Origin of the sequence: Cryobacterium frigoriphilum (assembly GCF_004403305.1) — a bacterium.
GTDB lineage: Bacteria > Actinomycetota > Actinomycetes > Actinomycetales > Microbacteriaceae > Cryobacterium > Cryobacterium frigoriphilum.
Genome location: NZ_SOHE01000078.1, coordinates 1 through 57671, shown reverse-complemented (window position 1 = coordinate 57671; position 57671 = coordinate 1). Strand labels below are relative to the sequence as shown.

The following is a 57671-nucleotide window of genomic DNA, read 5'->3' as shown; positions in this document are numbered from 1 at the left end:
ATCTCATGATCACCGTTGCCGTGCTCGTGGTCTACAACGCCCTGGGGAATACCTTCCAGGTGGGCATGCCCACATTTCTCTCCTCGGGTTATGGGATGTCGTTCGTGGAGGCCTATGGCTTGTCCCTGGTGACGGGACTGGTGGGTGCCTGCTCCATGCCCATCTTCGGCGCTCTGTCGGACAGGGTCGGTCGTGCCCCGGTGCTGCTCTTTGGTACCGTGGCCACGCTCGTGCTCTCGTATCCCCTGTATCTGCTGATCGGGCTCGGGTTCGTCGGCGGGCTGTTCAGTCTGTTCGTTGCCGGTCTGCTCATCGGCATTATTGGCGGCCCCATGCCGGCATTCCTGTCGGAGCGCTTTCCGACCCGTGATCGCGCAACGGGTGTTGCTGTGGTCTACGCCGTGTCGGTGGCCATCTTCGGCGGCTCGGCGCCGTACATCATCACCTACATCCTGCTGGTCACCCAGAACCCGCTCGCGGCATCCTTTTACACGATCTTCGTCGCCGCGATCAGCCTGGTTGGACTCATCGCGCTGAAGAGGAGCCAACATCAGCACGAGCACCTCAAGCCGCTGGAAGACTGACGGCCATGTTCTCGGTGTCGCGCGAGTCGATGACTTTCAACGACAACGTTGACAGATCGAGCGGGAGATTCTACGCTGGCGAGTGTGGCGATATCGCCAGCTCGATGAACACGAAGAGGTGATCACGGTGACATCTGCAACAACGGACCAGCCCATGGACGCGCGGCATTTCAGAACGGTGCTGGGCCACTTTCCGACCGGTGTGGTGGCGGTGACGTCGCTGAACAGCGACGGGAATCCCATCGGCATGACCGTGGGCTCCTTCACATCGGTGTCGCTGGACCCGCCCCTGGTCGCCTTTCTGCCCGACAAGCGCTCCTCGACCTTCCCGCGAATCCGGGAATCGGGTCGCTTTTGTGTCAATATTCTCAGCGCCGCGCAGGAGGGCGTCTGTCGGCAGCTGGCTCGTAAGCAGGACGAGAAATTCACGGCGATCGACTGGACGATGTCTCCCGCCCGAACGCCCCGCATTGCGGACAGCATTGGCTGGATCGAGTGCGAGATCGACTCGGTGATCGATGCCGGTGACCACGACATTGTCATCGGCAAGGTGCTGGCACTCGACGTGCACGTTCTGCACTCGCCCCTGATCTTCTTTCAGGGCGGATATGGCCGGTTCGCGTCGACGTCGTTGACCGCTCCGGCCGAGGCCGACCTGTTCCATCCGCTGCGCATCGTTGACCAGGCGCGCACCGAAATGGGCGCCGCAGCCGGCGAGCTCAACGCCGAGGTCTGCGCTTCGATCGTGATCGGTGATCAGCTCGTGTTGATCGGAAGCAGCGTCGCGAACAGCCTCGGTACGGCTCCGCACATTCGCCTTGGCCAGCGGATGCCGTTCGCCCCGCCTCTCGCCCTGCCGCTGATCGCGTGGAAGGATGACGCGACCATCGAATCCTGGGTGGCATCGGCCGGACCCGGCGTTGATCGTGCCCTGGTGCGAAACGCCCTGGACAGGGTGCGGTCCCGGGGCTGGTCCCTGGTGTTGCGCAGCGACCAGCAGATGCGGTTCGAGCGTGCCGTCTCGGCCCTGCCGCTGCGCAATGCGACCCGGGAACAATCGGACGAATTGACTGCCGCCGCCGGAGAGCTTGTTCTGGACGGGTACGAGCCCGCAGAGCTCGACGGCGACCAGCAATACCACGTGCGTGTCATCAGTGTGCCGGTCTTCGATGAGTCGGGCGACGTTGTGTTGCTGCTCAGTCTCTACCAGCTTCCGCGCCTGCTGAGCGGCCACGACGTGAACCGGTACGTCAGCCGCTTGATACTGGCAGCGGAACGGGTGACGGCGACGATCGGCGGCACCGCCCCCGTGCACGAGCCAACGCCTGCCGCTGCGGCCGTGTCCAGAACGGCAGTCCCTGCCTGACCTGCTGCCTGCGCCGGCGGCATGGAACCGGCACCCACGGCGCCCGGGACATCGGCCAGCGCAGGCTTCAGGTCTGCAGCGCCTGCTTGAGCTTCACCAGGTGGTCGCCGTCTTCCTTCTTCACGGCGGCGACCACGAGCGGCAGCATCAGCCGCTTCGCGCCGCTCGTCGTGACCTCGCAGACCAGGTCGACCCGCGTACCATCCGCTTCGGGGCGAAACGAGTACCGATACACGGTGACGAATCCCTCGGTCACGTTCTTCACCGCGTACAGCGCGTTCGCTTCGAAGTCCACGACCTCGAGATCGGCGTGTTCTTGCTTGCCCCTCATGAGCCGGGTCTCGCGGAAGCGAGTGCCCACGCCGATGGGCCCATCCGTTGTCTGCACCATGCTCTGCACGGATTCCATCACCGTGGGCGCATTGCCGGGAGTGGTGATGAAGTCGAACACCTCGTGCGGAGCGCGGGGAATCCACTCCGTCAGTGTGAATCCGGCCATGGGGTTCTCCTTTTAGAACCGATCGTAGCGGCGCTGGGGGCGCCTGTCAGCGCGAGTCAGCGCCAGTCAGTGCCAGTCAACTCTGCTCAGCAGCCGCGCGACGATGACGGGGGCGCCGTTCATGCGCGCCGAGAGCACCTCGGCCTGGCGCACCGCATGGCCGATCGAGTTGTCGAGCCGCACGCTCAGATGGCCGAATATCGTGCCCTCGGTAATGGCGTGAATGCCGCCACCGTCGCGCATGCCCTGCTCGGCGTCAAATCTCTGGCGCCAGATGCGCACGAGCTTTCCATTGGTGATGACCGCACGCTTCTCGAAGAGTTCCAAGACGGTGTAGCCATGGGGAATCGAGTGTGCCGGCAGATCGGGGGAGAAGGGGCCCAGGATCGTCGGCGAGATGCCGCTGTTGGTGGCGTAGAGGCGGGCCGTTTCGTTGTGCTCCGTGTCGAACGCGGTCGGCGCGCCCTGCAACCAGTCGCTGTTATGGATGCAGGTCCGCAGCGTGACGTCGATCGTCGGCAGGGTCTCCGCCCGCCACTCGGTTGTGTCTCTGATCGAAAGAATTCGCGGCGCCGTGGTCATCTCTCCAGTCAACAGCATGCGCGAGCGCGCCGCCCCGGCAGGTGACGAAATCCGCTCGCCGCCAGGGTCAGCGCAGGGTGCGGCGCGTCCACACGGCGAGTGCTTCGACGGCCAGAACGGTGACGAGCACCATCACGATGATGAAGCTGACCACGTCGAACGCCTGCACGCGGCTCGCGTTCAGCAGGTAGAAGCCGATACCGCCGGCGCCGACGATGCCGAGCAGCGTCGCCGAGCGGATGTTCACGTCGAGTTGGTAGAGAATGTGCGCGATGAACTGTGGCATGGCCTGGCGCAGCGTGGCGGCGTAGAACACCTGGCTGCCGGTCGCCCCGGTCGCCCGCACGGCATCCTGCACCCGCACGTCGGTCTCTTCCAGTGAGTCCGCGACCAGTTTGCCGAGCAGCCCCACGGACCCGATCGCGAGCGCCAGGGTGCCGGGGATCGGGCCGAGGCCGGTGATCACGATGAACACGATCGCGAGAATCAGCTCGGGCAGGCCGCGAATGACAACGATGATCGTGCGGAAGAGATTGGCGACGCGCGCGCTCGGAGCCACGTTGCGCGCGGCCAGGATGCCGATCGGCAGGGCCAGCACGAGGCCCAGGAGCGTCGCGGCCAGCCCGATCTGAATCGTCACGAGCATCGACTCGAGCAGGGTGCCCAGCAGGTCCTGCGGCGAAGGCGGCAGGAATATCCCCATCAGCTGCGGCACCGCGAGCAGGTCCTTCAGCAGGGTCGAAAAATTCAGGTCGGCATACAGGGTCGCCAGCGCGACGATGGCAACCGTCAGCCCGACGCCGGCAAACCGGCGGATACGCTCACTGTCCCATTGCGGCGCGATGCGGATGCGGCCAGCACGGGTGCGCTGCGGCTCACGGCCGCCGCGCGGCGCGGTGATCCAGCCGGCTGCGATCCGATCGATGAATCCTCGTGCCCCGCCGCGACCCGGCCGCACTCGGCCGAGCAAACGGGCGCGAACCGCCCCGGAGAGCATCTCGACGCCGATGCAGAGCAGCAGAATGATGAGCGCGAGAGCCATGCCGCGTTGGTATTGCATCGTGCGCAGGGCGTTGGCGAGCTCGAGACCGATGCCCCCGACGCCGACGTAGCCGAGCAGTACCGACGTGCGCAGGTTGATGTCGAAGCGGTGCAGGGCGGTGGCGATCAGCTGCGGCATCAGCTGGGGGATGACCGTGCTCGTGATCCACTGCACGCGGCTGCCGCCGGTGGCACGCACGGCTTCGGCCGGGCCGCCGTCGAGTTCTTCGATTGCATCGGCGTAGAGCTTGCCGATCATGCCGATCGAGTGCAGGCCCAGGGCCAGAATGCCCGGCAGCGCGCCGAGGCCGAAGAGGCGAAAGAAGATGATCGCGAAGATGAGGTCGGGTACGGCGCGGCTCAGCACGATGATGATGCGGGCGGCGCCGTGCATCACGGGGCCGCTGGTCGTGTTTGACGCGGCGAAGATCGCGACCGGCAGGCTCAGCAGCACCGCGAGGACCGTGGCGACCACGACGATCGCGAGTGTCTGGCCGGTCATCACGAGCAGCTCGCCCAGGGGTGGGAAGTCCAGCGGAAAGACTCGGGAGGTGAAGTCCGCCGCGTTGCCGAGGCTCTGCACCATCGACGCGATGTTGATCTCGAGGTCGGCGACCGACCAGATTGCGGCGCCCAGCACCACGATCAGGGCCCCCCAGGCCGCGACGCGGTTCGCGCTGGCGCGGGGGCGTGGCGGCAGGGGAGTAGGCGTGGGTGTCGAGTGTCTGATCTCGGTGACGACGGCCATCTAGACGGCCATCGCCAGGCGCTGGTCGACCGGCTCGGCGGCATAGATGCCATCCACGTCGTCGTGGGTCATGCCGGCGGCGGAGCGGTCGAGCACGACGCGGCCGGCGTTCAGCCCCACGATCCGGTCAGCGAACGAGAGCGCGATCTGCACCTGGTGCAGGCTGCAGATGACGGTGAGGTTCTCTTCACGGCTGATCTGGGTCAACAGCTCGATCACCCCGGCCGATGACACCGGGTCGAGGGAGGCGACGGGTTCGTCGGCCAGCAGCACGGTGGGGCGCTGAATCAGGGCGCGTGCGATGGCCACCCGTTGTTGCTGGCCGCCCGAGAGCGAGCCGGCGCGCTGAAATGCCTTGTCGGCCAGCCCGACCCGGGCGAGCTGATCCATGGCAGCCTCGCGCACGGCCCGCGGGTAACTCCACAGCCCGAACCGTGGGCCGCGCAGCGAGCCCAGCTGGCCGGTGCACACGTTCTCCAACACCGAAGACGACTCGACAAGATGGAACTGCTGAAAAATCATGCCGACGTTGTTGCGCAGCCGGCGCATGGCGGACTGTCCGGCGGAATGCACGGGGGTACCGAGCGTCCAGACATCGCCCTGAGTCGGCTTGTGCAGCCCGTTGATGTGGCGCAGCATCGTCGACTTGCCCGAGCCGGAGAGTCCCAGCAGCACGTTGATCTTGTTCGGCGCGAATGACACGCTCACATCGTCGAGGGCGGTGACACTTCCGAACGACTTGGTCACGCCTTCGAAGCGGATGTCCGCGGGCTCGGGGATCGTCTGGTTCGCAGCAGCGACAGTCATCGGAGGTTCTCGTTTCTCGGTGTTCTCGGAGTTCTCGGTGTTCTCGGAGTTCTCAGCGTTCTCGGGGGCATGCAGAGACGGTGTGGATCGAGCAGGGCTCGATCCACACCGCTAGTGGGTCAGACGTTGCAGGCTGCGGCCTTCGTGGTCGCGCAGACGGCGCGCACACCGTCATAGAGCGAATCCTCGACCGGGATGAAGCCATACTCGCTTTCCTCGGGGAGCTGGCAGTCGGCTGCCGACGAGCAGATGCCCGATTCGACCAGGGCCGGAATGTTCAGGTCCGTCGCAAAGATGTCCTGAAGCTGCTCGATCAGGTCTGCGGGAAGAGTGTCGCTGGCGACGTACGGGCTGCCGGCAATCGTCTCGGACTCCCAGACGACCTCCAGGTCGCCCTCTTTCAGGCTGCCCGATTCGATGATCTGAGTGGTGACCATCGTGTCGTAGGCGAAGCCTGCGTCGCAGGTGCCGTCGGCGACCGACAGAGCCGAGGCATCGTGGCCGCCGGCGAAGACCGGGGTGACGCCGGTCTCGGGGTCGATGTCCAGGTCAAGTAATCCGGCGCTGGGGTAGAGAAAGCCCGAGGTTGAGGTCGGGTCGACGAAGCACACGGTCTTGCCCGCGAAACCCGCGAGGTCGGTGATGTCGCTGCCGGCCGGCACGATTCCGTACGACTTGTAGCCGGGCTCCTGATCCGGGTCGTCGACGAGGGCGCCGAGTGCCTCGACGCCCGCGCCGCTGTCTTTGGCGACCATGTACGAGAACGGGCCCAGAGCCGCGAGCTGAATCTGGCCGGCCCGCAGACCTTCGATGACCGCCGCGTAGTCGGTGACCTGCTGGATTTCGACCTCGATGCCGGTCGTCTCCTCGATGGCCGCAATGATGGCCGCATTGTTTTCGGCGATGCCTTGGGCTGATTCGCTGGGAATCTGCGCGAAGACGAGCTTGTCGGGAGTTTCGGGTGTCTCGGCTGCGGTACTGGTGGCAGCACAACCGGTGAGCGCGGCGACCAGGGCGAAACTGGCCAGAAGCCCTTTAGCTCGAGTGGGGAAATGCATCGAAGAGTGCCTTTCGTGGAGTGCGGCCCGACGAGCGTCGGTCGTGAGTACCTCAAGATTCTTGCGTTGCTTGATTAACAGTGGGGCGTACGAGGTGCGACGGGAGATGACGATGAAGCGAACAGCAGGTGACGGAGCCCTCGAGGGACGCAAACCCGGTCGACCCGCCGATAGGGTCGCAGAATGAAGGTGATCGCAGAGCCGAGGCTCGCCCCGCTCGAGCCGTTGGGCGCCCAACCCGCTCGGCTGCACCGTCGACTCGCCGCTCTGTCGCTGGGCCAGATCGTGAGCTGGGGCGTGCTGTTCTATGCGCTCATCGTGGCGGCCCCGGTGATCGCCGAGGACACCGGGTGGTCGTTGTCGCTCGTGATGGGGCTGTACGCGCTGGGCCTCGTGGTCTCGGCGGGTGTGGGCATCGCGGTGGGCTTCGTTCTCGACCGCACTGGCCCGCGGCTGATCATGACCGCAGGGTCGGTCGTGGGCGCAACCGGAATGTGCGTGGTCGCCCTGTCTCCCACCCCCGTCGTGTTCGCGATCGGCTGGGGACTGGTGGGACTGGCCCAGGCGGGTGTTCTCTACCAGGCCGCCTTCACCGTGATCACCCACCGCTACGGAGAGCGGCGCCAGGTGCCTTTGACCGTGTTGACGCTGGCGGGCGGGCTCGCGTCGACGATCTTCGCCCCGATCGTGGTGGCGCTGCTCGCGGTGACGGACTGGCGCACGACCTTCCTGGTGCTCGCCGGCATCCTTTTCGTCGTCACGGTGCCGCTGCACTGGTTCTCACTCGAGCGTGCGTGGGCACCGCGCCCGCACCTCGAGCACACCGAGGTGCACACCGTGCGCACCGTGCTGCGGCAGCGCCGCTTCTGGATGCTGCTGCTCGCGACCGCCGCAATCGCCCTGTCTCTGTACACGGTGACGATCAGCATCATCCCGGTGCTGCTCGAAAAGGGCGTCTCGTACGAACTCGCGGCAATCACACTGGGCCTGGTCGGCGCGGGGCAGGTCGTCGGGCGTCTGCTGTTCATGGTTCTGCCGCGTGATCGGCAGCCCTGGGTGCCGCTGGCCGCGGTTGCGGCGGCGTCGGCCGTCGCGCTGCTCGCCATCTCATGGCTGTCGGCACCCGTCTGGCTGCTGCTGGTCGTGGCGATTATCGCCGGCGCGATTCGAGGCACCCAGACGCTGGTGCAGGCGAATTCGGTGAGCGACCGCTGGGGGTCGGCGAACTACGGCTCGATCAACGGCGTCTTCAGCGCGCCGCTGACGGTGCTCGTGGCGCTGACGCCGGCCCTCGGCCCGCTGTTCGCCGACTCGATCGGATCCTTCGCCGCGATGACGGCTATCCTGGCCGGCCTCGCGGCAGTCGGCGCCTTGCTGGCCCGGGGCAGCTGAACCACGGGGCAGCTGAAACACCGGGCAGCTGAAACACCGCGGCGGGTGCTACCGGGGCGTGCGAACCGTGTTTCGCACCTGCCAGAGGAACGCCGCGAACGCAGCGCTGGCCTCATCGAGCGTGCCGTCGTTGACAATCTCCAGATCGACCGCAAAATCCGGTGCGGGGTCGGGGCGCGCGACCCGTGCCGCCGCGGCTGCCGCATTCTCGCGTCCGCGGGCGAGGATACGGGTGAGGCGCACCTCTTCGGAGACGGTGACCCGCGCCACCCGCACGGTCGTGAACACGGCCGGCAGCTGGTCGAGTACTCCGCGCGAAACATTGGCCACCACCACGCCACCGGATGCGACGACGTCGACCAGGTGGGCCGGGATTCCGTACCGCAGGCCGTGGGCCTGCCAGGTCAGGGCGAATTCCCCGCGGCTCAGGGCGGCATCGAACTCGTCCTCGCCCACCGGATGGTGGTCCTCCCCGGCGCTGGCGGGCCGCGTGATCCGGCGCTGCGCGAAGACGATGTCGCCCTGCCCAATCAGCGCGACGCGCGCGGACTCGAGAATCGAGTCCTTGCCCGACCCGCTCGGCCCGACGACCGCGACGAAGGTGCCGCTCACGCGACGCGCCGCCCCTCGCGCCAGACGGCGCGCACGATCGGCACGGGCGAGCCGAGGGGGTGCTGGTCGGTCGGGGCACCCTCATAGGCCTGCACGCGAATGACATCGGCTCGCTTGCCCGGCGCGATCACGCCGCGATCGTCGAGACCGGCGGCGCTCGCCGGGTTGGCGCTCACGAGCGCGGCACCCTGCGGCAGAGTGATGTCACCGCGACTGAAGAGCAGAAAGATCGCCTGCAGGGGGCTGCCGGGCACGTAGTCGCTCGAGAGAATGTCGAGCAGCCCAAGGTGCAACAACTCGGTGGCCGAGACGTTGCCCGAGTGCGAGCCGCCGCGAACGATGTTCGGGGCACCCATGACGACGAGCTGTCCGGCCGCTCGTGCCGCTCGGGCAGCCACGATGGTCGTCGGAAATTCGGAGATGCGCACTCCCGCCCGTGTCGACTCGTCGACGTGAGCCTGGGTCGCATCGTCGTGGGCCGCCATCGTGATTCCGCGCTCGTTGGCACGCTCCGCCATGCGGCGGCGGTTGTCCTCGGAGTACTTCGACGAGAGCACGTGCAGCTCGGCCACGTGCTGGTCGAACTGCACGTTGGTCATGCTGTGCTTGCCGACCATGTAGGTGCGGAAGGCCTCGACGTCGGCGTACTGGCGCTGCCCGGGCGTGTGGTCCATTAGCGACACCATCCGCACCCGCTTGTGCCCGCCCACCTCGTCGAACACGTCAACCACGTCGGGGGTCGCGACCTCACAGCGCAGGTGCACGTAGTGATCCGCGCGCAACAGTCCCGACTCGGCGGCGTGGATCACGGCCTTCACGAGCGTGCGTGCGTCACCGCTGATGCGATTCTCGCCGGGGCCGCTGCCGATGCGCATGGCGTCGAGCACGGTCGTCATTCCCGACGCGGCCATCTGCGCATCGTGGGCGATCACGGCCGGGATCGGATCCCAAAACCGCTTGGGACGCGGCTGGTAGTGCGATTCGACCTGGTCGGTGTGCAGCTCGACGAGGCCGGGCAGCAGATAGTCGCCGCCCATGTCCTGACCGGGAACGTCGTCGACGGTCAGCTGCGGGTCGGCGCTCACCTCGGCGATGACACCGTTGGTGATGCGCAGGGAGCCGTGCACGACGTGGTCGGCGACCACGATCTGGGCGTTGGTGAGTACGAGGGACATCAGATGGTCTCCAAAGCGAAGCTGTGGGCAAGGGGATGAACGAAGGGAGAGACGGCCAGAACCTCGAAGGCAGCGCCGGGTTCGGGCTCCACGCTGATCGTGAGGCCGGTCAGCGGCACGTCGACGCCGGCAACGCCGGCGAAGTGCTGCGCCAGGGCAGCGTCGACCTCCACCGTGCGCTCGGCGGGCAGCGCATCGGTGAGGGTGAGGTGAAAGGTGAACTCGTCGAAGACATAGGGGTAGCCCCAGCGGTCGAAGAGCTCGCGCTGGCGCCAGGTGAGGTGCGGGGCACGGCGGCGGTGCACATCCGCTTCGCTCAGCGGAGCCCGGAAATGATCGAACTCGCGGACGACGGATGCCGCGAATTCGTTCAGCTCGCTCTGGTCGCCCCCGGCCCGCAGTGCGCGAAAACTGCCCATCGCCGCCGGGTGAGGGGCGGGAATCACCACCGGGTCTCGCCCGTTCGTGAAGGCCTGCACCGCCTCGATCAGGTCGCCCTCGGTGTGCGCGCCGGCCAGGTGGAACGGGGCCACGAGGGTGGCGTGAAAACCGTAGCGGCGCGTGCTGACCGTCAGGTCCTGGAGGTCGGGGCGGGCATACCAGGAGTCGACCACGGACTTGAGCGCCCGGGCTTCGGCCGAGTCGTGCTCACCACCGGTTCCGGGCACGGCGTAAATGGCGTAGCGCTTCATGCGAAGACCTCGTCGCGCACCGGGGTGAACGACTGCACGTCGACGGTCAGGTCGGCGACGGCCTCCCGCACGTCGGCGTCGTGGAAGATCGCCAGCATTCCGGTTCCGTGACCGAGACTCTCGCGGATCAGGTCGATCACGACGCCGCGATTGCGGGCGTCGAGCGAGGCAGTGGGTTCGTCGAGCAGCAGCAGCGGCCGCTCGAAGATGAAGCCGCGCGCGATGTTGACCCGCTGCTGCTCGCCGCCGGAGAACGTGGCCGGCGGCAGCTTCCACAGCCGCTCGGGGATGCTGAGGCGTGCCAGCAGCTCGCTGGCTCGTTCGCGGGCGCTCGCCCGGTCGACCCCGCGGGCGAGCAGCGGCTCGGCGACCACGTCGAGGGCGGGAACGCGGGGAACGGCCCGCAGAAACTGGCTCACGTAGCCCACCGTCTCACGCCGGGCGGCGAGCACCTGGCGCGGCGCGGCGGTGACGAGATCGAGGACCGAGCCCTGATGGCCGAGCAGGATGCGGCCGGAATCGGCGCCGTAGCTGCCGAAGACCATCTTCATGACGGTGCTCTTGCCGGCTCCGGATTCGCCGCCGAGTACCACGCAGGCCCCGCGCGGCACGTCGAAGGTCATTCCGTGCAGTACGGGCAGCCGCTGAGCGTCCTGCAGATGCAGGGTGAACGTCTTGTCGACGTTCTGCACGGACAAAATCGTGTTGTCGGGCAGTGCGTTGGGTGCGTTGTGTGTCATGGAATCAGCCCTGGAGGATCGAGGAGACGAGCAATTGGGTGTACGCGGCCTGCGGGTCATCGAGCACCCGGTCGGTGAGGCCGGACTCGATGACGAAGCCGTCTTTCATCACCAGGGTGCGGTGCGAGATGAGGCGCGCGACGGCGAGATCGTGGGTGACGATGACGACCGCGAGCCCGAGTTCGGAGACCAGGGAGCGGATCAGATCGAGCAGGCGTGCCTGTACGGATACGTCCAGGCCGCTGGTCGGCTCGTCCATGAAGACCAGGCGCGGACCGAACACGAGGTTACGGGCGACCTGCACGCGCTGGCGCATGCCACCGGAGAACAGCGTGGGTGCGTCGTCCATGCGATCGGTCGGGATCTCCACGCGGCGCAGCCATTCCTCGGCCTCGGCCCGAATCTGACCGAAGTGGCGCCATCCGTTTGCCATCAGCGGCTCGCCGACGTTGCCGCCCGCGCTGACGTGCATGCGCAGTCCGTCTGCGGCGTTCTGGTGCACAAAGCCCCAGTCGGTGCGCCAGAGCCGGCGCACCTCGCGTTCGCTCAGGGTCGACAGGTCGAGCAGTTCCTCTGCCGCGCCGTCGGCGCCCGCGCCGTGCTGCCGAGCCGTTCGGTAGCGGATGCGTCCCTCATCGAGCGCGAGTCGCTGAGCCAGCATGCCCAGCAGGGTGGACTTGCCGGAGCCGGACTCGCCCACGACGGCCAGCACCTCGCCGGGCCACAGGTCGAAGCTCACGTCGCGGCAGCCATACCGCTCGCCGTAGCGATGGCTGGCGCCGGTCACGCTCAGCAGGGGCGTCTCGTCGTTCATGCGTTCACCTCGGTGAGGGGGTCGGTGATGTGGTCGGTGATGGGATCGGTACTGCTCTGATCGGTGTTGCTCTGATCGGTGTTGCTCTGGTCGAGCTCGCGGGCCGTGAGGGTGCGCTCGCAATGATCGGTATCAGAGCAGACAAACATGACACCGCCCTGATCGTCGATGAGGACCTCGTCGAGGTACACCTCGGTGGACTCGCAGATCTCGCAGGGCTGTTCGAAGCGCTGCGGTTCGAACGGATAATCGTCGAAGCCCAGGCTCTCCACGTCGGTGTACGGCGGAATGGCGTAGATTCGCTTCTCCCGCCCGGCACCGAACAGCTGCAGGGCGGGGCTCTGGTGCATCTTCGGGTTGTCGAAGCTCGGGATGGGCGAGGGCGCCATGACGTAGCGGTTGTTCACGAGCACCGGGTAGTCATACGTTTTGGCGATGTGCCCGTAGCGCGCGATGTCTTCGTAGAGCTTGACGTACATCAGGCCGTACTCTTCGAGCGCGTGCAGGCGCCGGGTCTCGGTCTCGCGCGGTTCGAGAAAGCGCAGCGGCTCGGGAATCGGAACCTGGTACACCATGATCTGGTTGTCGGTGAGCGGGGTCTCGGGAATCCGGTGCCGGGTCTGAATGATCGTGGCCTCATCGGTGCGCGTGGTGCTCGCGGCACCGGCGACCTTTTCGAAGAAGGCACGAATCGAGACGGCATTGGTCGTGTCGTCGGCACCCTGATCGATGACCTTGAGGGTGTCGTCCGGGCCGATGATCGACGCGGTGACCTGCACGCCTCCGGTACCCCAGCCTCGGGGCATCGGCACCTCCCGCGAGGCGAATGGCACCTGAAACCCGGGAATGGCGACGCCCTTGAGCAGCGCGCGCCGCACGACCCGCTTGGTCTGCTCGTCGAGGTAGCCCTCGTTGTAGACGATCCGCGGGCCGCTCATGCGTTCTCCTCGCTCCTGGTGCTGGTGCTGGTGCTGGTGCTGGTGCTGGTGCTGGTGGCGGATGCCTCGGTGCCGTGGCGCGCCTGGAACTCACGGCGCAGACTGCGGATCAGCCCGAGCTCGGCCTGAAAGTCGACATAGTGTGGCAGCTTCAGGTGCTCGACGAAGCCGGCGGCCTCCACGTTGTCGGAGTGGGCGATCACGAATTCCTCGTCCTGCGCTGGCGACACGACGCGCTCGCTGAATTCCTCGTGGCGCAGCGTGCGGTCCACGAGCGACATGGACATGGCCTTGCGCTCGGCCCGACCGAAAACGAGCCCATAGCCGCGGGTGAACTGCGGTGCCTGGTCGGCGCTGCCGACGAACTGGTTGACCATCTGACACTCGGTGAGCTCGATGCGCCCGATCGGCACGGCGTGCCCGATCTCCGGGGCAAAGAACTCGACCTCGACCTCGCCGACGCGTACCTCGCCCGCAAACGGGTGGTTATTGCCGAAGCCGCGCTGCGTGGAGTAGCCCAGGGACAACAGAAAGCCCTCGTCGCCGCGGCTGAGGGCCTGCAGCCGCTCGGCCCGGCTCATCGGAAAGACGGTCGGCTCGCGGGTCAGGTCGCCGGGGTCCGGATCGGTCCAGCCCTCGTCGGGCCGATCGCGCTCGATCAGCGCGTCGGCACCGAGCAGATCGGTCACTCGGGGCATCGGTTCGTCGACCGGCGCGGTCGGAGTCGCGACGTCTGGTGTTTCCAGATCTTCGGCGAGCAGCCGGTGTGTGTAGTCGAACGTTGCACCGAGCTGCTGACCGCCGGGAATGTCCTTGAAGGTCGCCGATACCCGGCGCTCCGCGGGCAGGCCGACGGTGTCGACCGCGACCGTGATGCCGAACCGGGGCAGCGTGGTGCGGTAGGAGCGCAACAACGTGACCGCTTCGAGCACGTCGCCCTGCGCCTGCAGCAGCGCCTTGGCGGCGAGCTCCGGGTCGTAGAGCGAGCCCTCAGCCATCACGCGCGAGACGAGCACGCCCAGCTGGTCGCGAATCTGCGGGTAGTCGATGCGCGGGGCATCAGCGCTGCCCCGCCCGCGCTTGGCGAGCAGCGCGTGCGCGTTGGCGATCGCTTTCTCGCCCCCCTTGACGGCGACGTACATTAGGCGCTCCTCTTGTCTTGCTCTTGCTCTTGCTCTTGCTCTTGCTCTTGCTGGTGCTGGTGCTGGTGCTGGTGCTCGTGCGTGTCCGCATCGACCAGCGCGGTGGTGCGCGGCAGGCCGAGCACCGCGGTCTCGGCGGCGAGGATGATGTCCACGCCGCGGGGAAAGAGCGAGTGGTTCTCGTGCCACTGGCCGAGAAAATCGCTCGGCAGGCCGGCGCCGTCCCAGCGGGCGACGCCGGGGATGCCGGGCCCGGAGGCCGTCAGGGCGCCGATTGTGGGTGCGCAGCAGGCGTCGATCACGAGCGTCGCTGACCGGTGCGGCTCTTCGTCGGTGCCGCGGGCGAGGTCGGCCAGACGTGGTGCTGAGTGCGGCGACGAGGCGATGACGAACACGGCGTCGCCCGCGCTGTCGACGATGCGTGCACCGGTGTGAAAGACGATCCACGCGCAGACCTCGGGTGAGGCGCGCAGCGCCTGGTCGAGCCAGAGCGGGGTCTGCTCGTCGCACAGCGCCAGAATGACGGCACCAATCGTCGCGCCCAGCGGCGCCGGGGGCAGCAGCTCCACGATGACGGGCTGCGGTGTGGTCGGGCGGGCCAGCGCCTGCAGCACCGCGCGAAAGACCTGTTGCGCGTCGCGCACCGGGGTCGCGAAGCCGGGCGTGTGATTGTGGGGTGTGAGCGTGCTCATTCGTGCTCCCTTGCGACGGTGAAGAAGTCGACGACCGTGCTGCGGGCATCCGCCTGGGCGACGGCGTCGCGCCTGGCCTGTTCGCGCTCAAGCGGCTCGATGACGTCGGTGAGAACGCGTGCCCGCTGTGTCGGCGCGCTCAGTAGTGCATCGAAGACGGCAGCAAGGCCGGCATGTTCGGGGTGGCTGCCGAGCACGTACGACGTGCCGCTCGCCTCGTACCCGTCTGTGTCTGCGCCTGTGCCTGCGCCGGTGCCTGTGCCGGTACCTGTGCCGGTGTTTGTGTCTGTGTTCATGCCGGTGCCGGTGCCGGTGCCGGTGCCGGTGCCGCGCAGCATCACGGTTGCCCGGGTGACGGTCGCCTCGCCCAGATTGAAACGGTCGCCGGTGCCGCCGATCCTGCCCTGCACCATCACCAGGCCAGCTTCCGGTCCCCGCAGGTAGCTCACCTCCGGCGGCTCAGCCCAGGTGGCCCACAACGCCGCAAGATCGGCGTGCGTGGCTCCCGCGAGCACTCGGGCGGTGCGCCGCCGTTCGTTGACAGCAAGTTCGTCAACCGCGTGTTCGTCGCCAGCGTGTTCGTCAACAACATGTTCGTCAACAACATGTTCGTCGACAGCGTGCTCATCCGCTGATATTTGCTCTGCCCTCACGATTCGATCCCCTTCACGCCCAACATCCTCTCAAGTTGTCTATTTATCTAGACAACCCCGAGACTAGGCCCCTAGGGTTGAAGGCAAGAGCCTCCCTGCCGACGTGCAGGCCACCACTGGATGAACGTCCGGTGAACCAACGACAAGGACACCCCCTGACTGATCGTGCACCGGTCGCCCGGTCGGGCAGCGGCTATTCGGCTTGGCGCTTGATCGCCGAGGAGCTGCGCCTAGACATTGACGGCGGCCGCCTGCACGCGGGCGACCGGCTACCCACCGAAAACGTGCTGGCCGAACGCTTCGGGGTGAATCGGCACACGGCACGCCAGGCCATTGCCGCTCTGGCGGAGGAGGGGCTGGTCGAATCCAGGCGCGGCAGCGGCACCTTCGTGACCGGCCACGCCGTACGACTGCACCGGATCGGCCTGCGCACGCGCATGACGAGCAGCCTCGGCGATGAAGGCGCCTCGGCGACAATTCACGTGCTGAACAGCGTCGTCGAAGATGCGCCCTCAGACGTCGCCCGGCGGCTGGGCCTCGAGTTTCGTCGGGCGGTGCGAGTCGAGACCACGCGCTCCGCGGGCGGGCAGCAGATCTCGGTGAGCACACACTGGTTTGACCTCGAGCGCCTGCCCGACATTGCGACCGCCCTGCGGCGCACCGGATCGGTCACGGCGGCGCTGCGCGCGAGCGGCATCGATGACTATGTGCGGGCATCGACCGTTGTTGGCGCGCGGCACGCCACGGCCAGCGAGTCCGAGCTTCTTCTACTCGGGCCCGGCGCGATCGTGCTCGTCACCGAGGCGCTCGACACTCTTCCCGACGGTGTCCCACTGCAGTACCTGATTACCCGCTTCGCGGCACAGCGCGTGCGGCTGGACATCGAGCACGCGCGCCCGGACTGATCAACTTGGCCGTCACCGTCACCGTCACCGTCACCGTCACCGTCACCCTCGAAAGACTGGCCTGACGCGACATTGGGGCCGAAATCAGGTGGCAGAAATTAGGGCGGCTGAAATAAAGCGAGGCCAACCTGTGGTCCGGGGGCAGCTAGCCAATGGGGCGGTTGGCGCGGTGGTTTTGGGCGGGCCGCCACGTCTGGCTCGGGTCTATCCAGGCGGGGCCGAGTACTTCGGGCCGTCCGTGGGTCATGCGGATTTGCCATCCGGAGGTGTCGATGGCGTGGTGATGTCGGTAGCAGAGGCAGACTCCGTTGGCGACTTCGGTTTTGCCGCCCTGGGCGTAGCTTTTCACGTGGTGGAGTTCGGTCCAATAGGCCGGAATGTCGCAGCCCGGGATGATGCAGCCGCCGTCGCGAGACATGATCGCTTTGGTCATCGCTGGGGAGAACGCCCGCCGTTTATCGCCAACCCGGAGCACTTCGTTGTTCGGGCCGAACAGGATCGGGATGAATCCGCCGCTGCAGAGGGCCTGGTCGACGGTCGTGAGTGAGACCGGGGCGTCGACTCCGTCGATCCAGCCGACGCCGCGCCCGGCGTTGAGGTCGACGGCGTTGACGTGCACGGTGACGGTGGGGGCGGAGCCGCCCATCACGCCGGCTTTGGGGTCGCGGGCGGCTTCGCGGACCATGTCGCGCAGAATGTCGGCCCGCTTTTCCCCGGCGGGGCGGCGGTCGATGTCGACGACGTCGGTGTCGGGCATGACCTCGGTGTCGGTCACGACCTCGGTGTCGGTCACGACCTCGGACCCGTCGGTCCCGTCGGCCGCGTCGGCCCCGTCTGACCCGTCCAGCTCAGCCGGCCCTGCGGTGGGGAGAAACTTCACCGTCGCCCGCGCCGACAGTCGTGACGCGAAATACGTCTCGAACTCGCCGCGCAGGTCGGGGGTGACGCCGCCGAAGATTCGGTAGAGGCCCCGTTCGAATGAGCCGAAGCTGATGCTGCTCTTGGCCTCCCGAGCCTCTTCCTGAGGTGCGATGCCGTCGGGGTCGAGGCGGGCCTGCCACTCATGTACCAACACCCGCATCCGATCGGCCGGCAACGCGATACCGGCGCCGGGGAGACCGGCGGTGTCGTCGTTGAGGGCGCCCGTCGCGTTGGCTACCAAGACTCGTTCGGCGAGGTGCAGATCCGAGGGGTCGGCCTGCCGGATCACCTCCTGCAGGCCTTTCACGATGATCTCGGCCGAGTCCACGCCAATCTCGCCGGCGGCCAGTGCCGCACTCACGGTGGGAAACACCGCCGGTCGCAGCTGTCCCACCTCGGACCGCACCGACGTCAGCGCACCCAGGCTGATGCGGCGCTTCACTTCCCGCACTGACACGTGGGTGACGCTCATGATCAGGTCGAGCTTTCCGGTGCAGCCCATGCGCTCAGACAGGGTGTCGGTGCCGCCGTCGTACTCGACGTCAGCACGGCGGGCGACATCCGCTGTTGAGGCGACGCGGGCGCCATCGAGGCGGCGGCCGAGTTGCTCGAGCCCATCGAGCAGTGCGAGGGACTCGTCATCGGCGACCAGCGGGAAGACGAGCCCTTCGAGAGCGTCGGCGAGTTGCTCGGTGATGTGGGCGAGGCGTGAAACCGGATTGTGGTCGGCATCTGTGTCCGACGAGAGTGTCTGTGACATATTCTCAGTTTACTCCTGAATGAAGACAAATACCAGAGAAACTCAAGAACTTTTTCTGACTCTGGTATCTATCGACACCCCAAGTAACGCCCGATTCTGCCGGCTGACCGTGCTGCACCAGCTCCCGCTGTCGGAGTCTGAAACGCATCTTTTCAACCCGAGCCTCTCACCACCCACCGACACCCCACGCGGCGGCCCGTGTCGATGCCCTCCGAGGCCCTCGGATGCCCCTGGGCGCATCCGGAGCCTGTGGCCTGCGTCACGAAATCGGATACGACGACGAAGGCCCACCCGTTTGTTCGGCCTGCCGCAACGCCGATTCTCGTCACGAGCGAGAGCCTCCGGCAGGCGACCAGAGTCCGCCCCGGCTACGCTAGGTAGATCTACCTAGTTAGGAGTGTCATGGCCGTTCTCGAGCCGACTCAGCCAGCGCCGCGGCAACGGCGGGGATCGGCGCGCGAGCGCCTGCTGCAGGCAGCCGCCCGACGCTTCTACGCCAACGGCATTGCGGCGACCGGCATCGACACCATCACCGCAGACGCCGGGGTCGCCAAAATGAGTCTCTATAACAACTTCGACTCCAAGGCCGACCTCGTTGATGCCTACATTCAGGCCCGCCACGACGAGTGGCTGGCGCTCTATGCCGATCGCGCCCGTGCGGCATCCGGTGGCAGGGCCCTCATCGGGGCGGTCTTCGACGCGTACCTGGACCACGCCGAACTCGCCTACGAGAACGGATTTCGCGGCTGCGGCCTTCTGAATGCCGCCGCCGAGCTTCCCGTCGGGCATTCCGGCCGCATGCTGGTGCGAGGTCACAAAGACGAGGTTGAGGGCATCGTGCGCACGCATGTGGCTGACCTCCTCGCAAGCGCAGGCACCACCAATGACGACCGTGTCGACGCCCTCACTCTTCATCTCGCGTTGCTGCTGGAGGGGTCGATGGCCCTGGCCGGCCTCGCGGGGGAGAGCCGTAAGATCCGCGCCGCCAAGATGCTTGCGCTCGAACTCATCGATGCCCTGTGACTCTACCCGTGACCCAGGCGCAGCCTCAGCGCACCGGCGCCCTTTTGGTGCTGGCCGCCGCGGTGCTCTGGGGAACAACGGGCACGGCCGCAACCTTCGCCCCCGACGTCAGCCCGATCGCCATCGGTGCGACCGCCATGGGTTTCGGCGGCCTGTTGCAGGCCGCGATCGCGGTGCGCTCGATCCGACGATCCGGCTACCGCCTGCTTCACGGCTGGAGGATCATCACCCTGGGTGCGCTGGCCGTGACGATCTACCCGCTCGCGTTCTATTCGTCGATGCACCTGGCCGGCGTGGCCGTGGGCACGGTCGTCTCCATCGGCTCGGCACCGATCTTCGCGGCCATCATTGAACGCATTGCCGACCGGCATCGCCTCACCCGCCGCTGGGTCGTCGGCGCCGCTCTCGGCATCCTCGGCGCTGCCCTGCTCTGCGTGGCCGAGTCAGCGGGCGCCGACGCGAGCGGCGCCTCGGGCTCCGAATTGGGCGTTGGCCTCGGCCTCGTCGCGGGCCTCACCTACGCCCTCTACTCGTGGGCCGCGCACCGGGTGATCGCGACCGGAGTGCCGGCCCGTGCGGCAATGGGCGCCATCTTCGGCGCCGCCGGACTCGCGCTCATGCCCGTCGTACTGGCGACCGGCGGGACCCTGCTGAATTCGTGGGGCAACGCATCCGTCGGCATCTATATGGCCTTCGTGCCGATGTTCGCCGGCTACGTGCTCTTCGGCAGGGGCCTGGCCCGGGCGCGCGCGAGCACCGCCGTTGTGCTGACCCTGGTCGAACCCGTGGTCGCGGCGCTGCTGGCCGTCATCATCGTGGGCGAGCAACTGCCGCCCCTGGCCTGGGCCGGAGTGGCTCTCATCGTCAGCAGCCTGATCGCGCTTACCGTGCGCTGGCCAGCGGATGCCCCTCCTCAGCTGCCAGCTTTCGGCGCCGACCCCGCGATCACGGGGCGCGAGTGAACCTTTCCCCACGGGCGGGTGAACTCCAGCGCTTCTCGGGCACGTCGCAACGCTTAAATGCGTAGGTTGCACAGTGGGCTTCCCCTTGGCCCCAGCTCCCACCACAGAACGGACGACTTTGTCACGCCCCCCAGCAGTCCCACGCCGACGCCGCGCCACGCGCGCGCTCACCCTCACTCTCGCTCTCGGAACCGCACTCTCGATCGGGTGTGTGCCCATGGCATCCGCTGCCGGAGAAGAACCTGCGCTCACGTCGCCCGCCCTGGCCTCGACGAACCTCACACCGATGGTCGTCGGCGGCAAGACGGTTCCGCCGCAGCCGCGCGCCGGATTCCGCGTTCTGCCGTACCTGCAGAAGCCCGCAGCGACCGAGATGACCATCAACTGGTTCACCGAACTCGGTACCGACGCCGAGATCACGGTGACCGGACCTGGCCTGCCAGCCGCGGGCGCATCCGCCACGATCGAGGGCGTGCAGAACCCGGTGAACGCCTACCAGGAGGCAGAGCTCAGTCTGGGGGACTTCGACAACGGGCGTGGCCTGGTCGTACCGCAGGGCGAATGGATCCGCGCCGACGAGCCGTTCAAGTACACCCACACCGTCACCGGTCTCACCGCGGGCGCCGACTACACGTACCGCGTCGTCGTCGACGGATACGCCCACGACGCCGGGTTCTCGGCGTCACCGTCGTTCGGTGAGGGTTTCACGGAGCCGCTGCACATCATCGCGTACTCCGACAGCGAGACAGACCCCAAGGGCCGCGTCACGCAGCGGGAGTGGGAGCAGACAGCCGGCCTCGCCGCCGGTTCGGAGCCGCGCCCGCAGCAGGGTTCTGCGTGGGACACGACCTTCGGTGGCGGCGTGCGTAACGGCACCTACGCCGTCAACTACATGCTCACCGAAGACCAGGCGATGAAGCTCAACAACGAGATCATCGCCGAGCAGGAGCCCGACCTGTTGCTGCTCGCCGGTGACCTCGTGGAGCGCGGCTCGAGCCAGAGCCACTGGGACGAGTTCTTTCGCTACTTCGCTGGCGACAACGGCCATCTGCTCGACTCGGTGCCCCTGATCACGTCGCTTGGCAACCACGAAGTGTACGGCTACGGCACCGCAGATGACCGCTCGCTGGTCGTGCGCTCACGCATGGAATACAACCAATACTTCGACACCTTCGGCAGCAGCAACCCGCACGCCCTGGACGCGTATCACCGGGTCGACTACGGCCCGGTCACCGTCATCTCAGTCGACTCGACCAACGGGTCACCCGACTCGACCGAGGCGACGACGTCGGCCGCCGAAGGCTCCGTCGGCGATGACTCGACGCTCACGCCCGAGCAGTACGGCACCGATACCCAGGGCGTGTTCACGCTCGAGGAGTACGAGCGCGACTTCCACGTCGCGATCGATGAAGGTTGGATCGGCGCGGACGCCGAGCCCGACCAGCCGTCGTTCCACCCGGGCAGCGAGCAGTACGTCTGGTTCGAAGAGCAGCTGAAGGACGCCAGCTCGAAGGGGCAATCGATCGTCGTGCAGTGGCACCACGTGGCCTATTCGAACGGCGTGCACGGCACCACCATGGGCAACGATTTCTCCGACACCCAGCCCGGCACCCCCATGCGCGTGCTCACTCCGCTGCTCGAGCAGTACGGCGTCTCGACGGTGATCAGCGGTCACGACGAGATGTTCGAGGCCTCCTATGTCGATGAGGCCGGCGACGGCACCGGCATCTGGCACTGGGACGTTGGAGTCGCCTCCGACGGCCTGCGCGGCGAGAAGATGGTGCAGCTACCCGACGGGAGCTACGAGCCGTACCGGTTCAACACGGCCTCCGACTGGATGGCGCACCTCGACGAGCCCGAGCTGTGGGCCACCGGGGCTGACGGCGTGCAGCAGCTCGTCTCCGGCGGCAAGCACTACGGCCACCTCGATATCTGGATCGAGCCGTACACCGGCGCCGCGCTGAGTAGCGGCGTCACCCCGGCGGCCACGATGACGATGACACCGGTGGCCGTCTTCCCGACGCTCGACGCGAACTACGAGCTGTTGAGCGTCGAACGGCGCGAGATGGTCTCGGGCCAGCGTGTCACGTACCTCGACGCGCAGGGCGCGGTGATGGATGCGAACGCCGCGGCCGTGCCGGCGCCGACGCCGACACCGACACCCACTGCGTCAGCTGAGCCGACCACGTCGCCCGAGCCCACGACCCCGGCGGTTGACGGGTCGGCTGCGTCCGATTCGACGACGGATGCTGCGACATCCGCTTCTTCCACGGACTCCCTCGCCGACACCGGCACCCCTGTGAACGTCGTCGGCATGCTCGGACTCGCGCTCGTCGCGATGGCGGCAGGTGGCGGCCTGTTCCTCTGGCGCCGCCGCGCCAACGCCTAGCGCGAACACCGCCCCGACTGCTGCGCTCGCCCGAAACACCGGCTTTCGTCACAAGCGGCGCAAATGGCCCCATGAGCTCGCCTCGTGTCAAGGGGCCATTTGCGCCCACTCGCGGCACTCCCGCGACGCTCGCTGGTTGAGCCGCGAGCTTGCGAGCGGTCGAAACCCCGCAAGTCGACCCTCGAACCTAGCTCCGCTGGTTGAGCCGCGAGCTTGCGAGCGGTCGAAATCCCGCAAGCCGACCCTCGAACTCAGTCACAGAGCTTGGTGCCACCGGACCGAGAAACGATCCCTCGACGTGGAGCCCCGCCAGCTGTCTTGGGACCTGTGTCGGTTCGCTGACCCCCGAGTCACAAGGTATCCGGGCCGGGCACGTTCAACGCGACGGATGCCCGCACCAGACGCGCCGGAAAGTCGCCGGCCGAGCCCCTGGCCGCAACCCGAACACTCTGGCCCAGTTAGACGGGTTTCCCGCGCCGCCGAAATGTGGCCTTGTCCGCCGCACGCGGCTGCGTGCCGCGCCTGAATTGCTCACACCAAATCCCGTCTCTCTAACACGTTTGTTCGGATAGAGATGGCGCCCCGAGTCAGCCGATCGCTACAGCGCGCGATACCCGCTGGTTGAGCCGCGAGCTTGCGAGCGGTCGAAACCCCGCAAGACGACCTGCAGAACTCAGCCGCACGATCGAGCTTGAAACTTTCGCTCGGTCCTGAATCATCGCACTGACAACGACGAATCCTTTCGGGCCGATCGCCCGTCGGTGCCGGGCAAGCGCGGTGTGCCGGTTTCGAGGAGCACTCAGATGTCGAGCTCGACCTCGTGGCCGTTGACGGTGACCAGAATGCGAGGGTTCTCGGCGCCGGCCGCGGTGAGGTAGCTCCGCAAAGTCGAGAGCAGCATGTCGTCGCGTCTCTCGATTTGGGACACGTGTCCCTGGGTTGTGTGCAGTTCACGCGCGAGCTCGACCTGGGTGAGCTTGCCGGCCGCGCGCACCATTGCCAGGCTCATGGCGTGGATGCGATCCAGTTCGGCTGCCTCCGACTCGAATTCCTCGATCTCTTTGACCGGGACGGTGGCCAGCATCTGTTCGAGCCGCTCGTTACCGCGCATCTCTCTTCCTCCAAATCTTCACGCCAGCGTTCGATAATCTGATCTGCCCGCGAGCCAACCGAGTCGTAGAACACGTCGCCCATCGCGGCTCTCTCGCCCGTGAACAGGGCCACGATGACGTCCCCAGCTGGTGGGAACCAAACGATCAAACGAAGCGCGATGTCCTCGCGATACGGATGTGACACGCGCCACAGCTCGTGTGTGCGAGACTGCCGCACGCGCTTGATCATCGCGCTGTCCCAAATCGGGGCCGCCTCCAAATCGCGAAGTTGTTTAAGCATGATGGCCAGCAAACGATAGATTCTTTGGCCGCGGTCGCTCCGGTCGGACTCGAACTGGTCGAGCTGGCGGTCGAACTCACGCGACCAGTCGATGTTCACACAAGTGACACTAGTTCAGAATGATATCAGTTTCAACGGTTTACCTCATCCAGATCGACAAGCGGCCAAGCCTGCACTGGCGCAAGGACGGTGGTCTTGGATGAATTCCACGCCCGGGACTTTCAGGACGCACAGGATCCCGAGTGGCACCAGAGCCGGAGCCTGACGCATATCGGCCTTCCTGAAAGGAAAGGCCGGCTCACCCCAGGAGCAGGCCGGATCGATTACCAATTCAACGACGATGAAAGTTGCCTGGTGCAAGGCTCGCGCCCTCGAATACGGGAACACCCCCGCGTGCGCGGGGAAGAGAGTGGCAGTTCGGACAGGCGCACAACCAGCACGGGAACACCCCCGCGTGCGCGGGGAAGAGACTGCGGTCTGCCCCCACTGGGGGTGCCAGTAGTGGAACACCCCCGCGTGCGCGGGGAAGAGATTACGCGTGGAATACTCGGATAACTATTCCGGGGAACACCCCCGCGTGCGCGGGGAAGAGTTCGCAGGCCTATCCCGACTGCTGGACACTGGCGGAACACCCCCTCGTGCGCGGGGAAGAGCGTGGAGAGAATGCCGTGAACAGTCGATGCCATGGGAACACCCCCGCGTGCGCGGGGAAGAGCCCGACATATCGAAGAATGGGCGGTCTGCCGCGGGAACACCCCCGCGTGCGCGGGGAAGAGTGCGATGCGGGAGGCGCGGAAACCTCCATCAGGGGAACACCCCCGCGTGCGCGGGGAACGCGGGGAAGAGGGACGACAGATGCCGAGTACAGCGCCATGGGAACACCCCCGCGTGCGCGGGGAAGGGATGCGCGCGTCGGTAGCTACGGCAACCGGCTCGGGAACACCCCCGCGTGCGCGGGGAAGGGCTCCGCGGCAAAGAGGGCCGCGATTTTGTCGCGGGAACACCCCCGCGTGCGCGGGGAAGAGCGAGGGTGAGGGTTGCGGTGCCGCCGAGGCGGGGGAACACCCCCGCGTGCGCGGGGAAGAGCGACCAGGTTCGCCGAGGTGCGATCACAACGAGGGAACACCCCCGCGTGCGCGGGGAAGAGACGTTGCCGGTGACGGACGATCCTGTCGGGGGGAACACCCCCGCGTGCGCGGGGAAGAGGTGAATTTCGCCACCGGCGAGGCGAAGATCAGGGGAACACCCCCGCGTGCGCGGGGAAGAGGGGTTGGAGCCGATAGCCACGAGCGGAAGACCGGGAACACCCCCGCGTGCGCGGGGAAGAGCCGACACCGTCTGGCGTGGCGAGGTGCCGCGAGGGAACACCCCCGCGTGCGCGGGGAAGAGCCCATTCTGAACTACACCACGACGATCGCAGTGGGAACACCCCCGCGTGCGCGGGGAAGAGCCGATCTACGCCAACGACGCCTCCGTGAACCTGTGGAACACCCCCGCGTGCGCGGGGAAGAGCAACGCCTCGGTCGCGACTTTCTACACCACGAGGGAACACCCCCGCGTGCGCGGGGAAGAGTCGGAGGTGAGGGTGAAAGCCCAGACGAGCTTGGGAACACCCCCGCGTGCGCGGGGAAGAGCGATCAGATCGTCAACAACAACCTCGGCCGCCGGGAACACCCCCGCGTGCGCGGGGAAGAGCCGCAGCGCCCGTCGTGGTTCCTGCGAAGCACAGGAACACCCCCGCGTGCGCGGGGAAGAGTTTGTGTGGTGATGCACATTGCTTATACGAGGGGGAACACCCCCGCGTGCGCGGGGAAGAGCCCCCTTGGGGTCAGTTCATATGTGGACTCTCGGGAACACCCCCGCGTGCGTGGGGAAGAGGCATCCGCTACATCGGTAGCCGAGGTTGCCGCGGGAACACCCCCGCGTGCGCGGGGAAGAGGGAATCTTCGGCGGTTTCGATAGTCCACTCGAGGGAACACCCCCGCGTGCGCGGGGAAGAGGCGGACGGGATGAGGGGCGCCCTCGCTGCAGCGGGAACACCCCCGCGTGCGCGGGGAAGAGTCATGCCCAACTCATCCCCGATGGCTTGCCACGGGAACACCCCCGCGTGCGCGGGGAAGAGTACACCTTCAGCGCTATGTACCAGCAGCGTCCGGGAACACCCCCGCGTGCGCGGGGGAGAGGACGCCGAGGTTGAAGAGGCCTACGCGGCCCAGGGAACACCCCCGCGTGCGCGGGGAAGAGGGCGAGCCACGGGATCGTCTTGACCAGTTCGAGGGAACACCCCCGCGTGCGCGGGGAAGAGTCGCCGAGGTCGGCGCCGACCGCCTCGAGCACGGGAACACCCCCGCGTGCGCGGGGAAGAGGCGGCGACCTGCGTGATAATCACGGCCTGACCGGGAACACCCCCGCGTGCGCGGGGAAGAGCTCGGGCAGGACCTCGTCCCAGATGTAGCCCTGGGAACACCCCCGCGTGCGCGGGGAAGAGCGCTGGAGCTGGAGGGCCTGTTCGTCGGTCATGGGAACACCCCCGCGTGCGCGGGGAAGAGACGAACGCCTCGCAGTAGTTGTGCCAGTCGCCGGGAACACCCCCGCGTGCGCGGGGAAGAGCGGTGGGTTCGTTCACCAACGATCAGGTCGATGGGAACACCCCCGCGTGCGCGAACGATCAGGTCGATGGGAACACCCCCGCGTGCGCGGGGAAGAGCACACCGACGGCACCGGCGCACCGCTGACCTCGGGAACACCCCCGCGTGCGCGGGGAAGAGGACCCACTGCGCCGGATGCAACCGCCGCGTTCGGGAACACCCCCGCGTGCGCGGGGAAGAGCGGCAATAACCTCGGCGTACAGGTCCTCGAAAGGGAACACCCCCGCGTGCGCGGGGAAGAGCTTCTGCTGATCCGCTCGCAACTCATCAAGCGTGGAACACCCCCGCGTGCGCGGGGAAGAGCCACCGACTACGCCCCGCCGATCGGCGTGGACGGGAACACCCCCGCGTGCGCGGGGAAGAGGAATCCTGCCTTGCCAGCGGTTGCAGGTTCAAGGGAACACCCCCGCGTGCGCGGGGAAGAGGCCACTGAGCTACTCGCCAATGTGCCGAATGGGGGAACACCCCCGCGTGCGCGGGGAAGAGAGCCGCTCTACTGCCCACTGTGGAATTGTCAAGGGAACACCCCCGCGTGCGCGGGGAAGAGAGTCAGTGCAGTGCAGCTTGCCCTTGCCGTCCGGGAACACCCCCGCGTGCGCGGGGAAGAGCGGTGATGAGGACGAAGCCGCAGACGGCCGAGGGGAACACCCCCGCGTGCGCGGGGAAGAGACCGTGTGGTCTAGGAATCCCAGACCATGAGTGGGAACACCCCCGCGTGCGCGGGGAAGAGGAGAGAATCTGTGCCTGTTCGAGGAAACTGCCGGGAACACCCCCGCGTGCGCGGGGAAGAGACGGCGCGCTCTTCAGCGCGGATGTAGGTCAGGGGAACACCCCCGCGTGCGCGGGGAAGAGCGGCACTGGTCGCTTCTAGGTACTGGCTCCAAGGGAACACCCCCGCGTGCGCGGGGAAGAGCCACCCGGCTCCCGCCCCTCGTGGAGCTTTTCGGGAACACCCCCGCGTGCGCGGGGAAGAGCGGTTTTTTTACGAGATTCCTACTCGAACGGCGGGAACACCCCCGCGTGCGCGGGGAAGAGTTCGTCCCGATGCGGCCGCTCGATCTGGACGCGGGAACACCCCCGCGTGCGCGGGGAAGAGCACCATCCCGTGGGTGGCTTCGAGCAGGTCGGGGGAACACCCCCGCGTGCGCGGGGAAGAGTCCTTGGCCGGCACGACGGGGCCAGTCGGCTCGGGAACACCCCCGCGTGCGCGGGGAAGAGTCCTTGGCCGGCACGACGGGGCCAGTCGGCTCGGGAACACCCCCGCGTGCGCGGGGAAGAGTCGGCGGACTAGGAGACGAGGCGCTTGGCCCAGGGAACACCCCCGCGTGCGCGGGGAAGAGCTCAGCGGGGCGCCGGGCTGCGGATGCCGAGAGGGAACACCCCCGCGTGCGCGGGGAAGAGAGGGCTTCCTGGTGACGATGATCGCTGTCGGGGGGAACACCCCCGCGTGCGCGGGGAAGAGTCAGCGCAGCAGCTAAGGGCAAGCACATCATCGGGAACACCCCCGCGTGCGCGGGGAAGAGAAAAACGTATGGAAGGTTGCCGCCGGTCCAGAGGGAACACCCCCGCGTGCGCGGGGAAGAGCCCAGTACTCGTAGGACAGGCCCGCGAGCGAGTGGAACACCCCCGCGTGCGCGGGGAAGAGGGGCAGCGGCTGCGGCAACGCGCACCATTCCGGGGAACACCCCCGCGTGCGCGGGGAAGAGACCACTGCCGCACTGGGTACCGTGCCGGGAGCGGGAACACCCCCGCGTGCGCGGGGAAGAGAACGTAGTGGTCTGGTTCAACGTCGATGACGGGGGAACACCCCCGCGTGCGCGGGGAAGAGCCCGTTACATCCGACATGCCGACGATTTCATGGGGAACACCCCCGCGTGCGCGGGGAAGAGCATCGTCGGGGCAAATCACCATCACCTGGACCGGGAACACCCCCGCGTGCGCGGGGAAGAGTACTCGTCTCCTTCGACATCCATTGCCTTACGGGGAACACCCCCGCGTGCGCGGGGAAGAGACAGCGAAGAAGAACTCACTCAAAATCGCCCCGGGAACACCCCCGCGTGCGCGGGGAAGAGCGCCGTGACCGGTCTCAGTCATTGTCGATCAGGGGAACACCCCCGCGTGCGCGGGGAAGAGGAGGAGGCCGACGGCGGCAAGCTCGGCGGCTCGGGAACACCCCCGCGTGCGCGGGGAAGAGAACTCGATCTGCACCGTCGCCCTCGCCTTCCAGGGAACACCCCCGCGTGCGCGGGGAAGAGCCTGGCCGATCCGACTAGCGCGCCGAGTATCCGGGAACACCCCCGCGTGCGCGGGGAAGAGTGATCCGGTGCGCGTAGACGGCCGGGACGAAGGGGAACACCCCCGCGTGCGCGGGGAAGAGTCCATGAGGTTCGGGCGGTTCAAGACGTCCATGGGAACACCCCCGCGTGCGCGGGGAAGAGTCCTCACGCTTCAGATAACCAACATGCTCTTCGGGAACACCCCCGCGTGCGCGGGGAAGAGAGCAGGTCGGCCCACTTGACGTCGAACCCCGCGGGAACACCCCCGCGTGCGCGGGGAAGAGGTCAGGGTGAGCCTGACAAGGGATAGACCCCTGGGAACACCCCCGCGTGCGCGGGGAAGAGTGGATCCGGCGAGCCTGATCATCGCCGCCAACGGGAACACCCCCGCGTGCGCGGGGAAGAGTGGATCCGGCGAGCCTGATCATCGCCGCCAACGGGAACACCCCCGCGTGCGCGGGGAAGAGAACGGCCAGAGACGAGTAACGGTCATGACCGAGGGAACACCCCCGCGTGCGCGGGGAAGAGACCGCGAGGGCGGCATCCTTTCCACCGACGAAGGGAACACCCCCGCGTGCGCGGGGAAGAGATGATCTGCTCGGTGATGGAGCGGATCTTCGGGGGAACACCCCCGCGTGCGCGGGGAAGAGTCTCAAATGACCATCACTGGTGTTACACACTCGGGAACACCCCCGCGTGCGCGGGGAAGAGTAGCCCATGGCCACCGCACCATCACCGAATTCGGGAACACCCCCGCGTGCGCGGGGAAGAGATCATCTGCAACTTGAATGCGATCGCTCCGGCGGGAACACCCCCGCGTGCGCGGGGAAGAGTTCTGCGCGTAGGGGGTGAGCTGCCCGCCGTCGGGAACACCCCCGCGTGCGCGGGGAAGAGATCACGCTGAGATCCTTGTGCACGTGCATCTCGGGAACACCCCCGCGTGCGCGGGGAAGAGATTCCGCTGGGCCGCTACCCGATCCAACGTGCGGGAACACCCCCGCGTGCGCGGGGAAGAGCGCCGAGCACCACCCGGACTGTGGCGACTGCGGGAACACCCCCGCGTGCGCGGGGAAGAGTTCTGCGCGTAGGGGGTGAGCTGCCCGCCGTCGGGAACACCCCCGCGTGCGCGGGGAAGAGATCACGCTGAGATCCTTGTGCACGTGCATCTCGGGAACACCCCCGCGTGCGCGGGGAAGAGATTCCGCTGGGCCGCTACCCGATCCAACGTGCGGGAACACCCCCGCGTGCGCGGGGAAGAGAAGTCCTTCACGAACAAGCCAGCCGGTACATGGGGAACACCCCCGCGTGCGCGGGGAAGAGGTGAAGAAATCCACCATCGAAGCCGACGATCTGGGAACACCCCCGCGTGCGCGGGGAAGAGCGCCGAGCACCACCCGGACTGTGGCGACTGCGGGAACACCCCCGCGTGCGCGGGGAAGAGAGGATGACCAGAGACGAAACGGAACCACTCGAGGGAACACCCCCGCGTGCGCGGGGAAGAGAAAGGCCCCGAGCGTTTAGCTCGGGGCCCTTTGGGAACACCCCCGCGTGCGCGGGGAAGAGCACCGGCCAGCGGGATTGCCGCGAGTGCCGTCGGGAACACCCCCGCGTGCGCGGGGAAGAGTCGAGCGGGGCCGAACCTGAATCAGCGACCCCGGGAACACCCCCGCGTGCGCGGGGAAGAGGACAGCACACCGGAAACGCTCGTGCTCATCACGGGAACACCCCCGCGTGCGCGGGGAAGAGCCTTGGGCACGCCGATCAGGAATGCCCCGCCGGGGAACACCCCCGCGTGCGCGGGGAAGAGCTCGCTCCGGTACGGCGCAGTCGAATCGGTGACGGAACACCCCCGCGTGCGCGGGGAAGAGCTCGGCTTCGTTGCAAGGATGCGCGACTCACCGGGAACACCCCCGCGTGCGCGGGGAAGAGCAGTTGAGCTTGGCGACGAGCTGCCCGACGGTGGGAACACCCCCGCGTGCGCGGGGAAGAGAGGTCGAGGCTGATGCCCAGCTTCTCGGCCGCGGGAACACCCCCGCGTGCGCGGGGAAGAGGTGGATTCCTCGCCACTAGGTAGTTCAGAGCCGGGAACACCCCCGCGTGCGCGGGGAAGAGAGACAACGCCACACGCCTCGCAGTGAACCGCCGGGAACACCCCCGCGTGCGCGGGGAAGAGCTTCGTTACGGTTCACGCCCTCGCGGGCACCAGGGAACACCCCCGCGTGCGCGGGGAAGAGTAGCTCACCGCGACGCCGAAAGGAATCTCGAAGGGAACACCCCCGCGTGCGCGGGGAAGAGCCGAAGTCGGCCTCACCGATGAAGCCGTTCTCGGGAACACCCCCGCGTGCGCGGGGAAGAGCGCCGTTAGAGATCTTCGTTTCGAAGTCGGTCGGGAACACCCCCGCGTGCGCGGGGAAGAGGCCGGATCCACGGTCGCCGTGACCGTGCGGCTGGGAACACCCCCGCGTGCGCGGGGAAGAGAACGACTTCATCAATCAGGTGCAGGTCCGCTCGGGAACACCCCCGCGTGCGCGGGGAAGAGATGTCAATGGTGAGGTCGGGCTGCACGTGCGCGGGAACACCCCCGCGTGCGCGGGGAAGAGACTCGTAATTCTTTATAACAAGGGGCGCGGTCGGGAACACCCCCGCGTGCGCGGGGAAGAGTGGCGCGCTGATCGGGATGATGTGCCTCATGGGGGAACACCCCCGCGTGCGCGGGGAAGAGCGGCCGAGCTCGGCGAACTCCGTCAGCCAGATGGGAACACCCCCGCGTGCGCGGGGAAGAGTCAGGCCGTAATCCTCGAGAACCTGCTCGATCGGGAACACCCCCGCGTGCGCGGGGAAGAGGTTGGCTTTGGATGCGCCTTCGATGGCGTCGCGGGAACACCCCCGCGTGCGCGGGGAAGAGCATTCGGAGACTCCGATCGGGAGGATCAAGACGGGAACACCCCCGCGTGCGCGGGGAAGAGTCTCGCAGCGACTCGGCGACCAGGGATTGCAGGGGAACACCCCCGCGTGCGCGGGGAAGAGTGCGGATAGAACCGGAAAATGGATCGCCGGCGGGGAACACCCCCGCGTGCGCGGGGAAGAGGCCGGTGTGCAGGAGGCCATCAACACCTACTCGGGAACACCCCCGCGTGCGCGGGGAAGAGGCCGAGCCGGACATCTTCGCCGGAGACGCGGTGGGAACACCCCCGCGTGCGCGGGGAAGAGTTCTCTCTCTCGGATTGAGGGACGGCCCGAAGTGGAACACCCCCGCGTGCGCGGGGAAGAGGACATCATTGGCATTCGCAACCCTGACGCCGTGGGAACACCCCCGCGTGCGCGGGGAAGAGAACAGGCTGCGTCGATGTGGTATCGCTTCAACGGGAACACCCCCGCGTGCGCGGGGAAGAGGTCGGGTCGCCGTAGACATTACCGCTCTGCTGGGGAACACCCCCGCGTGCGCGGGGAAGAGATTTTCTTCGGGGCGGGCGAGAAGCGCATCGAGGGAACACCCCCGCGTGCGCGGGGAAGAGTGGGCCTGCAGTGCTTCGCGCTGCTCGGAAAGGGGAACACCCCCGCGTGCGCGGGGAAGAGAGCTCCTGCTCCTGCTCGAGCTGCCGGCGGTCGGGAACACCCCCGCGTGCGCGGGGAAGAGTTTCCCGGACGAGAGCGCCAGCAAATCGCCAAGGGAACACCCCCGCGTGCGCGGGGAAGAGTTGACCATAGACACGCCGAAGTCCAGCGCCCCGGGAACACCCCCGCGTGCGCGGGGAAGAGTGACCGTCGCGGCGGTATCAAAGTCCGCTGTCGTGGAACACCCCCGCGTGCGCGGGGAAGAGACGCCGAATTTATCGGCGTAGGCCCGGTAAAAGGGAACACCCCCGCGTGCGCGGGGAAGAGCCGTGCTGTGGACGGGCATCGCCGTCGGAGCCGGGAACACCCCCGCGTGCGCGGGGAAGAGCAGCGGGTGGGGATTCCTGCCAGACGGTGAAAGGGAACACCCCCGCGTGCGCGGGGAAGAGTTGCCGCCTGAGCAGGCGCAGCGACACCAAACGGGAACACCCCCGCGTGCGCGGGGAAGAGCCTGCGCGTGGACCTTCGTCAGATCGACCACGGGGAACACCCCCGCGTGCGCGGGGAAGAGAGAAGTAAGCCGCGCTGGTGCGCGCGGTGAGTGGGAACACCCCCGCGTGCGCGGGGAAGAGTTAGGATCGCGTGCCCGCATCGCCTCAGCGAAGGGAACACCCCCGCGTGCGCGGGGAAGAGCACACATTCACAGGGGATCGGAGGGTCCGCCTGTGGAACACCCCCGCGTGCGCGGGGAAGAGAGGCTGCTATCAGCGGGGCCGTAACCTCGGAAGGGAACACCCCCGCGTGCGCGGGGAAGAGGCTGGTGACCGCGCCGCGCTGGAGGGCGGAGTAGGAACACCCCCGCGTGCGCGGGGAAGAGCAAGCGCGACCAAGGCACTTCCTCGATCCGGTGGGAACACCCCCGCGTGCGCGGGGAAGAGTTGACCTTGCCACCGATCAGCCCGGAGAACCAGGGAACACCCCCGCGTGCGCGGGGAAGAGCCGACCATTTTGCCGCCGAGGTCATCCCCGACGGGAACACCCCCGCGTGCGCGGGGAAGAGTCTGCGGGACCAGCATATTTAGGGCTGGGAACCGCCTTTTTCGTCATGTGCGATTAGTGGAATACTTCTCATGAGCGAGAATCCATCAAAATCGATGACGTCTTTTCCGCGCGCTTGGTGAAGCTGCACACGAAAGCCCTGCTCTGTCTGGGGCGCACTCGTGACCATGACCACTTCCCCATCCGCTGCTGCGTCGACCGCCTTGGCCCAGAGAGACTCGGCCACGCGTTTTGAAACGTTTCCGACATACATCCCGGTTCCGTATTCAACCAGAAAACGGCTGAGGTAGCCACGAAGATGGTCGGGAACCGCGGTAATTCTGAGCGTTGTAAACATTACGTGGTTCCGGCATCCGTCGCGTAGTTCGTATGCCCCTCGACGGTTCCCTGGTCGTCGAGCAGGACATCTCCTGCGATCCCGCTGAGATGCGGGGACAGCATCCGCATCGTGAGCGCAAGCATTTCGTCCAAAAGGTCGCGTTGGCTGATCACAGCCCGCACCCTCTTTCGAACGTAGGCCGTTGGATCCTTCTCCTTCGACGAGGCGAAGGCGATCGGCAGCGTGACGGCTTGCTTGTAGACATCCGCAAGGTCATAGAGCAGCGCTCGCGCGTCACCCTGGTGAATCACCCCGAGCGCGGGATTCAACGACAGCGCCGACGCCACAGACGCAGCCACACCGTACAGAATCCCGTTCCCCAGATTCAACCCAATATTGACGGGGTCGGTGCCGAGAGTGTCCCGCTTGAATTTGACGCCGTGCTTGATGGCCAGCCTTCTGTATTCGGCACGCATCATCTGGCCTTCGAGCCCTCGAAGCGTGGCCAATCGCGCCCCAACGGGAATCGGCATCTTGCCGAGCCGCGCCTGATAGAGCACTCGAGCCGCGGCCACCCGATGAGTGCGAGATGCCCACAGATAGGCCTGAGCCTCAGCCCAGCGCGCCGAGGTCGTCAGCGGGCGCGCCGTCGCGTACGAGTAAACGCCGCCTCCACCGGTGAACATGACCACAGCCCCGGCGGCCGCCAGAGACGCGGCGGCCGCGGCAGTAATTGAAGTCCCTGGGCCCAGCATGACCACCGCAATTGAACCGACAGGTATTTGCACTTCGCCGCGCGTGTTGCCGTTCTCGTCGGCTTGCAGCGCGAGCACACCGGTTCGGCCTTGAACAATCTGGGCGTATTCGAGGTAGAGGTAACTCACCCGGTCGGTGAGGCGCACCTGTTCCGCGGCCCCGATGCTCGCGTATTGCAGCGCTTTCGCTGAGTAGGCCACCGTTACGCTCGCGCGATGGTCAGCAGCCCGCACCCGAAGGCTTTCGACCGCCCAACACCGGTCTTCAGCAGATGCTGCACCGCCTCCGGGTCGTGAACGAGAGCGTAGCCATCGACCGCGTCGAGCTGCAGCGGGGACTTTCCACTCGTCACCACACTGCGGTCATGACTGAAGAGCGTGACGTCGTCGAGGGCGCCGGCCAGCTTGTTTGTCATCCAGTCGGCGACATCATCGACCGGTGACATGCCGACGCCACGTTTGACCGCCGGGGTCACCGGCCTGGTGCGGCGAATCGCATTGGCTGTCAATCGAAAACGGATGGCCGCTCCCGCCTCTGGCATCTGCCAGGGCACCGCCTTGGTCTTCGCGCCTCGGGGCAGGTTCGTCGGCGCGATGTCGGAGCGGATGAGCAGCACCTTTCCGGTCGGGGCCTCGTCAATACGAAACAGAATGTTGCTCGCGGCCCGCTTCTCGTTGGGTTCACCGGGAAGATTCGCCGACTGAAACATGGCCATCACCAGCCGGTGCAGCTCGCCGTGATCGCTCCAACTCTTGACTCGCACGGTTGGCGCGGCCACGAGGGTGAGATGATTCATGCTGCCCACCCCGCGAGCGTCGCCATCGTCGGCGGCTGAACCGTCTCAACGGCAAAGTTCTGATCTCCTAAGAGATGATGAAGCGAGAGCCGGGATGCCTCTTTCGCGCGCGTCGGCAGAACAGTCAAGATCGCCCGGGGATCGCCTTCTCGAATACCCAGATGAAACGGAAACGTCGGCGCGAAGGACTTGCGACCCAAATACGTCATGAAGACCGGATTGCGCGCGGCGCCAGCGAGCTCGGCCACACGATCGTCATCGTCGTGGCTGATGGCCACCAGAAATTCGGCATCCGCCAGGTACTGCCGCACAGTGACCATGGTGCCGCCGCCCAGCGTCCACTTGTTGCCATTGCCGAGTGGCACGATGAAGTCGGCCTTGCCGCGTGCGCCCACGGCCTGGCGGTGTCGAGAACGGATGTCCTGCACGCTCAGCGCTGGCAGGCCCACGGTGTGAAAGTCCGAGCTGAGGCCGCCCTTGCGGTCGACCCTGGCCCAGATATCGGTACCCCAAATCCACTCCGGCCAGGCGCCACGCGGCGCACCGAGCGCGGCAGCGAGCATTCCGACCACACCAGATCGAGTCGGCAGCGGTTCGGAGTTTCGATCGGCCAGTTCCGTTGAACCCCACGACTGTTGCGGCGCTGCGAATCGCAGCAGCAGGCTGCGCGTCACCGCTGCAGCCATTCGACGATTCGCTCAGTGAGTTCCGGCAGGTTGGCCGCGGTGTGCTCGAAGCCGATCACGAGATCAGTGTTGACCGAAGTGCCCGAGACGATAGATTCGCCGAATTCGCGGGGATCGAAAGCACGCGCCTGCGCGGCCTGCCCGATCAGCCGCGCAATGGAACCCTTGAGATAGCCACCATCGGCGTCAGCCTTGACCGGCTCGTGAAACTCATAGGCGGTGCGGTGAGCCTGGGTCTCGGCGATTATCAGCGCCGGCCGGGTGTTGGGGGCGGTGGAGTTGTCTTTACCGCTCGGGAGCGCGGTGACGATGGACCGCACCAGCAGCCCGAGGCGATCGGGGGCATCCGGGCTGTCCCAACCGGTCCAGGAGTCGCGCAGCTGCTTCTTGTCGATGGTCACCGACCGGTAGTAGACGCCCGACGTGTAGAAGGCCTGGCCGAGGTGACCGGCTCCGCCGTCGCCGAGATCGTCGACGGTGGTGAAGTAGTCGACTTCAATCATGATCGGATGCGTCGTGGTCGCGGGCCCCACGGCGATGCCGGCTTCGGTCTGCACATCGCTCTGGGCGGCGAACATGCGGCCGAATGCGGCGATGCTCAGGCTTCCGGTGCGGCTCTTGATGTGGTCGGCAGCTTTAATAGCTCCACCTTCACCTCGGGCCAGCACTCCGGCCAGTGCGTCGATCTCATCGCCGGAAAGCCAGGTCATGGTGTCGCTCGACGCCTCTTTGGCGGGTCCGTCGGTCTCGGCGGCGTCCTTGTCGTTGGCCGTCAATGACTTCACGATCTTGGTGGCGATCTTCAGAGCGGCTGCCTCGTCGAACTCGGTTCCGCTCGTCGTCGCGATCGCCGCTGCCCGGCGCACGATCTCCTTGTGCAGATCGCGGGACCGCAGCGAGTTCGTGCCGTCGGTGAAAGAGTCCAGCTCGTAGGCGACGCGGATCGCGCGTTTGAGTGACTGGGAGCTGAGGCGGCCCCGGGTCTTGCCGCCTTCGCGCACCTGCTTCGGCAGGCCGCGGTCATCGCGGTTGAGGTTGTGCCAGGGCAGCGCCGTCAGCGAGTGGATCGTCAGGTAGTTTTTCTCAGTCATTTCAGCTTGCCTTCTTTGTGGTGTTGTCGGGGCGGGAATAGAAGTCGTAGACGAGGTGGGAGCGGGTTTTCATGTCGCGCTCGAGGTCGCCGGTGTCCCAGAATGTGAGCAGTTCGACGAGCTCGTAGAAGTTGACCGCGTGGGCGCGGCCAACTAGGCCCTCGATGACCTGCGCCGCCTGTTCGATGTCGAGGTCGACGACGAGCGCCAGACGTTCGCCGATGCCGTCGGTCGTGCCGGCGATGCTCGCGAAATTCCTGCCCAGTTTGAGGGAGCTGTTGGGGGTGCGTTTGTACTTCGCCACCATCCCCAGTGCCCTCGTGGCGCCGGTGACCATCGCGGGGTAGTGCAGCCCCGCGGTCGCGGGCACCGTGTATGCGTATGCGTAGCGCTCCGTGATCTCGGAAATCCCCCGGGCAACGTCGGAGGTCAAAGAGGGGTTCGAATTTCTGACGGCCAGCAGCCGGCCGGTGAAGGCTTGCAGCTCGGGGGGAAGGCTCACGGTCACTTCTCGCTTTCGGTTTGGTTGAGAACTCGGATCAGGTTTCTGCGTGCGGAGGCGATGTCGGGCAATCTGCGCGCGTTGACGTACGGCTCGACTGCGTCGTCGAAGGCGGTGATCGCGGCGTTGGTCCACAACCGCACGTGTTCGCTCGTGAACTCCTCGCCGCGCAGCGAGACGGCGATCACGTCGGTCACAACGTCATCGGCCAGTGCGCTGAACCGGGCGAGTGCAAATTCGTGGGTCGCGGCGACGGGATCATCGTCGTGAAGCACCGTGCGCACAGCGTTGTACAGCGCGCTGCGCACTCTCTCGTAGGCATAGTCCGCGAACTTCGTCAGTGCAGCCTGCACAGCGGGTGAACCGCCCACTGTGCCCGGTGGCATCGACAGCCAAGACGCCCCGGCCAGCTCGCCATAGGAACCCTTTTGTTTCAGCTGGATCGAGAACAACTCGGTCGAGAACTCCTCGCGCATGAGGATGCTGGCGCGACCGGGTACATCGGGGTTGAAGGCACGAAGGTACCAGGCTCGCAGATTGTGTAGAACGCTCGTACCGGCGTTCACGTCGTTGAGCGCCCGAATGTCCTCGTCCTTCTGGGGGGCTTTCTTTTTTGGATCTTGCTTGCGCAGCACGAGCTGGGGATCTTGTCGCCACGCATTCTCGAGCGAGGCCTTCAATGCATCGACCCCGAGCAGCGGCAGGGTTTCTGGTGGGGTGGGGATTTCACCGGCGCCGAGTGTGCGGTTGGCGGCGACGCTGGCCTTGTTGCGACTCTTCGCCGCCTGAACGGCGGCGTAGTCGCTCTCGGTGGGTGGAATTCCTCGTCGCAGGACACTTCCGATATGGGCCCCGGTGAACATGACTTCGCCGTCGACTTCACCAGAGAGCAACAATGCCGCGTTGCCCGTTATGGTGGCAGCTACGAGGGGGTCCCTCTGCCCCGATATTGACAGGGTTTGCGCCCAGGCTGGCACTTCAAGCCCGGCCGTCCACACCTGTGGGGTATTCATCAGCAGGGTTGCCGCGAGGTTTTCCCCGACTTTCCAGAGCCGCACGCCTGCAGCCTTGACCTTGCCGGCCGCGGAACCTTGCATGGCCAGGGAAACTCCGTCGAGCACAGCGGCCCCGTTGCCATTCACGGAGTAAAACCAGAAGCCCATCAGCACGGCAGGCGCGTCTGTGAAGCACACGTTGCCGGTGGCGAAGCCGTCGCCCGGTCGCCCCCACCACGCCTTCGTTGAGTCTCCAGGAGAGGTCGAGCGGATGCTCGCGGCTGTCTTCACGCTCGACGTCGCCTTGGCATACCGCCCCTCCTGCATGAACGGCGTGCTCTCGTGAACCAGCCACAGGCGGTCGTCGATGGCATCGAGGGCCTGCGCGATAGCCGCCGGCGAGAAGCCGCCCGTCACCACGGCTTCAGCGCTTCTCTTGGTGATTCCTTGTGCTCGCGCGATGAGTGCGGTGACTGTCGTGAGAAATCGAAGCACGCCCGCTTTCTCGATGGGCGCTCGCACGTCGATTCGCTCGATGAGGTGCGCCCGCGTGAAGAGCTCGTCGAGTCCGACCAACCGTCGACCGGATGCGTCGATCACGGGTAGCCAGGCCAGCTCCCGAATGTTCCCCTGTTGTGTAATTGCCCCGCTCCGATCGCTGATTGTTCTTCGAGTTGTCTCTGCCCAAGCCGTCGTGTCGGTCATCGAAACCGCACGCCAAGAAGGTCGTCGTAGACGGCCCCATCGACGAGCCTCACCGGCACCAGCCGTCGCTGCATGGAGCCGCGTTTGCGCATGCCCTGCTCGTCGTCGAGATCAAACCCCGGGATCTCTTCGATTCCCGTCTTCGCTGAGACGTTGCTCGCAGACAGGGGAAAGGTCAGCGCCAGCACGGCCCGCACGACGTGCGGATTGCGCGAGTGCAGGGCGGCTTCGACGGACGCCCGCCAGACCCACTTCGACGCACCCTCAGGCTGAACGATGAAACAGTCAACCGTCGGGCGTTCGATGTGCCGTGTGCTGTACTCGGCCAGTTCGTCGGGCTCGGTGACCGCCGACAACTCCCGATGCGTCGTCTCTCGGCTCAGGATCGTGCCGTCATTGTGGTCATGGTGGAACGGCACCACGACGGTCTCGGCGTCCTGCAGCTTGCGTGCGGCTGCGATGAGCTCCAATTCGCCGCTGACGTCTTCGAGGTCGGGCGAGCGTGGATCGAATGCCGCCGCGTCGACGAGCTGCTGCACGTCTGCCGGGATGGCAATGACGCGCGAGTCGCGATCGTCGCGCCGCAGGGCATCCGTCGTGCGGCGAAGCTCACCGGGCAGATAAGGGAGCGACGCACCCGCATCAAGCAACCCGGCAGCATCGGTGGCGACGATCACGTCGAGCGTCGGCACGGGCGTTGGGCGCGGGAAGCGGTGAGCCGCCCACACCCCATCGACCACGGCAGTCGACCGCCAGAGCCGGCCGGCGCGTTGGATGAGAGCGGGGGCCGGGGCGAGATCGCTGATCATGTGATCGAAGTCCAGGTCGAGGGACGATTCGATGATCTGGGTTCCCACCACGATCACCCCGCGCTGCCCGCTGGCCTTACCGGCCACCTCGTGCAGCTCGCGGGTGACGGCGGCACGATGCCCGGCCGCCATGCGCGAGTGCAACACGATGACGCGCTCGCCGGATTCAGCGAGTCGACGAGCGATGTCCAGGGCGCGCTGCACCTGGTTGACCACGATAGCGATGCGCGTGTCGGCGGACTGTTGCCGGTAGTGCAACGCTCGAGCAAGGTGGGTGTCGACCAGCGTCGTGGCCGGGGTCTCCTGCAGGTTCACGCGCAGTGAATAGCTGCGCTGTGAGGTTACCGACGCACTCGTTGCCCCCGACGCGGTGACGCTGATGTGCCCAGGGTAGTGGGGCGCGACGGTGACGCTCGGGCCGCCATAAGACTGCGCGTACCTCAGCGCCACCGCCGTGGGCAGCGATGCCGAGAGCAGGGTGACGCGAGTGTCGGTTTCACCCCACCATGCCAGGAGCTCTTCGAGCAGGGCCGCCTGGTAGTGGTCGAAACTGTGCACCTCGTCGATGACGATGTGCCGGTTCGCGAGCGCGAGCAGCCGCACGGGAGTGTTCTTCTGACGCAGGGCACCGAGCAGAACCTGGTCGCAGGTGCCCACGCTGACGGGCGCGAAGAGGGCGTTGCGGGCATCCGCTAACCACGGCGTGGAGTGCAGCCCATCGCCCGGCTGGGCGGCGTTGGTGTAGAAGCTGTTCAAGCTGCGGTGAGCGTGAAGCAGGGAGGCCGCGTTCGTCGACGAAGAGTAGTAGCAGGCGATGCGCTCGAACATGGCATCGGTCGTCGCGCGGGTTGGCAGCGCGAAGAGGATGCCTTCGCCCGGCACCGCGGTATGCCGCAGCATCGCCGCTTCTGTCTTGCCCGAACCGGTTGTTTCGGTAGCGATCCAGAGGCCGCGACCGATCGTGGGGGCGATGTCCTGCAGCGGCGAGGGGGAGTCGGCGAAGTCGCCCATGATCGCGGTGAGCGGGTCTGCGAGATCTTCGTAGACGCCCAGGGTCTGCGGGATGGATTGCTCGAAGTACTCGGTGCGTCGGGAGTTCATCCAGGCGGTGGGGTCGGCGACGGGATCAATCGTGAGACCGTGGCCGTGTGCCACCGACTCGGCGCCGGAGGCGAGCCAGTCCGCAAGCATGACCAGACCGGTCAGCAGCAGAATGGCAGTTGTCGTCTTCTCACCGTGCACGGGCTGGTCGAGTTGGGTGCGGGTGACGCCGCATGCGTTCAGAACGGCGGCTTCATGGGCCTGCTGCTGGGCTCCCCACTTGGCCTCGGTGAGGCCGGCGAGAAATCCGTTGGCCGTGAGGCAGTCCGCTGCCCTGACCGCGGGATCGAATCGCGGATGGAAACGGCCGTGATGACCACCCACGACGACGGATGCCCAGACATCAGCGACGGCGTCGGACCCTCGAGGCCAGATTCCCGTTTGCACGAACAGGCTGACGGCTTCGTGGCGTCGCATGACCGTTTTGTAGACCGGCGGCACGCTGCGCCCTGGCACCGCGCTGGGCGGGGTCGTAACATCGAATCCTGCGGTGGCGAGTTCCTCGACGATGCCGCGCACTGCCGCGTCTGCGGTCTTGGCATACAGCTGGCCCTGGAAGATCTTGTTGGCCTTGCCCACGTCGTGCAGGCCAGCGATGGCTGAGAATATTGCTCGCGCGGCTGCTTCGTCGTTGGGGGCGACCGCCGCGGTGATCAACTCCCGCAGCCCCGGGCGCAGCCACGTGTCCCAGAGAACGAAGGCTGCTGCCGAGGTGTCGAGCAGGTGGCAGATCAGCGGATACCGGCCGTCGCCATCCGGCCCCAGTTTGCCCCAGAGCCGGCTGTCAACTTCGACAGCCTCCTGCGTCAGCTCGTCGGTCTCGCCGAGGTCTTCGGCGGCGGTGATCGTCATGCTCGGGCACCCCGCTCGGGCGCGAAGTGTCTGCGTGGCGAATACCGCCCCCGGTTCGCGGACCCGTCGCATGCGTTGTGTAGCCAGATCTCAGAATCAAAGTTGCGAGCCCAACGGTTCATATTTCCCCCCGGAATAGTTAAGGCTCAGCCTAGGGGTGGGGTCCGACACTCACTGTTCGAGGCCTCTTGACCCGTCAGAAGCGGCGTCGGCAGTGGCTGCCGCCAGCTCAGCGACAAGCCTCTCGAACGATTCCGGAGCGGCCGTTGCCAACAGCCGATAGGCATGCCGATATGGGGTGCCGCCCTCTAAGGCGTCGGCAATGACAGCACGGGAAAACTCCGGGCTCAGAGTGCTGACGCGAACAACTTGGCCAGCCGTGCCAGCTCGGCTGGTGTTGCTTCGCCACCATAATCACTGCGGATGCTGGCCAGCGGCACCAAGACCTCGGCCGCCACTCGGTTGCACCACAGCTCGTGATCGTTGTTCGTGCGGCCACCCATTTGAGCGTCAGACAGCGCGCTCTCCCCGAGCCAGATGTGCGCCAGCTCGTGCACCAGTGTGAATATCTGCGCTGCCTTGGTGTCGCTGCCGTTGACAAAGATGAGTGGCGCGACGTCGTCGGTCAGGGCAAAACCGCGGAATTCTTGGGGGTCGAGTTTGCGGGAGGTGTCGGCGCCAACCACGCCGTTCACCATGACGAGCACACCAATGCCCTCGATGAGGTCGATGAGCTTGCGCAGTGCCGCCTCCCAATTCGCAAACGCGGATCGATCGTCGAGGTTGAAGCCGATTCGTCGCCGAATCGCGTCGGCTACCGGCTCTGCGGCGCCAGAGGTCGTGGCGGATCCCACAAAATCGAGGGGCAGGTAGCCATGAGATGCCGCGTAAACGCGGTACCACTCCTGCCGTTTTTGACACATATAGATGGTGTCGAGAAGGTTTGGAGACGGGTGGGTCAGGTCGACGTTCGCGACCGTGCGAAAGTCCGGGATCGGGACTTCTTCACGCGAAGGCTTGGGGAGAAGGAGAAAGCCGAGTGGAGCGTGGGCAGCGTGCGCGAACTTTTCGAGTTGCTTCAGCGTCGGCTTGCCGGCTCCGGAGGTCCATTCCTCATACTTCGGGAACTTCTGGCTCACGACCTCGTCGCTCCACCCGGCACGATCCACCGCCCAACGGCCAGACCCCGCGCATCCGTCGCCGTGCACGGCGACAGATCGTGAGCGCGCCCGGTACGGGTGGGCGCTACGGCGGTTACCGTAGCGGGCACCCGTATCGGGCGCGGTCGCGCGCCCGGGCCGGCCCGGGGCATCCGCTCACGACGGACGCAGCGCCCGGCCCGCACCCATTCCTGTCAGTGGTCCCGGATAGGCTGGAGGCATGACTGACTCGGTGAGCGCATCCGGCATTAACCAAGACGAGCTCGACCCGGAGGTGCGCCCGCAAGACGACCTCTTTCGGCACGTGAACGGCAAGTGGATCGCGCGCAGCGAGATTCCGGCCGACAAGGCCCGCTGGGGGTCCTTCACCCTGCTCGCCGAAGAGAGCGAAAAGGCCGTGCGTGACATCATCCTCGAGTCGCAGGCCGCCGCGGAAGGCACGCAGGAGCGCAAGGTGGGCGACCTCTTCGCGAGCTTCCTCGACGAGGAACGCATTGAAGCCCTCGGCGCCACGCCGCTTGCCGCCGACCTCGCGACGGTCGACACCGTCACGAGTATTCCCGAACTGCTCAGCACCCTCGGCCGCCTCGAGCGCGCCGGAGTCAGCGGCGCCTTCGGCCTCTTCGTCGACAACGACCCGGGCGACCCGGAACGCTACCTCGTCATGCTGCAGCAGGGCGGCCTGAGCCTGCCCGATGAGTCGTACTACCGCGACGAGAAGTTCGCCGACATTCGTGTCGCCTACCTCGCCTTTCTCGAGCGGATGTTCACCCTCGCCGGCGTCAGCGACGCCCCCGCACGCGCCCAGCGCGTCTTCGACCTCGAGACCGAGCTCGCCACCCACCACTGGGACAAGGTCGCCAGCCGCGACAGCGAGAAGTCGTACAACCTGCGCACCTGGGGCCAGGTGTCGGCGCTCGCCGCCGGTGCCGACCTCGACCTGTGGCTCGACGCGCTCAACGTGCCCATCGGCTCCTTCGACGAGGTCGTCGTGCGCCAGCCCAGCTTCATCTCCGGTCTCGCCGAGACGCTGAGCGAGGACCGCCTCGAGTCGTGGACGGATTGGCTGCGCTGGCAGATCATCCGCTCGTCGTCGTCGTACCTGTCGGGTGATTTCGTCGAGGCCAACTTCGACTTCTACGGCCGCACCCTGAGCGGCACCCCGCAGCTGCGTGAGCGCTGGAAGCGCGGCGTCTCGCTCGTCGAATCCGCGCTCGGCGAGGCCGTGGGCCGCATCTACGTGGAACGCCACTTCAAGCCGACCGCCAAAGAGAGCATGGATGTGCTCGTCGGCCACCTCGTCGAGGCCTACCGGCAGAGCATCAACGAGCTCGACTGGATGACCGAGGAGACCCGCGGGCGAGCCCTCGAGAAGCTCGACAAGTTCACGCCGAAGATCGGCTACCCGGTCAAATGGCGCGACTACAGCTCGCTGCCGATCGTCGCCGACGACCTGCTCGCCAACGTTCAGGCCACCAACGACTTCGAGTTTCACCGTGAGCTGGGCAAGATCGGCAAGCCGCTCGACCGCGACGAATGGTTCATGACCCCGCAGACCATCAACGCCTATTACAACCCCGGCTTCAACGAAATCGTGTTTCCGGCCGCCATCCTGCAGTTTCCGTTCTTTGACGAGACCCGCGACGCCGCCGCCAACTACGGCGCCATCGGTGCGGTCATCGGCCACGAGATCGGCCACGGCTTCGACGACCAGGGCTCGAAGTACGACGGCGACGGCCGCCTGCTCGACTGGTGGACCGAGGCCGACAAGACCGCGTTCGAACAGCGCACCGAAGCCCTCATTGAGCAGTACAACGCCCTCAGCCCGGCGCAGATCCCCGAGCACACCGTGAACGGGGCCCTGACGATCGGCGAGAACATCGGCGACCTCGGCGGCCTGTCGATCGCCTGGAAGGCGTACCTCCTCTCGCTGAACGGCGAGGAGCCGGCCGTCATCGACGGGTTGAGCGGTGCACAGCGCTTCTTCCTGAGCTGGGCGCAGGCCTGGCAGATGAAGCTGCGCGACGAAGAGGCCATCCGCTTGATCGCGATCGACCCGCACTCGCCGAACGAGTTCCGCTGCAACCAGATCGTGCGCAACATCGACGCCTTCTACACCGCCTTCGGTGTCACCGAAGCGGATGCCCTGTGGCTCGCCCCTGAGCAGCGCGTCACCATCTGGTAGCGCCGGGGGGTTAACCTGACTTGATGACCGCGCAGTCGCAGCGTCGCTCCCGCCATGTGGCGGCCCCGGTGGGCAAGCACCGGGGCCTGGATGCGCCCGAAACCTTCGGACGCGGATTTCACGCCCTCGGCGAACTCGCGATTGCCGGCGTGCAGGTGTCGGCGCGGGCGACCGACCTCGCGACCGGGCGGGTGCTGCTCTCGATCGACGACCACGTCGTGATGCCCACGGCGAGCGTCGGCACGGTGCTGCTGTTGATCGAGGTCGCCGCGAAGCTGCGCGACGCGGACTTCGGCGCGTATCCGATTCTCGACCGCACGAATGACGATGCGGCCGGGTCGTCGGGAATCTGGCAGCACCTGCAGGCGCCGTCGCTGCCGGCGGCCGACCTCGCCGCCCTCGTCGGCGCGGGCAACGACAACCTCGCCACGAACGTGCTCATTCGGGCGGTCGGGCTCGCGGCGGTGCGCACCCGGGCGGAATCGCTCGGCCTGACCCGCAGTTCGCTGCTCGACCGGGTGCGCGACCACCGCGGTCCCGACGACGCCCCGCAGCTCTCGGTCGGCAGCGCCAAGGAACTCACCTGGCTGCTCACGGCACTGGCCCGCGGGGAGATCGTCGACGCCGACGTGAGCGCCCGGGTGCTCGGCTGGCTCTCGCTCGGCACCGACCTCTCGCTCGTGGCGAGTGCCTTCGGCCTCAATCCGCTCTCACACCGGGAACCCGATCACGGCCTGCTGCTGGTGAACAAAACGGGCACGGATGCCGGCGTGCGCAGCGAGGTCGGCGTGCTGCGCGGCCCCCGCGCCGGGGTCGCTTATGCGGTCTCGATGTACTTCAGCGACTCAAGCCTGCCCGCGCGCCTCGCGGTCGTCGACGGCTTTCGCGCCGTGGGGCTCGACCTGCTCGAGTACGTGCACTGAGGCCGCTGCGCCCGGGCGCCGGCTCAACCAACGCATCCCCGCTGGTTGAGCGCGAGCGTGCGAGCGTCGAAACCTGGTGGGCCGACTCTGGGGCCCGTGCGGTGGGTCCTGCAGGTCGTCTCGCCTGGTTTCGACCGGCGCGCTGTGCGCGCCGGCTCAACCGGCGGATCCCGCTGGTTGAGCGCGAGCGTGCGAGCGTCGAAACCTGGTGGGCCGACCTTCAGACCGCGGGAGCACGTCGCGGCACTGGTTCAGTCACGCGGCACTCCTTGCAACGAGTGCCGCGTGGCGCAACGAGTGCCGCGACGGAACCGCGCGGCGACGGATGCCCCGGGTCGGCCACGCGCGCGGGCGCGAACCCCGGCCGCCGCTACGGCCGGCGCGGACCGGTCCACTGGTTGGCGCGTTCGCCGACGGCCGCGCGGGTCGCGGTCTCGAGAATGCGCCTGCCCCGGGTCGGCGACGTCTTGGCCTGCATGATCCACTCGAGAATTCCGCGCCGCGCCGACCGCGGAAAGGCGTCCCAGCGGGCTCGCGAACCGGGAAAGTCGTCAAAGGCCGCGGCCAGGTCGGGCGGCACGATGAGCTTCTCGACGTCGTCGAGCAGGGTCCAGGATCCGTCGGCCTCGGCGCGCGCGATGACCGCCTCGCCGGCCTCGTGCATGAGGCCGGCCGCGCGCATCCGCTCGATGCGCAGCTTGTTTGGGCCGCTCCAGGCGCTGCCGCGTTTGCGGCGCGCGAAGTAGAGCATGGTGCGGTTCTCGTCGACCTTGCCGCCCTTGCTGTCGACCCAGCCGAATGCGAGGGCCTCGCTGACGGCGTCGTCGTAGCTGAGAATGGGCTTGCCGGCCGCCTTCTTCCAGGTCACCAGCCAGACGGATGCCGCCACCGCATGGTTCTGAAGCAGCCACGCCCGCCAGGCGGCGCGGTTCTGCGGGTGTATCCGCGCAGCATCCTCGGTCATGGTGCCGAGAGTACCGCGGCCCGCCCCGCGTGGCGACTGCCCGTACCATTCGACGGAAATCGACGGTGAAACGCACCGTTTCGGGGCGCACAAGGGTGAGAACTCGGGTGAAGTCCGTCGAATGGTACGGGGGGCGGGGCCGGGCGGCCGCGGTTCTAGGCTGAGGGCATGGCCGAAACCTGCGTCTCGCGTGTCCCTGTTTTCGCCGGCCTGTCCGAGCGCGACCAGCAACGGGTGGCGGGGGTGGCGCGCCCGACCCGGCTGCACAAGGGCGAGGCCGCCTACGCCGCCGCCGACGATGTGGCGCAGCTCATGGTCGTGCACACCGGGCGGCTCAAGGTCTTTCGCGTTTCGGCCGACGGCGCGCAGCAGCTGATCCGCGTGCTCGGGCCGGGCGATTTCACCGGGGAGACCTCGGTGTTCACCGGGCAGCGACCGGATGACTACGCCACCGCCCTCGATGACTGCCAGCTCTGCGTGTTCCACCATGACGATCTGGAAGCCCTGATGAGGACGCACCCCGAGATCGGTCTGCGGCTGCTCGCGACGGTGAGCACGCGCCTGGCCGACACCGAACAGCGCCTGAACGCGTTGACTTCGCGCGGCGTCGAGGGGCGCCTCGTCGACTACCTGCTCGCCCTGCCGAGCACTCGGCAGGGCGGCGTCGCCACGGTGACGCTGCCGCTGGCCAAGAAAGACGTGGCATCGCTGCTCGACACGACCCCCGAGAGCTTCAGCCGGGCGCTGAAAAGCCTCGCCGGGCAGGGGCTGATCGTGATCGGCGCAGGGCGCACCGTGTCGATCACGCAACCCGGTCGACTGCAGCAGTTCGCCGACCAGGAGTGAAGCCCCGGAGGTGTCGCGGCCAGAGCAACCGGCGTGCGACGACCGTTTCGATGCTGTCGGCCGCGACGAAGGGTTGGTCCCAGACTCGGGAGTCGTCGGAGACGGATGCGTTGTCCCCGGCCATGAAGTAGCTGCCGCCGGGAACCAGCCAGGTCTGCGTGTACGCGCCGCGCGACCGGGGAGATCCGTCGACGGGTTCGCCGTTGACGAACAGACGGCCGGCCTGCAGCTCGACGAGGTCGGCCGGCATGCCGACCACGCGCTTGATCAGGCGCAGGCCGCCATGGCGGAACACGGTGACGTCGCCGCGCCGCACCCCGGCGGGGCCGACCGACCGCGTGAGCAGCAGGTCGGCCGAGCGATAGCTGGGGGACATCGAGTCCCCGGCCACCCTCACGAGGCGCATGGGCTGGCCTAGTGCTGGTGGCCGGCGGGCGCGGCGTGCTCGTGCTCCTCGCCCTCGGCATAGGTGAAGAAGTCGACATACGCGGCCAGGTAGCGGCGGCCGGCCGCGACATCGTCGACGTCGAAATCCTTCAGGGCCAGCGCGGCCTGAAAGCGCAGGGCGAGTTCGGCGCGGCGCTCTGCGGGAGCGAGCGGCAGTAGGTGGGCGTCGGAGTTGAGGGCGATGGCCTCATCGGCGGCCACGACGACCGGGTCGATGGCGGTACCCACGGGCTGGATGCCGGTGAACCCGACGCCCTCGCCCATGCGGTGGATGCGCACGAGCGTTTCGAGAAACAGCCGGTCGGCGAGGTCGGCGGCGTCGGGCCCGAGGGTGCGCACGGTCAGCGCCTGGGCGAAGATGCCCCGCAACTCGGCCTCGCCGTCGGCCGGAATCCACTTGAGCGCGTAGTTGACGTTGCCCGATTGAAGGGCCTTGCGGCCGTCTGTCACGGCCGGGCCGCCGGCGGTGTCGCAGTGGGCCTCGGCGGTCACGGGCGTGAGTGCGGCCAGCTGTGCGGCCACCCGGGAGACGATGCGGTTGATGAACAAGGTGTTCTCCTTTGCTTGAGTGGTTCCCACGCTACGAGCATCGCCGCCGGGCTTCCTTGACCCAGATCAAGTCGCGCAGATCGGGCCGCGCGCGATTAACGCCGCCGACGGATGCCGCGGGCCGGCCTGCGAGGCCCGGCGTGCGGCATCCGTCGGAGCGGTCAGACGATGACGAGTTCGGGGCCGGCGGCGCTCAGGCGGCGGGCCTGCCGGGGGTCGATGCCGCTGTCGGTGATGATCAGGTCGAATTCGTTGGCGGCCGCGACGTGGCAGAACGAGTTGGAGCCGATCTTGGTCGAGGTGATGGCGAGCACGCGGCGGCGACCGCTCAGCATCATGGCGCGCTTGACCTCGGCCTCATCGGGGATCGTGGTGGTGAGGCCGGCCTCGGCGGTCAGCCCATTGCCTCCGACGAAGGCGACGTCGACGTTGAGTTGGCTGATGCGGGCCCGGGTCCACTCGTCGACCGCGCCCTGGGTGAGGCTGCGCACCCGCCCGGGCAGCGCGAGCACGGTGAGGCGCGGTTTCTGCGAGAGCAGTCGCACGGCCGGGAGGTTGTTGGTGACGACCATGAGCGAGCGGTCCTCGGGAAACATCGCCGCGATCACGAGGGTGAGGGCGCCCGAGTCGAGCAGAACAACACCGTCGGCGGGCAGCTCCTCGAGCACGCGCCGGGCGATGCGCTGCTTCTCGGGGGCATCCTCGAGGCGGCGCTGGGCGAGCGCGATCTCGAACGGGGTGCTCTGGGTGAGCCGGGCGCCGCCGTGCTGGCGGCGAATGAGGCCCTGTCGTTCGAGCACGGCAAGGTCGCGACGAATCGTCTCGCTCGTCACCTGCAGGGCCTCGCTCGCGGCCGCCACGGAGATCTCGCCGGTGCCGTGCTGCGCGAGCTTGACGATCGCGGCCTGTCGCTCTGCTGGGTACATCGCCAGTCTCCCCGGGGTTCGGCGCTGCGGTGCGCTGCCCCGAGACTACCAAGTGGCGACGCGCCAGTGTGGTTTTGTGCCCTGAAACCCGAACAAACGGGCAATTTTGGTCACGCAAGCATCACAAAGTCACAATTTGAGTTGCGGAAACCACAGGTTCGGTTGATACTCGGTAAATACCAAGTCCACAAGGACGTGTCGACGATGATGAGGTTTGAGATGACGAAGTCTTTTTCAATGAAGAAAAGGGTGCTGCTCAGTGCGGTCGCCTTCTCTTCGGTGGGTGTGCTTCTGGCCGGTTGTAGCGGAGCGGGCGCCGGCGGCGGCGAAGCGGATGGCCCGGTCACCCTGACCCTCGCCACCGTCAACAACCCGCAGATGAAAGACATGGAGGAGCTCAAGGGCGCCTTCGAAGATTCCCACCCCGACATCACGGTCGACTTCGTGGCGATGGAAGAGAACGACCTGCGCGACGCCGTCACCAAAGACGTCGCCACCCAGGGCGGACAGTACGACATCGTCACCGTGGGCAGCTACGAGGTGCCGATCTGGGGCCAGAACGACTGGCTCGTCGACCTGGGCCCGCTCGCCGAGGCCGACACCGCCTACGACGTCGACGACCTGCTGCCGCCCGTGCGCGAGGCCCTCACCGTCGACGACAGCCTCTACGCCGTTCCCTTCTATGGCGAGTCCTCTTTTCTCATGTACAACCAGGAGATGTTCACCGCCGCCGGCCTCACCATGCCGGAACACCCGACCTGGGATGAAGTCGCCGGCTTCGCCCGCACCCTCAAGACCGACGACGTCGCCGGCATCTGCCTGCGCGGCAAGCCCGGCTGGGGCGAACTCTTCGCTCCGCTGACCACCGTGGTGCAGACCTTCGGCGGCAGCTGGTTCGACGAAGACTGGAACGCCACCGTCAATAGCCCCGAGTTCACCGAGGCCGTGACCTTCTACACCGACCTGGTCAACGACGCCGGCGAAGCCGACCCCGTCTCGACCGGCTTCACAGAGTGCCTCAACCTGTTCTCGCAGGGCAACGCGGCCATGTGGTACGACGCCACGAGCGCAGCCGGCCCCCTCGAAGCGGATGATTCCGCCGTCGCCGGCAAGGTCGGCTACGTGCACGCTCCGGTCAAGGAAACCGAAGAGTCCGGCTGGCTCTGGGCCTGGAACCTCGCGATTCCGAACACCAGCACGCAGCAGGACGCCGCGTGGGAGTTCGTGAGCTGGGCCACCAGCACCGAGTACATCGACCTCGTCGGCACCACCCTCGGCTGGGAGCGCGTGCCCCCTGGATCGCGCATCTCCACCTACGAGAACGAGGAGTACCTCGCCGCGGCATCCGCTTTCGCCCCGATCACGCAGGACATCATGCTCGCCGTCAACCCGACCCAGCCCGGCGTGAACCCGCAGCCGTGGGTCGGCATTCAGTACGTGACCGTTCCGGAGTTCCAGGACCTCGGCAACCAGGTCTCGCAGGACATCGCCGACGTGTTCGCCGGCCGCGACACGGTCGAGAACGTGCTCGACAAGGGCCAGGAGCTGGCGCAGGATGCCGGCGACGCCCAGAAGTAGCACATAACCCGCAGCACCCCGCACCACCCGAGTGGGCCGTTCCGCCAGTGAGAATGCGAACGGAACGGCCCCTCATCTTCCATCAGCGTCGAGAAAGAGACTTCAGACATGACCGCGACTGTGGCACATCCCACAACGCCCCCGGGGGCTGACGACTCCACCCGGGCGATTCTCACCCGTAACGGCGGCACAGGTGGCGGCCGTCGCGGCCGCGGCCCGAAGCCCGAACTCAGCCCCGGGCAGAAGAAGGCCCTGAAGCTGGCCCGCGCCCTGGTCTGGCCCGCGATCGTCGTCGCGATCCTGGTGACGCAGATTCCGTTCCTCGTCACCATCTACTACTCGTTCCAAAACTGGAACCTGATGCGCCCCGGATCCCGCGGCTTCGCCGGCTTCGACAACTACGTGACCGTCTTCACCGGCGGAGCGTTCATGCAGTCGCTGTCGGCGACCGTCGTGATCACCGGCTCCTCGATCGTGCTCTCGGTCATCTTCGGCCTCGTTATCGCCCTGCTGCTCAACCGCAAGTTTCTCGGCCAGGGCCTCGCCCGCACCCTCGTGATCACCCCGTTTCTGATGATGCCGGCCGCGGCCGCGCTGATCTGGAAATGGTCGATGCTCGACGCCAACGTCGGCATGGTCAACTGGGGCCTCTCGGTCGTGGGTATCGACCCCGTGCAGTGGAACACCGACTTTCCGGCGCTCACCGTGATCATGGTGCTGACCTGGCAATACACCCCCTTCATGATGCTCATTCTGCTGGCCGGGCTGCAGAGCCAGAGCCAGGAGACCCTCGAGGCCGCATCCGTCGACGGAGCCGGCCCGATTCGCAGCTTCGTGCACATGACCCTGCCGCACCTGCGTCAGTACATCGAACTCGCCGTGCTGCTCGGCGGCATCATGCTGCTGCAGGTCTTCGACCCGATCGCGATCATGACCCGCGGCACCGGCGGCACCAAGACCCTGTCCTACCTGCTCTACGAGCGGGCCTTCGTCGGCCTCGAAATTGGTGAGGCCGCCGCCTACGGCGTCATCACCGTTCTGCTGACCATCCTCGTGGCGAGCGTCGCACTGCGCCTGCTCTTCAAGATCTTCTCCAGCGAAGGGGCCAAATCATGAGCACCGCAACCGATACCGCCGTCAGCGCCGCCCCGCGGCCCATCCCCACCCGCCGTCGCAGCAAGCGGATGCGCCACCGCGCCAGCAGCGCCGCCCTCACCGTGTTCACCTGGGTCGTCACCCTCGGCTTCTTCTTTCCCGTCGCCTGGATGGTCTTCACCGCCTTCAAAACCGAAGCGGCCGCGGCCACCAAGACCCCGACGATCTTCACGTCGCTCTCCTTCGACCGCTTCGCCGAGGTGCTCGACCGTGGCTTCGGCGTCTACCTGCTCAACTCGCTCACCGCGAGCGTCATGTCGACCGTCATCGTGCTGCTGCTCGCCATCCCGGCGGCCTACGGCCTCTCGATTCGCCCGATCATCAAGTCGCAGGATGCCCTCTTCTTCTTCATCAGCACCCGCTTCATGCCGATTGCGGCCGCGATCATCCCGATCTACCTGCTGCTGCAGAACTTCGGCCTGCTCGACAACATCTCGGCGCTGAGCGTGCTCTACGTGGGCATGAACCTGCCGCTTGCCGTCTGGATGATGCGCTCCTTCTTCAGCGAGGTGCCGCTGGAAATCGTGGAGGCCGCGCAGATCGACGGCGCGAACTTCTTCACCGAGCTCGTGCGCGTCGTGCTGCCGATCGTCGCCCCCGGCATCGCCGCGGCCGCGCTGATCTGCTTCATCTTCGCCTGGAACGAGTACTTTCTCGCGAACCTGCTCACGTCGACGATGGCCCGCACGACCCCGCCGTTCCTCGGCAGCTTCGTCGACGGCCGCGGGCAATTTCTCGCGGTGCTGTCGGCGGCCTCGACCCTCGCCGTGCTGCCGGTCGTGCTCGCCGGCTGGCTCGCTCAGAAGCGACTGGTCACCGGACTCGCCATGGGCGCCATCAAGTAGGTCCCCTCGACCAGCGCGCACGCCGCGCCATGATGGTCAGGCAGCCCACGAGCCCAGAGGAGACAGCATGAGCAGAACGACAGAGGGCGAAACGGCCGCCGGCGCGACCACCCCGGGCCGCCAGGCGCTGGCTCGGCACGAGCAAATCCTGAGCGCGCTCGACCTCGCCGGTCGGGTCGAAGTGGGCGAACTGTCCGAATCCCTCGGCGTGGCCGAGGAAACGATTCGGCGCGACCTGCGGGTGCTTGAGGAGGCGGGGCAGCTGCGCCGCGCCCACGGCGGGGCGATTGCGGCGGCAGACCCGGTGACCGACCCGACGTTCATCACGGATCCCGAGCCATCCGCCCACCCGGTGGCAACGCTCGCCGCCCGGCTGCTGCCCGCGACCGGTGTGATCTTTCTCGATTCGGGGCCGATCGCCGAGGCGCTCGCCGCGCTCGTGCCCGATGACGCGGCGGTGCAACTCGTGACGCCGTCGATTCCGGTGGCGCTCATCGCCAGTCGCAACAGCGCGCTCGTCGTCTACAACCTCGGTGGCACCGTCGACCCGGCCGACGACTCGCAGAGCGGGCAGTGGGCTAGGGAATCTCTCGAGCACATCCGCATCGACGTGGCGTTCATCACGGTGACCGGGCTCACGAGCGACGGCCACCTGCTCGCCGCCAACCCGAAGGCCGCGATCGTGAAGAGCGCCGCGATCGCCGCCGCCGAGCGGGTGGTGCTCATCGCCGATCATGACCGGCTGGCCAGCGTCGGGCTCGTGAAGTTTGCGCGGCTGGCCGACCTTGACCATCTCGTGGTCGACGACCGCACGAGCGAGGCCGTGCTGGCGCTCGCCGCGGATGCCGGGGTGCCCGTGCTCATCGCCCCGACCCTCGAGCAGACCGTCGAGCCGCACCAGCATGAACCGAACGACCCGCACCTGACCGACCCGAACGCCACGAATCTCTCGCTCGAGAATCCCAGCCCCGCCCACCAGAAAGCGTGACCCCCGCAATGACCGACACGACAGCGACGCCCCGCACTCTCAGCACCCTCGGCAATGAGACCCTCGCGGCGCTCGCGGCCGCCTCACCCGAGGTGGCGCTGCCGGACTACGACCGACTCGGCCTCAGCGCCGGCATCGTGCACTTCGGGGTCGGCGGCTTTCACCGAGCGCACCAGGCCCTCATGATCGACGACCTGCTCGGCCAGGGCCTCGCCCGCGACTGGGCCATCTGCGGCGTCGGCGTGATGCCGAGCGACGTGCGCATGCGCGACGCGCTGCTTGATCAGGACGGCCTCTACACGCTCGTGGTCAAACACCCCGACGGCCGCCTCGAGGCCCGCGTGATCGGCTCGATCATCGACTACATGTACGCACCCGACGACGTTGAGGCCGTGATCGAACGCCTCGCGAGCCGCGAGGTCAAGATCGTCTCGCTCACCGTCACCGAGGGCGGCTACAACATTCACCCGGTCAGCGGTGAATTCGTTCTCGACAGCCCGCCGGTCGCCGCCGACCTCGCGACGGATGCGGTGCCCATCACGGTATTCGGCATCGTCGTCGAGGCCCTGCGTCGCCGCCGCGCCCGCGGCCTCGTGCCCTTCACGATCATGTCGTGCGACAACCTGCAGGACAACGGTGGTGTCGCCCGCCGCGCCTTCGTCGCCTTCGCGAGTGCGAAAGACGCCGACCTCGGGGCCTGGATCGCGGCATCCGTCGCCTTCCCGAGCTCCATGGTCGACCGTATCACCCCGGTCACCACCGACGACGACCGCGCCCAGATCGCCGAGACCTTCGGCCTGTCCGACCGCTGGCCCGTGGTCTGCGAGCCCTTCTTGCAGTGGGTGCTCGAGAACCACTTCACCGCCGGCCGCCCGCCTTACGAAAGCACGGCAGTGCAGCTCGTGACGGATGTCGAACCGTACGAACTCATGAAGCTGCGGCTCTTGAACGCGAGCCACCAGGGGCTCTGCTATTTCGCGCATTTGATGGGCTACCGGCTCGTGCACGACGCGGCCGCCGACCCGCTGATCGCCACGTTCCTGCGCGCCTATATGGACCGCGAGGGCACCCCGACCCTGAAACCGGTGCCCGGCATCGACGTGGAGGACTACAAGACCCAGCTCATCGAGCGCTTCTCGAACCCGGGCGTGCGCGACACCGTCGCGCGGCTCTGCGCGGAGTCCTCGGACCGCATCCCGAAGTGGCTGCTGCCCGTGGTGCGCGAGCAGTCCGCCCGCGGCGGCGACGTCGGCCTGAGCGCGGCGATCGTGGCGAGCTGGGCGCGTTACGCCGAGGGCACGGATGAACAGGGTCACCCCATCGAGGTCGTCGACCGCATTCGCGACCGCGTCATGGCCAGTGCCGACGGCCAGATCGCTCGAGAGCATGGCAGCGACCCGCACGCGTTCCTGCGCGACCGCGACCTGTTCGGCGATCTGCTCGACGACGCCGTGTTCGTCGCCGCGTACGACCGGGCGCTGGGCCTGCTGCACACGGTCGGCGCGAAGGCGACCCTCGAAGAGCTGCTGAAGCCGTTAAACTGACCCGGCAGTAGTGCGTGCAGCAGCACGGGTTTCACGGCGGGTCTCAAAGGGGAAAGCAATGGCATCGAAGCTGGCACCGAAGTTGGCACCGAAACGCCGAATCGTGGCGGGAGTCGACTCGTCGACGCAGAGCTGCAAGGTCGTGACCGTCGACGCCGACACCGGCGAGCTGTTGCAGCTGCGCAGCGCGCCGCATCCGGATGGCACGAGCGTCGACCCGCAGCACTGGTGGGACGCCTTCGTGGCCGCCGGCGGCACCGACCTCGACGGCGTGTCGGCGCTCGGCGTCAGCGCGCAACAGCACGGCATGGTCGCCCTCGATGACCGGGGCAACGCCGTGCACAACGCACTGCTCTGGAACGACGTGCGCAGCGCCCCGCAGGCCGCCGCGCTCGTACAGAAATACGGCGCGCAGATGTGGGCCGACGAGATCGGCGTCGTACCGGTGGCCTCCTTCACGATCACCAAGCTGGCCTGGCTGGCCGAGAATCGGCCCGAACTCGCCGCGCGCGTCGACCAGGTGCTGCTTCCGCACGACTGGCTGACCTGGAACATCCTGGGGCGCCCGGCCGAGGCCGTCACCGACCGCAGCGACGCCTCGGGCACCGGCTACTTCTCGGCGCACACCAATGAGTACCGGCCCGATCTGCTGCGCGCGGCCCTCGGCCGCGATGCCCGGCTTCCGCGGGTGCTGGCCCCGAGCGAGCGGGCCGGCGTGACGCCGCAGGGCATCGTCGTCTCGGCTGGCGCCGGCGACAACGCCTCAGCGGCGCTCGGCCTCGGCATCGGCGAGGGCGATGTGGTTGTCTCGATCGGCACCAGCGGCACCGTCTTCGCGAGCACCGCCGCGCGTATCAGCGATCCCAGCGGTGCGGTCGCCGGCTTTGCGGATGCCACCGGTCACCAGCTTCCCCTGCTCGCCACCATCAACGGTGCGCGTACCCTCGTGGCGACCGCGCGCATGCTCGGCGTTGACATCGAGCGTTTCGGCGAGCTCGCGCTCGCGGCGCCGATCGACGCCGAGGGCCTGCTGATGCTGCCTTACCTCGACGGGGAGCGCACCCCGAACCTGCCGGGCGCCACCGGGTCGTTGACCGGCATGCGCCGCTCCACGATGACTCCGGAACACCTCGCGCAGGCATCCGTTTTGGGACTCGTCTGCAGCCTCGCGGATGCGCTCGATTCCCTACGGGGCCAGGGCGTGAGTGTGCGGCGGGTCATCTTGATCGGTGGTGGCTCGCAGTCGCCCGCCGTGCAGAAGATCGCGGCCGACGTCTTCGGCGTGCCGGTCGTGCTGCCCAGGCCGGGGGAGTATGTGGCGCTCGGCGCCGCCCGCCAGGCCGCGTGGGCGCTCGATGGCGGGGCGGACTTTCCGGCCTGGCCGCTCGAGATCGCCCGTGAGCTCGAGCCGGCCGCCGGCTCGGGTTCGGGCGGGGCCGACTGGGCCCTCGCGGTGCGCGCCAACTACGCGGCGAGCCGCGCCGGCATCTACGGCGTCTGACCCGCACGGCCCGCAGCGCTGAG

General features: G+C 67.2%; 46 protein-coding genes and 1 CRISPR repeat array (1 of these 47 running past the window's edge). Of the genes, 17 read left to right on the top strand and 29 right to left on the bottom strand.

Features of this window, described 5'->3' with window-relative positions; translation table 11 throughout:
- Together E3T55_RS17780 and E3T55_RS17775 are read left to right on the top strand one after the other, a co-directional pair.
- A protein-coding gene (locus tag E3T55_RS17780; RefSeq protein WP_134520878.1) for an MFS transporter crosses the window boundary here: on the top strand, positions 1-584 show its 3' portion. The gene continues 748 nt to the left of window position 1, outside the view; only the last 584 of its 1332 coding nucleotides appear in the window; its start codon lies beyond the left edge, outside the window; the stop codon is at positions 582-584.
- A gap of 127 nt (positions 585-711) precedes the next feature.
- On the top strand, positions 712-1950 hold the full coding sequence (locus tag E3T55_RS17775) for a flavin reductase (protein ID WP_241993133.1): 1239 nt from the start codon (positions 712-714) through the stop codon (positions 1948-1950).
- Positions 1951-2017: 67 nt separating this feature from the next.
- On the opposite strand, the gene E3T55_RS17770 is transcribed toward E3T55_RS17775, so the two are convergent.
- The 5 genes from E3T55_RS17770 to E3T55_RS17750 form a co-directional block, all read right to left on the bottom strand.
- On the bottom strand, positions 2018-2449 hold the full coding sequence (locus E3T55_RS17770; RefSeq protein ID WP_134520877.1) for an SRPBCC family protein: 432 nt from the start codon (positions 2447-2449) through the stop codon (positions 2018-2020).
- A gap of 66 nt (positions 2450-2515) precedes the next feature.
- A complete protein-coding gene (locus tag E3T55_RS17765; protein WP_134520876.1) occupies positions 2516-3031 on the bottom strand; it encodes a hypothetical protein in 516 nt (171 codons plus the stop codon).
- A gap of 67 nt (positions 3032-3098) precedes the next feature.
- Entirely contained in the window at positions 3099-4820 is a 1722-nt protein-coding gene (phnE, locus tag E3T55_RS17760) for a phosphonate ABC transporter, permease protein PhnE (protein WP_134520875.1), read from the bottom strand.
- On the bottom strand, positions 4821-5627 hold the full coding sequence (gene phnC, locus E3T55_RS17755) for a phosphonate ABC transporter ATP-binding protein (protein WP_134520874.1): 807 nt from the start codon (positions 5625-5627) through the stop codon (positions 4821-4823).
- 119 nt (positions 5628-5746) lie between these two features.
- Complete coding sequence (locus E3T55_RS17750; protein WP_134520873.1) at positions 5747-6685, bottom strand: phosphate/phosphite/phosphonate ABC transporter substrate-binding protein; 939 nt, start codon at positions 6683-6685, stop codon at positions 5747-5749.
- 183 nt (positions 6686-6868) lie between these two features.
- On the opposite strand from E3T55_RS17750, the gene E3T55_RS17745 reads away from it, so the two are divergent.
- Positions 6869-8077: an MFS transporter gene (locus E3T55_RS17745; protein WP_134520872.1), complete on the top strand. Its 1209-nt coding sequence runs from the start codon at positions 6869-6871 to the stop codon at positions 8075-8077.
- A gap of 48 nt (positions 8078-8125) precedes the next feature.
- On the opposite strand, the gene phnN is transcribed toward E3T55_RS17745, so the two are convergent.
- The 9 genes from phnN to phnG are packed head-to-tail and all read right to left on the bottom strand — an operon-like array spanning position 8126 to position 15397.
- Positions 8126-8689, bottom strand: coding sequence for a phosphonate metabolism protein/1,5-bisphosphokinase (PRPP-forming) PhnN (gene phnN / locus E3T55_RS17740; protein ID WP_134520871.1), 564 nt, complete (start codon positions 8687-8689; stop codon positions 8126-8128).
- Positions 8686-9864: an alpha-D-ribose 1-methylphosphonate 5-triphosphate diphosphatase gene (locus tag E3T55_RS17735; protein WP_134520870.1), complete on the bottom strand. Its 1179-nt coding sequence runs from the start codon at positions 9862-9864 to the stop codon at positions 8686-8688. Before E3T55_RS17735 ends, phnN begins: the two co-directional genes overlap by 4 nt.
- Positions 9864-10556, bottom strand: coding sequence for a DUF1045 domain-containing protein (locus E3T55_RS17730; protein ID WP_134520869.1), 693 nt, complete (start codon positions 10554-10556; stop codon positions 9864-9866). The genes E3T55_RS17735 and E3T55_RS17730 overlap by 1 nt, the downstream gene beginning before the upstream one ends.
- On the bottom strand, positions 10553-11296 hold the full coding sequence (phnL, locus tag E3T55_RS17725; protein WP_134520868.1) for a phosphonate C-P lyase system protein PhnL: 744 nt from the start codon (positions 11294-11296) through the stop codon (positions 10553-10555). The genes E3T55_RS17730 and phnL overlap by 4 nt, the downstream gene beginning before the upstream one ends.
- A 4-nt stretch (positions 11297-11300) precedes the next feature.
- Positions 11301-12110: a phosphonate C-P lyase system protein PhnK gene (gene phnK / locus E3T55_RS17720; protein WP_134520867.1), complete on the bottom strand. Its 810-nt coding sequence runs from the start codon at positions 12108-12110 to the stop codon at positions 11301-11303.
- Positions 12107-13048: an alpha-D-ribose 1-methylphosphonate 5-phosphate C-P-lyase PhnJ gene (locus E3T55_RS17715; protein ID WP_134520866.1), complete on the bottom strand. Its 942-nt coding sequence runs from the start codon at positions 13046-13048 to the stop codon at positions 12107-12109. The genes phnK and E3T55_RS17715 overlap by 4 nt, the downstream gene beginning before the upstream one ends.
- Complete coding sequence (locus E3T55_RS17710) at positions 13045-14190, bottom strand: carbon-phosphorus lyase complex subunit (RefSeq protein ID WP_134520865.1); 1146 nt, start codon at positions 14188-14190, stop codon at positions 13045-13047. The genes E3T55_RS17715 and E3T55_RS17710 overlap by 4 nt, the downstream gene beginning before the upstream one ends.
- The gene (phnH, locus tag E3T55_RS17705; RefSeq protein WP_134520864.1) at positions 14190-14882 is read right to left on the bottom strand and encodes a phosphonate C-P lyase system protein PhnH; all 693 of its coding nucleotides are present in this window, start codon (positions 14880-14882) and stop codon (positions 14190-14192) included. Before phnH ends, E3T55_RS17710 begins: the two co-directional genes overlap by 1 nt.
- On the bottom strand, positions 14879-15397 hold the full coding sequence (gene phnG, locus E3T55_RS17700) for a phosphonate C-P lyase system protein PhnG (protein WP_198418602.1): 519 nt from the start codon (positions 15395-15397) through the stop codon (positions 14879-14881). Before phnG ends, phnH begins: the two co-directional genes overlap by 4 nt.
- Here phnG and E3T55_RS20585 point away from each other — a divergent pair.
- Positions 15377-15517 (top strand): hypothetical protein, encoded by a 141-nt coding sequence (locus E3T55_RS20585; protein ID WP_198418601.1) that lies wholly within the window; start codon positions 15377-15379, stop codon positions 15515-15517. The genes phnG and E3T55_RS20585 overlap by 21 nt on opposite strands.
- Positions 15518-15666: 149 nt before the next feature.
- Positions 15667-16440 (top strand): phosphonate metabolism transcriptional regulator PhnF, encoded by a 774-nt coding sequence (phnF, locus tag E3T55_RS17695; RefSeq protein WP_255455408.1) that lies wholly within the window; start codon positions 15667-15669, stop codon positions 16438-16440.
- A gap of 145 nt (positions 16441-16585) precedes the next feature.
- Here phnF and E3T55_RS17690 read toward each other — a convergent pair whose 3' ends face one another.
- Positions 16586-18121 (bottom strand): HNH endonuclease signature motif containing protein, encoded by a 1536-nt coding sequence (locus E3T55_RS17690; protein ID WP_134520863.1) that lies wholly within the window; start codon positions 18119-18121, stop codon positions 16586-16588.
- Positions 18122-18523: 402 nt separating this feature from the next.
- On the opposite strand from E3T55_RS17690, the gene E3T55_RS17685 reads away from it, so the two are divergent.
- The 3 genes from E3T55_RS17685 (at position 18524) to E3T55_RS17675 (ending at position 22495) form a co-directional block, all read left to right on the top strand.
- A complete protein-coding gene (locus tag E3T55_RS17685; RefSeq protein WP_134520862.1) occupies positions 18524-19144 on the top strand; it encodes a TetR/AcrR family transcriptional regulator in 621 nt (206 codons plus the stop codon).
- 8 nt (positions 19145-19152) lie between these two features.
- A complete protein-coding gene (locus E3T55_RS17680) occupies positions 19153-20106 on the top strand; it encodes a DMT family transporter (protein ID WP_241993131.1) in 954 nt (317 codons plus the stop codon).
- Positions 20107-20323: 217 nt separating this feature from the next.
- The gene (locus E3T55_RS17675; protein ID WP_134520861.1) at positions 20324-22495 is read left to right on the top strand and encodes a metallophosphoesterase family protein; all 2172 of its coding nucleotides are present in this window, start codon (positions 20324-20326) and stop codon (positions 22493-22495) included.
- A gap of 799 nt (positions 22496-23294) precedes the next feature.
- Here the strand turns inward: E3T55_RS17675 and E3T55_RS17670 are convergent.
- The 10 genes from E3T55_RS17670 to E3T55_RS17620 form a co-directional block, all read right to left on the bottom strand.
- Positions 23295-23606, bottom strand: a complete 312-nt coding sequence (locus E3T55_RS17670; RefSeq protein ID WP_241993130.1) for a helix-turn-helix domain-containing protein — start codon at positions 23604-23606, stop codon at positions 23295-23297.
- A gap of 660 nt (positions 23607-24266) precedes the next feature.
- A CRISPR array of direct repeats spans positions 24267-33426; the repeat unit is 29 nt; unit sequence GGGAACACCCCCGCGTGCGCGGGGAAGAG.
- An 18-nt stretch (positions 33427-33444) separates the two neighbouring features.
- Positions 33445-33762, bottom strand: a complete 318-nt coding sequence (gene cas2e, locus E3T55_RS17660; protein WP_134520859.1) for a type I-E CRISPR-associated endoribonuclease Cas2e — start codon at positions 33760-33762, stop codon at positions 33445-33447.
- Positions 33762-34700 (bottom strand): CRISPR-associated endonuclease Cas1, encoded by a 939-nt coding sequence (locus tag E3T55_RS17655; RefSeq protein WP_134520858.1) that lies wholly within the window; start codon positions 34698-34700, stop codon positions 33762-33764. Before E3T55_RS17655 ends, cas2e begins: the two co-directional genes overlap by 1 nt.
- A gap of 2 nt (positions 34701-34702) precedes the next feature.
- Entirely contained in the window at positions 34703-35296 is a 594-nt protein-coding gene (gene cas6e / locus E3T55_RS17650) for a type I-E CRISPR-associated protein Cas6/Cse3/CasE (protein ID WP_134520857.1), read from the bottom strand.
- Positions 35293-35982 carry a type I-E CRISPR-associated protein Cas5/CasD gene (gene cas5e, locus E3T55_RS17645; protein WP_134520856.1) on the bottom strand — a complete coding sequence of 230 codons (690 nt, stop codon included), beginning with the start codon at positions 35980-35982 and terminating at the stop codon, positions 35293-35295. Before cas5e ends, cas6e begins: the two co-directional genes overlap by 4 nt.
- Positions 35967-37073, bottom strand: coding sequence for a type I-E CRISPR-associated protein Cas7/Cse4/CasC (gene cas7e, locus E3T55_RS17640; protein WP_134520855.1), 1107 nt, complete (start codon positions 37071-37073; stop codon positions 35967-35969). The genes cas5e and cas7e overlap by 16 nt, the downstream gene beginning before the upstream one ends.
- Position 37074: 1 nt before the next feature.
- On the bottom strand, positions 37075-37575 hold the full coding sequence (locus E3T55_RS17635; RefSeq protein WP_134520854.1) for a hypothetical protein: 501 nt from the start codon (positions 37573-37575) through the stop codon (positions 37075-37077).
- 2 nt (positions 37576-37577) lie between these two features.
- Positions 37578-39170, bottom strand: a complete 1593-nt coding sequence (locus E3T55_RS17630; RefSeq protein WP_166791829.1) for a type I-E CRISPR-associated protein Cse1/CasA — start codon at positions 39168-39170, stop codon at positions 37578-37580.
- 101 nt (positions 39171-39271) lie between these two features.
- Positions 39272-42037 carry a CRISPR-associated helicase Cas3' gene (gene cas3 / locus E3T55_RS17625; RefSeq protein WP_166791828.1) on the bottom strand — a complete coding sequence of 922 codons (2766 nt, stop codon included), beginning with the start codon at positions 42035-42037 and terminating at the stop codon, positions 39272-39274.
- Between the two features lie 347 nt (positions 42038-42384).
- Complete coding sequence (locus tag E3T55_RS17620) at positions 42385-43176, bottom strand: ImmA/IrrE family metallo-endopeptidase (RefSeq protein WP_241993129.1); 792 nt, start codon at positions 43174-43176, stop codon at positions 42385-42387.
- Positions 43177-43417: 241 nt separating this feature from the next.
- On the opposite strand from E3T55_RS17620, the gene E3T55_RS17615 reads away from it, so the two are divergent.
- The gene (locus tag E3T55_RS17615) at positions 43418-45382 is read left to right on the top strand and encodes a M13 family metallopeptidase (protein WP_134520851.1); all 1965 of its coding nucleotides are present in this window, start codon (positions 43418-43420) and stop codon (positions 45380-45382) included.
- Between the two features lie 23 nt (positions 45383-45405).
- Complete coding sequence (locus tag E3T55_RS17610) at positions 45406-46305, top strand: serine hydrolase (protein WP_134520850.1); 900 nt, start codon at positions 45406-45408, stop codon at positions 46303-46305.
- 370 nt (positions 46306-46675) lie between these two features.
- Here E3T55_RS17610 and E3T55_RS17605 read toward each other — a convergent pair whose 3' ends face one another.
- On the bottom strand, positions 46676-47269 hold the full coding sequence (locus tag E3T55_RS17605) for a YdeI/OmpD-associated family protein (RefSeq protein ID WP_134520849.1): 594 nt from the start codon (positions 47267-47269) through the stop codon (positions 46676-46678).
- A 168-nt stretch (positions 47270-47437) separates the two neighbouring features.
- Here E3T55_RS17605 and E3T55_RS17600 point away from each other — a divergent pair, with 168 nt between their 5' ends.
- The gene (locus tag E3T55_RS17600; RefSeq protein WP_134520848.1) at positions 47438-48115 is read left to right on the top strand and encodes a Crp/Fnr family transcriptional regulator; all 678 of its coding nucleotides are present in this window, start codon (positions 47438-47440) and stop codon (positions 48113-48115) included.
- On the opposite strand, the gene lepB is transcribed toward E3T55_RS17600, so the two are convergent.
- The 3 genes from lepB to E3T55_RS17585 form a co-directional block, all read right to left on the bottom strand.
- Positions 48072-48521, bottom strand: a complete 450-nt coding sequence (lepB, locus tag E3T55_RS17595; protein ID WP_134520847.1) for a signal peptidase I — start codon at positions 48519-48521, stop codon at positions 48072-48074. The two genes, E3T55_RS17600 and lepB, sit on opposite strands and share 44 nt — an antisense overlap.
- Before the next feature lie 8 nt (positions 48522-48529).
- On the bottom strand, positions 48530-49111 hold the full coding sequence (locus E3T55_RS17590; RefSeq protein WP_134520846.1) for a DUF6448 family protein: 582 nt from the start codon (positions 49109-49111) through the stop codon (positions 48530-48532).
- Positions 49112-49272: 161 nt separating this feature from the next.
- Positions 49273-50037 carry a DeoR/GlpR family DNA-binding transcription regulator gene (locus tag E3T55_RS17585; RefSeq protein WP_134520845.1) on the bottom strand — a complete coding sequence of 255 codons (765 nt, stop codon included), beginning with the start codon at positions 50035-50037 and terminating at the stop codon, positions 49273-49275.
- A 237-nt stretch (positions 50038-50274) separates the two neighbouring features.
- On the opposite strand from E3T55_RS17585, the gene E3T55_RS17580 reads away from it, so the two are divergent.
- The 6 genes from E3T55_RS17580 (at position 50275) to xylB (ending at position 57648) form a co-directional block, all read left to right on the top strand.
- A complete protein-coding gene (locus E3T55_RS17580; RefSeq protein WP_241993128.1) occupies positions 50275-51615 on the top strand; it encodes an ABC transporter substrate-binding protein in 1341 nt (446 codons plus the stop codon).
- A 108-nt stretch (positions 51616-51723) separates the two neighbouring features.
- Positions 51724-52731 (top strand): carbohydrate ABC transporter permease, encoded by a 1008-nt coding sequence (locus tag E3T55_RS17575; RefSeq protein WP_134520843.1) that lies wholly within the window; start codon positions 51724-51726, stop codon positions 52729-52731.
- Positions 52728-53615, top strand: a complete 888-nt coding sequence (locus E3T55_RS17570; RefSeq protein ID WP_134520842.1) for a carbohydrate ABC transporter permease — start codon at positions 52728-52730, stop codon at positions 53613-53615. The genes E3T55_RS17575 and E3T55_RS17570 overlap by 4 nt, the downstream gene beginning before the upstream one ends.
- Positions 53616-53682: 67 nt before the next feature.
- Positions 53683-54603 carry a DeoR/GlpR family DNA-binding transcription regulator gene (locus E3T55_RS17565; protein ID WP_134520841.1) on the top strand — a complete coding sequence of 307 codons (921 nt, stop codon included), beginning with the start codon at positions 53683-53685 and terminating at the stop codon, positions 54601-54603.
- A gap of 8 nt (positions 54604-54611) precedes the next feature.
- Positions 54612-56147 (top strand): mannitol dehydrogenase family protein, encoded by a 1536-nt coding sequence (locus E3T55_RS17560; protein ID WP_134520840.1) that lies wholly within the window; start codon positions 54612-54614, stop codon positions 56145-56147.
- Between the two features lie 58 nt (positions 56148-56205).
- Positions 56206-57648 carry a xylulokinase gene (xylB, locus tag E3T55_RS17555; RefSeq protein WP_134520839.1) on the top strand — a complete coding sequence of 481 codons (1443 nt, stop codon included), beginning with the start codon at positions 56206-56208 and terminating at the stop codon, positions 57646-57648.
- The last annotated feature ends 23 nt before the right edge of the window (positions 57649-57671 follow it).

Bases quoted from the DNA above. Each gene is read 5' to 3' on its own strand.
- E3T55_RS17675 (WP_134520861.1), top strand. From the start codon at position 20,324: ATGGCATCCGCTGCCGGAGAAGAACCTGCGCTCACGTCGCCCGCCCTG.
- E3T55_RS17610 (WP_134520850.1), top strand. From the start codon at position 45,406: ATGACCGCGCAGTCGCAGCGTCGCTCCCGCCATGTGGCGGCCCCGGTG.
- E3T55_RS17745 (WP_134520872.1), top strand. From the start codon at position 6,869: ATGAAGGTGATCGCAGAGCCGAGGCTCGCCCCGCTCGAGCCGTTGGGC.
- cas6e (WP_134520857.1), bottom strand. From the start codon at position 35,296: ATGAATCATCTCACCCTCGTGGCCGCGCCAACCGTGCGAGTCAAGAGT.
- E3T55_RS17730 (WP_134520869.1), bottom strand. From the start codon at position 10,556: ATGAAGCGCTACGCCATTTACGCCGTGCCCGGAACCGGTGGTGAGCAC.
- xylB (WP_134520839.1), top strand. From the start codon at position 56,206: ATGGCATCGAAGCTGGCACCGAAGTTGGCACCGAAACGCCGAATCGTG.
- E3T55_RS17765 (WP_134520876.1), bottom strand. From the start codon at position 3,031: ATGACCACGGCGCCGCGAATTCTTTCGATCAGAGACACAACCGAGTGG.
- phnL (WP_134520868.1), bottom strand. From the start codon at position 11,296: ATGACACACAACGCACCCAACGCACTGCCCGACAACACGATTTTGTCC.
- E3T55_RS17670 (WP_241993130.1), bottom strand. From the start codon at position 23,606: ATGCGCGGTAACGAGCGGCTCGAACAGATGCTGGCCACCGTCCCGGTC.
- E3T55_RS17575 (WP_134520843.1), top strand. From the start codon at position 51,724: ATGACCGCGACTGTGGCACATCCCACAACGCCCCCGGGGGCTGACGAC.
- E3T55_RS17615 (WP_134520851.1), top strand. From the start codon at position 43,418: ATGACTGACTCGGTGAGCGCATCCGGCATTAACCAAGACGAGCTCGAC.
- E3T55_RS17685 (WP_134520862.1), top strand. From the start codon at position 18,524: ATGGCCGTTCTCGAGCCGACTCAGCCAGCGCCGCGGCAACGGCGGGGA.
- E3T55_RS17605 (WP_134520849.1), bottom strand. From the start codon at position 47,269: ATGACCGAGGATGCTGCGCGGATACACCCGCAGAACCGCGCCGCCTGG.
- lepB (WP_134520847.1), bottom strand. From the start codon at position 48,521: ATGCGCCTCGTGAGGGTGGCCGGGGACTCGATGTCCCCCAGCTATCGC.
- cas3 (WP_166791828.1), bottom strand. From the start codon at position 42,037: ATGACGATCACCGCCGCCGAAGACCTCGGCGAGACCGACGAGCTGACG.
- E3T55_RS17585 (WP_134520845.1), bottom strand. From the start codon at position 50,037: ATGTACCCAGCAGAGCGACAGGCCGCGATCGTCAAGCTCGCGCAGCAC.
- E3T55_RS17690 (WP_134520863.1), bottom strand. From the start codon at position 18,121: ATGTCACAGACACTCTCGTCGGACACAGATGCCGACCACAATCCGGTT.
- phnK (WP_134520867.1), bottom strand. From the start codon at position 12,110: ATGAACGACGAGACGCCCCTGCTGAGCGTGACCGGCGCCAGCCATCGC.
- E3T55_RS17570 (WP_134520842.1), top strand. From the start codon at position 52,728: ATGAGCACCGCAACCGATACCGCCGTCAGCGCCGCCCCGCGGCCCATC.
- cas7e (WP_134520855.1), bottom strand. From the start codon at position 37,073: ATGACTGAGAAAAACTACCTGACGATCCACTCGCTGACGGCGCTGCCC.
- E3T55_RS17750 (WP_134520873.1), bottom strand. From the start codon at position 6,685: ATGCATTTCCCCACTCGAGCTAAAGGGCTTCTGGCCAGTTTCGCCCTG.
- phnE (WP_134520875.1), bottom strand. From the start codon at position 4,820: ATGGCCGTCGTCACCGAGATCAGACACTCGACACCCACGCCTACTCCC.
- E3T55_RS17735 (WP_134520870.1), bottom strand. From the start codon at position 9,864: ATGTCCCTCGTACTCACCAACGCCCAGATCGTGGTCGCCGACCACGTC.
- phnH (WP_134520864.1), bottom strand. From the start codon at position 14,882: ATGAGCACGCTCACACCCCACAATCACACGCCCGGCTTCGCGACCCCG.
- E3T55_RS17600 (WP_134520848.1), top strand. From the start codon at position 47,438: ATGGCCGAAACCTGCGTCTCGCGTGTCCCTGTTTTCGCCGGCCTGTCC.
- cas5e (WP_134520856.1), bottom strand. From the start codon at position 35,982: ATGGCTGCAGCGGTGACGCGCAGCCTGCTGCTGCGATTCGCAGCGCCG.
- E3T55_RS17710 (WP_134520865.1), bottom strand. From the start codon at position 14,190: ATGTACGTCGCCGTCAAGGGGGGCGAGAAAGCGATCGCCAACGCGCAC.
- E3T55_RS17560 (WP_134520840.1), top strand. From the start codon at position 54,612: ATGACCGACACGACAGCGACGCCCCGCACTCTCAGCACCCTCGGCAAT.
- cas2e (WP_134520859.1), bottom strand. From the start codon at position 33,762: ATGTTTACAACGCTCAGAATTACCGCGGTTCCCGACCATCTTCGTGGC.
- E3T55_RS17715 (WP_134520866.1), bottom strand. From the start codon at position 13,048: ATGAGCGGCCCGCGGATCGTCTACAACGAGGGCTACCTCGACGAGCAG.
- E3T55_RS17580 (WP_241993128.1), top strand. From the start codon at position 50,275: ATGAAGAAAAGGGTGCTGCTCAGTGCGGTCGCCTTCTCTTCGGTGGGT.
- E3T55_RS17565 (WP_134520841.1), top strand. From the start codon at position 53,683: ATGAGCAGAACGACAGAGGGCGAAACGGCCGCCGGCGCGACCACCCCG.
- E3T55_RS17770 (WP_134520877.1), bottom strand. From the start codon at position 2,449: ATGGCCGGATTCACACTGACGGAGTGGATTCCCCGCGCTCCGCACGAG.
- phnC (WP_134520874.1), bottom strand. From the start codon at position 5,627: ATGACTGTCGCTGCTGCGAACCAGACGATCCCCGAGCCCGCGGACATC.